The sequence below is a fragment of the Brumimicrobium sp. genome (genome assembly GCA_023957385.1).
Classification (GTDB): domain Bacteria; phylum Bacteroidota; class Bacteroidia; order Flavobacteriales_D; family Crocinitomicaceae; genus Brumimicrobium.
In genome coordinates, this window is the sequence record JAMLGZ010000001.1 from 2,191,513 (window position 1) to 2,249,183 (window position 57,671).

Annotated in this window: 56 protein-coding genes and 1 tRNA gene (2 of these 57 only partly in view); 19 read left to right on the forward strand and 38 right to left on the reverse strand. The window is 33.7% G+C overall.

Features of this window, described 5'->3' with window-relative positions; all coding sequences use genetic code 11:
• A protein-coding gene (locus tag M9897_09590; protein MCO5269134.1) for a mechanosensitive ion channel family protein crosses the window boundary here: on the reverse strand, positions 1–716 show its 5' portion. It extends 571 nt beyond the left edge of the window; 716 of the gene's 1,287 nt are visible here — the first part of the coding sequence; the start codon lies at positions 714–716; its stop codon lies beyond the left edge, outside the window.
• A gap of 33 nt (positions 717–749) precedes the next feature.
• Here M9897_09590 and M9897_09595 point away from each other — a divergent pair, with 33 nt between their 5' ends.
• Positions 750–1,307 (forward strand): CPBP family intramembrane metalloprotease, encoded by a 558-nt coding sequence (locus M9897_09595; protein ID MCO5269135.1) that lies wholly within the window; start codon positions 750–752, stop codon positions 1,305–1,307.
• A 42-nt stretch (positions 1,308–1,349) separates the two neighbouring features.
• On the opposite strand, the gene msrA is transcribed toward M9897_09595, so the two are convergent.
• Both msrA and M9897_09605 read right to left on the reverse strand, forming a co-directional pair.
• Entirely contained in the window at positions 1,350–1,877 is a 528-nt protein-coding gene (gene msrA, locus M9897_09600; GenBank protein MCO5269136.1) for a peptide-methionine (S)-S-oxide reductase MsrA, read from the reverse strand.
• Positions 1,878–1,884: 7 nt separating this feature from the next.
• Positions 1,885–3,165, reverse strand: coding sequence for a tetratricopeptide repeat protein (locus tag M9897_09605; GenBank protein MCO5269137.1), 1,281 nt, complete (start codon positions 3,163–3,165; stop codon positions 1,885–1,887).
• Between the two features lie 467 nt (positions 3,166–3,632).
• Here M9897_09605 and pruA point away from each other — a divergent pair, with 467 nt between their 5' ends.
• From pruA to odhB, 6 genes are all read left to right on the forward strand, one after another.
• The gene (pruA, locus tag M9897_09610) at positions 3,633–5,261 is read left to right on the forward strand and encodes an L-glutamate gamma-semialdehyde dehydrogenase (protein ID MCO5269138.1); all 1,629 of its coding nucleotides are present in this window, start codon (positions 3,633–3,635) and stop codon (positions 5,259–5,261) included.
• Between the two features lie 93 nt (positions 5,262–5,354).
• The gene (gene kbl, locus M9897_09615) at positions 5,355–6,545 is read left to right on the forward strand and encodes a glycine C-acetyltransferase (protein MCO5269139.1); all 1,191 of its coding nucleotides are present in this window, start codon (positions 5,355–5,357) and stop codon (positions 6,543–6,545) included.
• A gap of 45 nt (positions 6,546–6,590) precedes the next feature.
• Complete coding sequence (locus tag M9897_09620) at positions 6,591–7,928, forward strand: HAMP domain-containing histidine kinase (protein ID MCO5269140.1); 1,338 nt, start codon at positions 6,591–6,593, stop codon at positions 7,926–7,928.
• On the forward strand, positions 7,925–8,608 hold the full coding sequence (locus tag M9897_09625; protein MCO5269141.1) for a response regulator transcription factor: 684 nt from the start codon (positions 7,925–7,927) through the stop codon (positions 8,606–8,608). The genes M9897_09620 and M9897_09625 overlap by 4 nt, the downstream gene beginning before the upstream one ends.
• Before the next feature lie 136 nt (positions 8,609–8,744).
• Positions 8,745–11,474 carry a 2-oxoglutarate dehydrogenase E1 component gene (locus M9897_09630; protein ID MCO5269142.1) on the forward strand — a complete coding sequence of 910 codons (2,730 nt, stop codon included), beginning with the start codon at positions 8,745–8,747 and terminating at the stop codon, positions 11,472–11,474.
• Between the two features lie 16 nt (positions 11,475–11,490).
• On the forward strand, positions 11,491–12,762 hold the full coding sequence (gene odhB / locus M9897_09635; GenBank protein MCO5269143.1) for a 2-oxoglutarate dehydrogenase complex dihydrolipoyllysine-residue succinyltransferase: 1,272 nt from the start codon (positions 11,491–11,493) through the stop codon (positions 12,760–12,762).
• 49 nt (positions 12,763–12,811) lie between these two features.
• On the opposite strand, the gene M9897_09640 is transcribed toward odhB, so the two are convergent.
• From M9897_09640 to M9897_09670, 7 genes are read right to left on the reverse strand one after another with little or no spacing between them, the layout of a single operon-like run.
• A complete protein-coding gene (locus M9897_09640; GenBank protein MCO5269144.1) occupies positions 12,812–14,347 on the reverse strand; it encodes a DUF4836 family protein in 1,536 nt (511 codons plus the stop codon).
• Positions 14,348–14,373: 26 nt separating this feature from the next.
• On the reverse strand, positions 14,374–15,108 hold the full coding sequence (locus M9897_09645) for a histidinol phosphatase (protein ID MCO5269145.1): 735 nt from the start codon (positions 15,106–15,108) through the stop codon (positions 14,374–14,376).
• On the reverse strand, positions 15,108–16,160 hold the full coding sequence (gene rfbB, locus M9897_09650) for a dTDP-glucose 4,6-dehydratase (GenBank protein ID MCO5269146.1): 1,053 nt from the start codon (positions 16,158–16,160) through the stop codon (positions 15,108–15,110). Before rfbB ends, M9897_09645 begins: the two co-directional genes overlap by 1 nt.
• Positions 16,161–16,170: 10 nt before the next feature.
• Positions 16,171–17,196 (reverse strand): Gfo/Idh/MocA family oxidoreductase, encoded by a 1,026-nt coding sequence (locus M9897_09655; protein ID MCO5269147.1) that lies wholly within the window; start codon positions 17,194–17,196, stop codon positions 16,171–16,173.
• Entirely contained in the window at positions 17,186–17,770 is a 585-nt protein-coding gene (locus M9897_09660; GenBank protein ID MCO5269148.1) for an N-acetyltransferase, read from the reverse strand. The genes M9897_09655 and M9897_09660 overlap by 11 nt, the downstream gene beginning before the upstream one ends.
• Entirely contained in the window at positions 17,770–18,756 is a 987-nt protein-coding gene (locus tag M9897_09665) for an SDR family oxidoreductase (protein ID MCO5269149.1), read from the reverse strand. Before M9897_09665 ends, M9897_09660 begins: the two co-directional genes overlap by 1 nt.
• A gap of 33 nt (positions 18,757–18,789) precedes the next feature.
• Positions 18,790–19,923 (reverse strand): DegT/DnrJ/EryC1/StrS family aminotransferase, encoded by a 1,134-nt coding sequence (locus tag M9897_09670; GenBank protein ID MCO5269150.1) that lies wholly within the window; start codon positions 19,921–19,923, stop codon positions 18,790–18,792.
• A 125-nt stretch (positions 19,924–20,048) separates the two neighbouring features.
• Between M9897_09670 and M9897_09675 the strand changes: the two genes are divergently transcribed.
• On the forward strand, positions 20,049–21,026 hold the full coding sequence (locus tag M9897_09675) for an NAD-dependent epimerase/dehydratase family protein (GenBank protein MCO5269151.1): 978 nt from the start codon (positions 20,049–20,051) through the stop codon (positions 21,024–21,026).
• A gap of 2 nt (positions 21,027–21,028) precedes the next feature.
• Here the strand turns inward: M9897_09675 and M9897_09680 are convergent, their stop codons facing one another.
• The 5 genes from M9897_09680 to carB all read right to left on the reverse strand — a co-directional run bounded on the left by M9897_09680 (position 21,029) and on the right by carB (position 26,468).
• Positions 21,029–22,189 (reverse strand): M28 family peptidase, encoded by a 1,161-nt coding sequence (locus tag M9897_09680; GenBank protein ID MCO5269152.1) that lies wholly within the window; start codon positions 22,187–22,189, stop codon positions 21,029–21,031.
• A 22-nt stretch (positions 22,190–22,211) separates the two neighbouring features.
• The gene (locus tag M9897_09685; GenBank protein MCO5269153.1) at positions 22,212–22,988 is read right to left on the reverse strand and encodes an SDR family NAD(P)-dependent oxidoreductase; all 777 of its coding nucleotides are present in this window, start codon (positions 22,986–22,988) and stop codon (positions 22,212–22,214) included.
• Positions 22,989–23,132: 144 nt separating this feature from the next.
• Positions 23,133–23,206 (reverse strand) — tRNA-Asp (locus M9897_09690).
• Between the two features lie 198 nt (positions 23,207–23,404).
• Complete coding sequence (locus tag M9897_09695; protein MCO5269154.1) at positions 23,405–23,650, reverse strand: hypothetical protein; 246 nt, start codon at positions 23,648–23,650, stop codon at positions 23,405–23,407.
• Position 23,651: 1 nt separating this feature from the next.
• Positions 23,652–26,468, reverse strand: a complete 2,817-nt coding sequence (gene carB / locus M9897_09700; GenBank protein ID MCO5269155.1) for a carbamoyl-phosphate synthase large subunit — start codon at positions 26,466–26,468, stop codon at positions 23,652–23,654.
• A 181-nt stretch (positions 26,469–26,649) separates the two neighbouring features.
• On the opposite strand from carB, the gene M9897_09705 reads away from it, so the two are divergent.
• The gene (locus tag M9897_09705) at positions 26,650–27,480 is read left to right on the forward strand and encodes an alpha/beta hydrolase (protein ID MCO5269156.1); all 831 of its coding nucleotides are present in this window, start codon (positions 26,650–26,652) and stop codon (positions 27,478–27,480) included.
• Positions 27,481–27,496: 16 nt separating this feature from the next.
• On the opposite strand, the gene M9897_09710 is transcribed toward M9897_09705, so the two are convergent.
• Entirely contained in the window at positions 27,497–27,991 is a 495-nt protein-coding gene (locus M9897_09710; protein MCO5269157.1) for a DinB family protein, read from the reverse strand.
• Between the two features lie 46 nt (positions 27,992–28,037).
• The gene (gene tilS / locus M9897_09715; protein MCO5269158.1) at positions 28,038–29,225 is read right to left on the reverse strand and encodes a tRNA lysidine(34) synthetase TilS; all 1,188 of its coding nucleotides are present in this window, start codon (positions 29,223–29,225) and stop codon (positions 28,038–28,040) included.
• Positions 29,226–29,333: 108 nt separating this feature from the next.
• Here tilS and M9897_09720 point away from each other — a divergent pair, with 108 nt between their 5' ends.
• Positions 29,334–30,506 carry a proline dehydrogenase family protein gene (locus tag M9897_09720; GenBank protein ID MCO5269159.1) on the forward strand — a complete coding sequence of 391 codons (1,173 nt, stop codon included), beginning with the start codon at positions 29,334–29,336 and terminating at the stop codon, positions 30,504–30,506.
• 86 nt (positions 30,507–30,592) lie between these two features.
• A complete protein-coding gene (locus M9897_09725; GenBank protein MCO5269160.1) occupies positions 30,593–31,339 on the forward strand; it encodes an alpha/beta hydrolase in 747 nt (248 codons plus the stop codon).
• A 58-nt stretch (positions 31,340–31,397) separates the two neighbouring features.
• Here the strand turns inward: M9897_09725 and M9897_09730 are convergent, their stop codons facing one another.
• The 7 genes from M9897_09730 to M9897_09760 all read right to left on the reverse strand — a co-directional run bounded on the left by M9897_09730 (position 31,398) and on the right by M9897_09760 (position 39,918).
• Positions 31,398–33,503, reverse strand: coding sequence for a zinc-dependent metalloprotease (locus tag M9897_09730; GenBank protein ID MCO5269161.1), 2,106 nt, complete (start codon positions 33,501–33,503; stop codon positions 31,398–31,400).
• Between the two features lie 136 nt (positions 33,504–33,639).
• Complete coding sequence (locus M9897_09735) at positions 33,640–34,965, reverse strand: DUF58 domain-containing protein (protein MCO5269162.1); 1,326 nt, start codon at positions 34,963–34,965, stop codon at positions 33,640–33,642.
• A 26-nt stretch (positions 34,966–34,991) separates the two neighbouring features.
• Positions 34,992–36,011 carry a MoxR family ATPase gene (locus M9897_09740; GenBank protein ID MCO5269163.1) on the reverse strand — a complete coding sequence of 340 codons (1,020 nt, stop codon included), beginning with the start codon at positions 36,009–36,011 and terminating at the stop codon, positions 34,992–34,994.
• Between the two features lie 16 nt (positions 36,012–36,027).
• The gene (locus M9897_09745; protein ID MCO5269164.1) at positions 36,028–37,164 is read right to left on the reverse strand and encodes a hypothetical protein; all 1,137 of its coding nucleotides are present in this window, start codon (positions 37,162–37,164) and stop codon (positions 36,028–36,030) included.
• 26 nt (positions 37,165–37,190) lie between these two features.
• A complete protein-coding gene (locus M9897_09750; GenBank protein ID MCO5269165.1) occupies positions 37,191–37,997 on the reverse strand; it encodes a DUF4129 domain-containing protein in 807 nt (268 codons plus the stop codon).
• Positions 37,994–38,917, reverse strand: coding sequence for a hypothetical protein (locus M9897_09755; protein ID MCO5269166.1), 924 nt, complete (start codon positions 38,915–38,917; stop codon positions 37,994–37,996). The genes M9897_09750 and M9897_09755 overlap by 4 nt, the downstream gene beginning before the upstream one ends.
• A gap of 26 nt (positions 38,918–38,943) precedes the next feature.
• The gene (locus tag M9897_09760) at positions 38,944–39,918 is read right to left on the reverse strand and encodes a stage II sporulation protein M (GenBank protein MCO5269167.1); all 975 of its coding nucleotides are present in this window, start codon (positions 39,916–39,918) and stop codon (positions 38,944–38,946) included.
• A gap of 23 nt (positions 39,919–39,941) precedes the next feature.
• Between M9897_09760 and M9897_09765 the strand changes: the two genes are divergently transcribed.
• Positions 39,942–40,694: an RDD family protein gene (locus M9897_09765; protein ID MCO5269168.1), complete on the forward strand. Its 753-nt coding sequence runs from the start codon at positions 39,942–39,944 to the stop codon at positions 40,692–40,694.
• A gap of 60 nt (positions 40,695–40,754) precedes the next feature.
• Here M9897_09765 and M9897_09770 read toward each other — a convergent pair whose 3' ends face one another.
• The 9 genes from M9897_09770 to M9897_09810 form a co-directional block, all read right to left on the reverse strand.
• Complete coding sequence (locus tag M9897_09770) at positions 40,755–42,941, reverse strand: glutamine synthetase III (protein MCO5269169.1); 2,187 nt, start codon at positions 42,939–42,941, stop codon at positions 40,755–40,757.
• Positions 42,942–43,347: 406 nt separating this feature from the next.
• A complete protein-coding gene (locus M9897_09775; protein ID MCO5269170.1) occupies positions 43,348–44,067 on the reverse strand; it encodes a reverse transcriptase domain-containing protein in 720 nt (239 codons plus the stop codon).
• Positions 44,052–44,369: a reverse transcriptase domain-containing protein gene (locus tag M9897_09780; protein MCO5269171.1), complete on the reverse strand. Its 318-nt coding sequence runs from the start codon at positions 44,367–44,369 to the stop codon at positions 44,052–44,054. Before M9897_09780 ends, M9897_09775 begins: the two co-directional genes overlap by 16 nt.
• A 1,087-nt stretch (positions 44,370–45,456) precedes the next feature.
• Entirely contained in the window at positions 45,457–46,185 is a 729-nt protein-coding gene (locus M9897_09785) for an IS3 family transposase (protein MCO5269172.1), read from the reverse strand.
• The gene (locus M9897_09790) at positions 46,127–46,366 is read right to left on the reverse strand and encodes a hypothetical protein (protein MCO5269173.1); all 240 of its coding nucleotides are present in this window, start codon (positions 46,364–46,366) and stop codon (positions 46,127–46,129) included. The genes M9897_09785 and M9897_09790 overlap by 59 nt, the downstream gene beginning before the upstream one ends.
• On the reverse strand, positions 46,353–46,784 hold the full coding sequence (locus tag M9897_09795; GenBank protein ID MCO5269174.1) for a hypothetical protein: 432 nt from the start codon (positions 46,782–46,784) through the stop codon (positions 46,353–46,355). The genes M9897_09790 and M9897_09795 overlap by 14 nt, the downstream gene beginning before the upstream one ends.
• A 105-nt stretch (positions 46,785–46,889) precedes the next feature.
• Positions 46,890–47,606, reverse strand: coding sequence for a DUF2225 domain-containing protein (locus M9897_09800; GenBank protein ID MCO5269175.1), 717 nt, complete (start codon positions 47,604–47,606; stop codon positions 46,890–46,892).
• Positions 47,607–47,674: 68 nt separating this feature from the next.
• Positions 47,675–48,520, reverse strand: a complete 846-nt coding sequence (locus M9897_09805) for an aminotransferase class IV (GenBank protein MCO5269176.1) — start codon at positions 48,518–48,520, stop codon at positions 47,675–47,677.
• A 1-nt stretch (position 48,521) separates the two neighbouring features.
• Entirely contained in the window at positions 48,522–49,151 is a 630-nt protein-coding gene (locus M9897_09810) for a rhomboid family intramembrane serine protease (GenBank protein MCO5269177.1), read from the reverse strand.
• A 176-nt stretch (positions 49,152–49,327) separates the two neighbouring features.
• Here M9897_09810 and rpe point away from each other — a divergent pair, with 176 nt between their 5' ends.
• Entirely contained in the window at positions 49,328–49,978 is a 651-nt protein-coding gene (gene rpe, locus M9897_09815; GenBank protein ID MCO5269178.1) for a ribulose-phosphate 3-epimerase, read from the forward strand.
• A 55-nt stretch (positions 49,979–50,033) separates the two neighbouring features.
• On the opposite strand, the gene M9897_09820 is transcribed toward rpe, so the two are convergent.
• Positions 50,034–50,510 (reverse strand): DNA starvation/stationary phase protection protein, encoded by a 477-nt coding sequence (locus tag M9897_09820; protein ID MCO5269179.1) that lies wholly within the window; start codon positions 50,508–50,510, stop codon positions 50,034–50,036.
• 133 nt (positions 50,511–50,643) lie between these two features.
• Between M9897_09820 and M9897_09825 the strand changes: the two genes are divergently transcribed.
• The 5 genes from M9897_09825 to M9897_09845 all read left to right on the forward strand — a co-directional run bounded on the left by M9897_09825 (position 50,644) and on the right by M9897_09845 (position 53,057).
• Positions 50,644–51,429, forward strand: coding sequence for a tetratricopeptide repeat protein (locus M9897_09825; protein MCO5269180.1), 786 nt, complete (start codon positions 50,644–50,646; stop codon positions 51,427–51,429).
• A 74-nt stretch (positions 51,430–51,503) separates the two neighbouring features.
• Positions 51,504–51,860, forward strand: coding sequence for a 6-carboxytetrahydropterin synthase QueD (queD, locus tag M9897_09830; protein MCO5269181.1), 357 nt, complete (start codon positions 51,504–51,506; stop codon positions 51,858–51,860).
• A gap of 121 nt (positions 51,861–51,981) precedes the next feature.
• Positions 51,982–52,293, forward strand: coding sequence for a 50S ribosomal protein L21 (gene rplU / locus M9897_09835; protein MCO5269182.1), 312 nt, complete (start codon positions 51,982–51,984; stop codon positions 52,291–52,293).
• 40 nt (positions 52,294–52,333) lie between these two features.
• Positions 52,334–52,597 (forward strand): 50S ribosomal protein L27, encoded by a 264-nt coding sequence (gene rpmA, locus M9897_09840; protein MCO5269183.1) that lies wholly within the window; start codon positions 52,334–52,336, stop codon positions 52,595–52,597.
• 76 nt (positions 52,598–52,673) lie between these two features.
• Positions 52,674–53,057: a hypothetical protein gene (locus tag M9897_09845; protein MCO5269184.1), complete on the forward strand. Its 384-nt coding sequence runs from the start codon at positions 52,674–52,676 to the stop codon at positions 53,055–53,057.
• Here the strand turns inward: M9897_09845 and rlmH are convergent, their stop codons facing one another.
• Genes rlmH through M9897_09860 form a run of 3 tightly spaced genes read right to left on the reverse strand, consistent with a single transcriptional unit; the run spans position 53,058 to position 54,972 of the window.
• Positions 53,058–53,531 (reverse strand): 23S rRNA (pseudouridine(1915)-N(3))-methyltransferase RlmH, encoded by a 474-nt coding sequence (gene rlmH, locus M9897_09850; protein ID MCO5269185.1) that lies wholly within the window; start codon positions 53,529–53,531, stop codon positions 53,058–53,060. It lies immediately after the preceding gene.
• Positions 53,528–53,920: a DUF4783 domain-containing protein gene (locus M9897_09855; GenBank protein ID MCO5269186.1), complete on the reverse strand. Its 393-nt coding sequence runs from the start codon at positions 53,918–53,920 to the stop codon at positions 53,528–53,530. Before M9897_09855 ends, rlmH begins: the two co-directional genes overlap by 4 nt.
• Before the next feature lie 59 nt (positions 53,921–53,979).
• The gene (locus tag M9897_09860) at positions 53,980–54,972 is read right to left on the reverse strand and encodes an RNA-binding S4 domain-containing protein (GenBank protein MCO5269187.1); all 993 of its coding nucleotides are present in this window, start codon (positions 54,970–54,972) and stop codon (positions 53,980–53,982) included.
• Between the two features lie 430 nt (positions 54,973–55,402).
• Here M9897_09860 and M9897_09865 point away from each other — a divergent pair, with 430 nt between their 5' ends.
• Complete coding sequence (locus tag M9897_09865; GenBank protein MCO5269188.1) at positions 55,403–56,953, forward strand: hypothetical protein; 1,551 nt, start codon at positions 55,403–55,405, stop codon at positions 56,951–56,953.
• Between the two features lie 10 nt (positions 56,954–56,963).
• Here the strand turns inward: M9897_09865 and M9897_09870 are convergent, their stop codons facing one another.
• Positions 56,964–57,671, reverse strand: partial view of an FAD-binding dehydrogenase gene (locus M9897_09870; GenBank protein ID MCO5269189.1) — the 3' end only. 924 nt of this gene lie beyond the right edge of the window; only the last 708 of its 1,632 coding nucleotides appear in the window; its start codon lies off the right edge, out of view — the gene reads right to left on this strand; the stop codon is at positions 56,964–56,966.

The following is a 57,671-nucleotide window of genomic DNA, read 5'->3' on the forward strand; positions in this document are numbered from 1 at the left end:
GTTATTTCTTTCACTTCTCCATCTGCACCAAACTTCTCAATCTCTATCCAATCACCTACTCGCACCATATCATTGATGGAGATTTGAATACTCCCAACAAATCCAAGCAATGTATCTTTAAAGACCAACAATAACACTGCGGTCATTGCTCCCAGGGAGGTAAAGATGAATGTTGGAGATTGGTCTGTTAGTGTGGACAAGAGAATAACAATAAAAATAAATGTAATAATCAATTTCCCAGTCTGAATGTAAGCTCCAATAGGTTTGTCTTTAAAATATGGTTTCTCTTTTAATAAGAGTCCGACAGCATTCAAAAAACGACGAATACTAATTAAAATAACGATAGCTAAGATGATTTCTGTTACTTTATAGGAGCCCTTTAAAACGGTGGGTAAGGAAAAAAAGACTATGGAGAAAAAATAATTTAAAAATAGTAATGGAAATAAATTAGCCAGTATCTTAAAAAATCCTGTTTCAATTAAATAATCATCAAATTTTGTTTTCGATTTTTTTGAAATTGGCTTAATAACCAATAAGAGGATCTTTCTGGCAATAAACCATAAAAGAAAAAATACTACTGCTAAAGCTACTAGCAAACCTAACACCCATAATACTTCATGTTTTTGGAAATCATGATTTCTGATTAATGAACGTATAGAGCTAGATGAACTGATTCCATAAAGACTTTTTATCCAATCTAAAATTATTTCTCTCATAGTTTTTTCTACTTTTATGCAAAAGTATAAAGAATGCATTACAAATCATTATTTTATCTTCTTGGTTGGGTAACTTTAATTGTTTTTCCATTTATTGGATGGTATGGCATATACTATTTCAACAAAACTCCATTCTTAGAAATGCTTGACCTAGAATCTTTTTACAGCCCACTCACTCTAATAGGATTGTTGTTTGGATTCATTTATGCTTTTTTCATTTTATTGGTAACTCAGTTTCCCATCTTCGATGAGATCACTCAAGTTCAGTCCCGTATGATTAAAGAAATAAATCTTAATATCTTTGATATATTATTTATGTCACTATGTGCCGGGATTGGGGAAGAGATTCTCTTTAGGGCAGCTATTCAAAGTTGGTTAGGTCCTCTTATTACTTCCTTTATCTTTATTTTAGTTCATGGGTATTTCAGTGTGCGTGAATGGAAAAGGAATCTATCTGGAATTTTAGTTTTTCCTTTTATTCTTATTATCGCTTATGGATATATCGAGTTCGGATTATGGTTTGGAGTGGCCGCTCATTTTTCGTATGATTTTTTAATATTTTATGCAACAATACGAGACGCTAAATCTTGAATTTAGTATAAAATATTGCAAGGCACGCACGATAATCTATTCCTACTTTTTTCCAAATATCTTCTGAAATTTTTCAACCTTTGGTCGTATAACCATTGCACAATAGGGTTGATCGGGGTTGTTATCAAAATAAGCTTTATGATTTTCTTCGGCAGGATAGTAAGTAGTCAAAGGTCTTATTTCAGTCACAATAGGTTTGTCATAAACCCCTAAATGATTTATACGTTCTTTGTATTTTTCAGTTAACTCCTTTTGCTCTTCGTCATGGTAAAAAACAATAGATTTATATTGCTCTCCTATATCATTCCCTTGTTTGTCTATGGATGTTGGATCATGCATATACCAAAATACCTCTAATAGTTTTTCAAAACTAACAATTGTATCGTCATAAGTAATTCGACTAACCTCAATGTGTCCTGTTCTACCTGAGCAAACTTCCTTGTAAGATGGATTTTTTATATGCCCACCCGCATATCCCGGATGAATAGCAATAACTCCTTCTAAGTTACTAAAAATTGCTTCCGTACACCAAAAACATCCCATCCCAAATGTTGCTTCTTTTAATGCCATACTTATATTACCCTAGATGTTCTTTATTTTTTCTTCTCCTAACGTAAGTCAAGATAAATAGACAGAATAGACCTGCAAGACCTATCCACATCCACTTATTAAAGATAGATTGATAGGCTCCTACCTTTTTTGCAGCCTGAGATTCACGCATATTGGCCATCTCTTCTGTTTCCTGAAGGGACTGTTCATAACTTTCACTCAATAACTCAATGGTTTTATTGGATTGATAAATGTTCATCTCATTTAATACTAATACTATCTTCTCAAATACTTGAATCAAATTCTTGTCCTGCTTGAGTTGTATATATATTTCTTTCATTTGATTCAATGCATCATATTGGATATGGCTATTATTTATACTTTCAGCAACAGTTACAGCCCTTTTATAATTTGCCAAGGCTGAATCTAATTTCTCTAATCCAAAATAATAATCACCTAAATTATAGTACCCTTCAGAAATGAAAAAACGATCCTTATTCTTAATACGATATGCCAAGGCCAATCTAAAATAGGACTCTGCTCGCTCATATTCTTCGGCCACATATTCTGTAATTCCTAGATTTGTATAACCATTTGACACATTTAGGAGGTTTCCGCTAGACAAGCCATTTTCCATACTCAACATGAAATAATCTTTTGCTTTATCAAAATCTTCTAAATCCATATAGAGCTGACCAAGAATTCCGTCAACAAGAGAAAGTTTTTCAGGATCCTTATGCTCCTCATAATACATATTATATTCTATTAATAATTTCTCAGCTTCTTCATATTTCTTTTGTTCAATATAGATACGCGCAATATTTGGGTATGGAAGAAGAATATATTTCTTAATTTTTATTTTCTGGGCAAGGCTCAAACTCCGATTATAAAAAGCCTCTGCTACAGATAATTTACCTTGTAAAAATTGGAGATTTCCCATTTCATTATAAGCTTCAGCCAACAAGGTGTCATTTCCTATCTCTTTATTATAATTTATTACTTTCTCTAATTTCCTCTCCGACTCTTTATATAAATTATTATCTCTTAAGTAACGAGACATCCCTCTGTTTGACATAGAAATTATATCAGGTCTATGCAACTCTAACCCTATTGACTGTAAATCTTTAACATAATATAAGAGGCTGTCTTTATTTTCATTATTAAAATCTGTAAAAAAGTAATAAAATAAAGAGACTTTCTCATTGATGGAAGCTTTCTGATATCGATTCAGATATTCATCCAAAGTTGTTTGAGAGAAAGTTCCTGTTACAATAAAAAAAGAAAGTAATATGAGTAGGGATTTCGTCATGTTTTTTTCTTAAAAGTATTATTATTTTCCCTAAATATATACAGATGTAATTATTTTTTTCAAGGAATTATATGTGAATAAAAATGTTTTTTTTATAATATACTTAATGTCAACCCGTTGTGCATTTGCAAAAAAATAAATAAGATTACTAATTTCAACTGTATATGGATTGCATTTAATTTGTAAAGTTGAAAGCAATAAGAATTATTTAAAAAGATAGCCTCTAAGCCATCAAGGTTTTCGGGGTAACAATTGTAATGGGAGGCTATCGGTCGGCAAAGCCAGCCGCCTTAACCTGAATTTCTCTAAATAGGGTTGACCATTTTATATAACTTCCCTGATTCATATTCATTGCTGATTTTCAACTTTCATACCGATAGCTATCAGTATTCAACTTTCAACTCAATATAATTTGATATATAGAGAATGAATGTTTATTTTTGCATGCAACAAAAAAGAACGTAATTATGACATTCGCACATTTTAAAGTCCCAAAAGCAGCTAACGAGCCTGTTAAAACATATTTACCTAATTCTGCTGAAATCAAATCTCTTTTGAGTAAATACAAAGAGATGCTTTCTCAAAAACCGATTGATGTACCTTTACACATCGGTGGGAAAGAAATCATAACAAAAAATAAAAAAGATATTTGTCCTCCGCACAATCACCAAAAAGTGATTGGTCACGCTAGTATTGGAGAAAAGAAACACGTTGAAGAAGCTATCCAATCCGCATTAAAAGCAAAGGAAAAATGGGCTAACCTTCCTTGGGAAGAAAGAGCAAGTATTTTCCTAAAAGCTGCCGATTTGATGGCAGGCCCATACAGAGATAAGATTAATGCAGCAACAATGTTATGCCAATCTAAAACAGTTTTTCAGGCTGAGATAGACTCTGCATGTGAATTAATCGACTTCTTTCGATTCAATGTGCAATACATGTCTGAAATCTATGCAGAGCAACCTGAATCTTCTCCAGGAATATGGAACCGCATGGAATGGAGACCTTTAGAAGGGTTTGTAGTAGCAATTACTCCGTTTAACTTTACTGCTATTTCTGGTAACCTTCCTTCTACTCCAGCCATGCTCGGAAATGTTGTGATATGGAAACCGGCTGAGACTCAAGTATATTCTGCAAACGTAATCATGGAAATTCTAAAAGAGGCTGGACTTCCAGATGGTGTTATCAATATGATAAACGTACGTGGGAGTATCTTAGGTGATTTAGTATTCTCTCACAAAGAATTTGCAGGACTCCACTTTACAGGATCTACTGAAGTATTCCGTAATTTATGGAAAACAATTGGAGGAAACTTAGATAAATACAGATCTTACCCACGAATAGTGGGTGAAACGGGAGGAAAAGACTTTATTATGGTGCATGCTTCTGCTAATCCATTAGAAGTAGCAACTGCTATTGCAAGAGGTGCGTTTGAATTCCAAGGGCAAAAATGTTCAGCTGCATCTAGAGCCTATATTCCTTCTAACCTATGGAAAGATGTTAAAAAAATGCTTTTAGATCAGGTGAATTCCTTTAAAATAGGAACCCCTGATGATGTTTCCAACTTTATTACAGCTGTTATCAACGAAACAGCATTTGACAAAATCACAACATACATTGATTATGCTAAAAAGCATAAAGATGCTGAAATTATTACAGGTGGAAAATACGATAAATCGGACGGTTATTTCATTGAACCAACTATTATTGTTACAAAAGATCCTCAATTTAAAACAATGGTAGAGGAGATTTTTGGCCCCGTAATGACTATCTATATATATGACGAAAAGAAATATGAAGAAACGCTTGATTTAGTAGATCAAACCTCTGAATATGCATTGACTGGTTCTATCTTAGCTAAAGATAGATATGCCATCAATTTGGCTGTCAGAAAATTAGAGAATGCTGCAGGTAACTTCTACATCAACGATAAACCGACAGGAGCTGTGGTTAGTCAACAGCCATTTGGTGGAGCCAGAGGTTCAGGTACTAACGATAAAGCGGGTGCAAAACTTAATTTATTGCGTTGGGTTTCTGCTCGTTCTATTAAAGAAACATTTAATCCCCCTAAAGATTACAGATATCCATATATGGGGTAATTGGAATGCTATTGAAAGTTTCATTCTGATAGCTATCGGTATGAAAGTGAAAATTAATAAAAGACTAAATTTGTTTGACAAAAAATTAAGACGATGTACGGAAAAATGAAAGATTTTTTAACTCAAGAGTTAAACCAGATAAAAGCAGATGGAATCTACAAAGAAGAACGTGTCATTACAACACCACAAGGAGCTGAAGTAACCGTTAGTACAGGAGATGATGTTGTAATTATGTGTGCTAACAATTATTTGGGATTATCCTCTCATCCTGAAGTAGTTAAAGCTGCTAAAGAAGCTTTAGACACACATGGTTTTGGAATGTCTTCCGTTCGTTTTATATGTGGAACTCAAGATATTCACAAGGAATTAGAAAAGAAGATTGCTAATTTCTACGGGAAAGAAGACACCATTCTCTATGCCGCAGCATTTGATGCAAACGGAGGTGTTTTTGAACCTCTATTTGGAGAGCAAGATGCAATTATTTCTGACGAATTAAACCATGCCTCTATCATTGACGGTATTCGTTTGAGCAAAGCCGTTCGTTATCGCTATAAGCACAGTGACATGGCTGATTTAGAAGAGCAATTGAAAAAAGCAAAAGATCAGCGTTTTAGAATCATTGTTACCGATGGAGTTTTTTCTATGGATGGTGATTTTGCAAAGATGGATCAAATTTGTGATTTAGCTGAAAAATATGATGCACTCGTTATGAGTGATGAATGTCACTCTGCTGGATTTATTGGTAAAACAGGTCGTGGAGTTCCAGAACATTATAACGTTATGGACAGAGTAGATATCATTACTGGGACACTAGGGAAAGCTTTAGGTGGAGCTATGGGAGGTTATATTACTTCCAAAAAAGAAATTATTGCAATGTTACGTCAGCGTTCTCGTCCTTATTTATTTTCAAATTCTCTTGCACCATCTATCGTAGGTGCAGCCATTAAAGTATTCGATTTGTTAAGTAGTAGCACCGAATTAAGAGATAAATTAGAAGAGAATACTAACTATTTCAAGAAAGCAATTATTGATGCTGGATTTGATATTGTAAAAGGAGAATCTGCTATTGTTCCTATTATGTTATATGATGCAGCACTTTCTCAGAAATTTGCCAACAGACTATTAGAGGAAGGTATATATGCTACTGGTTTCTTCTATCCTGTTGTTGCTAAAGGAAAAGCTAGAATCAGAACGCAATTATCAGCAGCTCATACAAAAGCTCATTTAGATAAAGCAATTGCTGCATTTATCAAAGTGGGAAAAGAATTAGATGTTATCAAATAGGCTCTTCACCTATCCTTTCTTTTCATGAAAAGGAGAACCATAAATATGGTGATTTTAATCGGAGTACTCTCGATTATCAGTATTTTATTGGTTCAAGTATTATGGATAAACCGTACGATACGCGCTCAAAAGGATGCTATTATAATACAAGAAAGGCAGGATAGCTTAAATACACGTCAATTTGAAGAATCTGTACGAGTAGCACTACGCAATGTAGTGGAACAAATTAGTACAGCAAACAATATCGAAAACATCGATTTATATGGCTCAGTAAAACAAAAGAGTTCAAATTATTTCTTGGTGGACATCAATGAAAATCTCCATCCTTATTATTTGGAACAATTGTTAAAACGTACCTTCTACCAACACAATATCTATCAAAATTTTCAATATGGTATTTATGATTGTTACAATGACAGTATCATTTATGGAAATCTGATTCAGTTTACGAGAGATTCTCTTTTTGCACCAACTGATAAAGGGATGGGCATTCCTTCTAGTAAAATGGAATGGAAAAAAGATGGACATTATTTTACAGTATATTTCCCTAATATTGAATCAAATCCCCTAGATGATAAATTGATCGCTCTTAGACATCCATGGATATACGTTGGAATTGTAGCTATTCTTTTGCTGATATTTTTTACTATTTCCATTTTTGTAATTATCCGGCAAAAACGAATTTCAGAAATCAAGACTGATTTTGTAAACAACATGACACATGAGTTAAAAACTCCAATATCAACTATAGGTCTATCCAGTGAAATGTTATTACATGCCGATTTTGCTCACGACGCTGAACGTGTAAAAAAATACGCTGAGGTCATTTACAAAGAAAATAAGCGCTTGGAAAAGCAAGTAGAACGTGTACTAAATATGGCTCGGCTTGACCGAAATGATTTGGAATTAAAATTTGAGGATATATCATTACATGGGATTTTACAAGAGATTGCTGAAAATATAAAATTTAATCAAAATCAAAATGATAGTCAAATTGGTCTCTCTTTACAAGCAGAAAATGATATGGTTTATGCCGATCCTATCCATTTGGCTAATATTTTTCTTAATTTAGTAGATAATGCACAAAAATATTGTGAGAAGACTCCTGTAATAAAAATCAGTTCTAAAAATGTTCAAAAAGGTATAGAAATAACCGTTCAAGACAATGGAATAGGCATCTCAGAAGAACAAATTAGTCAAATATTTGATCAATTCTATAGAGTACCTACCGGAAACAAACATGATGTAAAAGGTTTTGGATTAGGGCTTTACTATGTGAAATTAATCGTAGAAAAACATAACGGCAAAATTAACGTTAATAGCAAAATTGGAGAGGGAAGCATATTTACCATTTGGCTCCCAATAATATATAATAAGATATGAGACCCAAAATATTACTTGTAGAAGACGATACTAGCTTAGGATTTATCATTTCGGATCAACTAATCACTTATGGATACCAAGTTGTACTCGCTTCGGATGGCAAAGAAGGCTTGCAACGCTTTAATGAAAATGCTTTTCATCTTTGTATTTTTGACGTAATGATGCCTAAGAAAGATGGTTTTAGTTTAGCGGAGGACATTCGTAAAATCAATAAAGAAATCCCTATTTTATTTCTTTCGGCAAAAAATCAAACAGAAGACAAGGTAAAAGGATTTCATTCGGGAGGAGACGATTATTTGACCAAACCTTTTAGTTCAGAAGAATTAAAAGTTCGCGTACAAGCGTTGCTAAGGCGAGTGAATATTGAAACTGAGAAGAAAGACTCTGAAATTCTCAAGATTAATAAATTTTTGTTTGATGTTCCCAACTATCAATTGAAAGGACCCGACTTTGAAAAGAAACTCACAAAAAAAGAAGCCTTAGTGCTTCAGCTACTCTGCAAATTTCAAAATCAGGTAGTAGATCGAGAATTAGTATTAAATTCAGTGTGGGGAAAAGATGATTATTTTGCGGGAAGAAGTCTAGATGTTTTCATCACTAAATTACGCAAATATCTAGCAAATGACCCTTCAGTCAACATTGAAAACATCCATGGAATAGGGTTCAAATTAACCTATTAATATTCCTTACATATTTTCTTAATCATTTCATTCACATTTCTTCAGTATGTTTTAATGAATATTTTCAGATAAAACTTTCCATTTCATTCAATATAATTATAACTTTGTGTTTCCATTTAAAATGTGAAAAATTAGCATGGATAAAGTATCATATGTCGGTAACGCAGATGTAAATGCGATAGATGAATTGTATAACTCCTATAAAAGAGACTCAAATAGCGTAGATGAGGGGTGGAGAAAATTCTTTGAAGGATTTGAATTTGCTCAAACAAACTACGATGTGGAAGGTGGAGTTCCAGAAAATTTCCAAAAAGAATTAAAGGTAGTTAACCTAATTGAGGGATACAGAAACAGAGGACACTATTTTACAAAGACAAACCCTGTAAGAGATAGAAGAAAGTATGCTCCTACCCTAGCTCTCGAAAATTTTGACTTATCAGAAAATGATTTAGACACCGTTTTCCAAGCAGGTACTCGAATTGGAATTGGTGCAGCTACTCTTAGAGATATTATAAAACATTTAGACGAAGCATATTGCGAAAGTATTGGAATTGAATATACCTATATTCGTAATCCAGAGCGCAAAGAATGGTTCATGAATAAATTAGAAGTAGAAAATAGACCTAAATTTTCTACTGAAGACAAAAAACAACTCCTTAAAAAAGTAAGTGAAGCTAATCTTTTTGAACAATTCTTACAAAAGAAATATGTCGGGCAAAAGCGATTCTCATTAGAGGGAAGTGAATCCTTTATTTCTAGTTTAGATCAAATGATACATGTTGGTGCCAAACTAGGAGTGAAAGAGTTTGTTTTCGGAATGGCTCATAGAGGGCGTTTAAATATTTTAGTTAATATCCTTAATAAAGATTTAACTGGCCTATTCAATGAATTTGAAGGAAAAGAATTTGCAGATATAGAAAGCTTTGACGGAGATGTAAAATACCATTTAGGCTGGCATTCTGTAGCGAAAATAGATGAAAAAGATATTGCACTAACGCTTTCACCAAATCCATCCCACTTAGAAGCAGTTGCTCCGGTAGCGGAAGGTATTACTAGGGCAAAATCTGATAATTATTATACTTCCAAAAATGAAGTAGTTCCTGTTATTATTCATGGAGATGCCTCCATTGCTGGACAAGGTGTAGTATATGAAACCGTACAAATGGCTGAATTAAACGGATTTGGAACGGGAGGGACTATCCATCTAGTTATTAATAACCAAGTTGGATTTACAACAAATTATTTAGATGGAAGATCAAGTACTTATTGTACAGACATTGCCAAAATTATAAACGCTCCCGTATTTCATGTAAATGGAGATGATATTGAGGCAGTAGCACAAACCTTTATTATTGCAATTGAATACAGACAAAAATTTAATAAAGATATTTTCATAGATCTTCTTTCATACAGAAAATATGGACATAATGAAGGAGACGAACCAAAATTTACACAACCTAATCTGTACAAATCAATAGCTAAACACCCTGACCCTAGAGAAATCTACAAAAGACAGTTAATTGAAGAAGGAACTATTGATGAAGCATATTATAAGAAACTTGAGGGAGAGATTGAAGGAAAATTAGATGCAGCCTATGAAGCAGCTAAAAATGAGGGGCAAGCTGTTATTAAGAGTTATGTGCAAGATTTATGGGAAGGATACAGTCAAGCAAATGATGAGAAAGATTTGCTAGCTCCAGTAGATACTAAATTCCCGAAAAAGAAGCTGATAGAACTTGCCAAAAAAGTTTCTACATTACCTACCGATAAAAGCATTTTTAGAAAAATTTCCAAACTCTTTGATGATCGTCTCGCTATGATTGAAAGAGATGAAATGGACTGGGGAATGGGCGAAATGTTGGCTTGTGCAACGCTATTAACAGAAGGTTACCCTATCCGTTTGACAGGGCAGGATGTGGAAAGGGGAACTTTCTCCCATCGCCACGCAGTAGTTACAACAGAAGATACCGAAGAGAAAATTATACCATTGAATTTACTCGAAAAAGGACAGGCGAGATATAGTATCTACAACTCTTTATTATCTGAATATGCTGTATTAGGATATGAATATGGATATTCTGTAACAACGCCAAAAGGGTTAACTATTTGGGAAGCTCAGTTTGGCGATTTTATGAATGGCGCTCAAATTATTTTCGATCAGTTTATAACTGCAGGAGAAGATAAATGGAATGTTCAGTCAGGATTAGTAGTTTTATTACCTCATGGATATGAAGGACAAGGATCTGAACACTCTTCAGGTCGTATGGAGCGTTTCCTACAGAGTTGTGGCGATTTAAACATTCAAGTGATTAATGCAACAACACCTGCAAACTATTTCCATGCGTTGAGAAGACAAATGAAACGTAATTTTAGAAAGCCTTTGATTATATTCTCACCTAAGATGTTATTACGCCATCCAAAAGCAGTTTCTTCTATGGAGGATTTTGCAAATGGACAATTTGAATACGTAGTAGATGATCCTAGAAATGTACACAAAACAGCATCTGTAGTTGTTTTATGTTCAGGAAAGGTATATTATGATTTCTTAGATGCTGCAGCAAGTAGAGGAATTACTGACGAAGTAGCTTTTGTTCGTGTAGAGCAATTGTACCCACTACCTAAGCAAGAAATCGACGCTATCTTAGCTAAGTATAAAAAAGCAGAACATATCATTTGGGGACAAGAAGAACCTGAAAATATGGGCGCTTGGACGCATATGGCTATGAATTTACGTCATATCAATCTACAATGTGTTGCCATTCCTGCATCTGCTTCACCAGCAACAGGATCTAAAGCAATCCACTTAAAGAGATTGAAGAATTTACATGAAAAATTATTTAGTTACGTAGGTGTAACTGCCAAATAAATAAATTGAAGAAAAGATGTCAGTTTTAGAAATGAAAGTACCTAGCCCAGGGGAATCTATCTCAGAAGTAGAGATAGCACAGTGGCTAGTTTCCGATGGAGATTATGTAGAAAAAGACCAAGCAATTGCTGAAGTTGATTCCGATAAAGCAACACTCGAATTACCTGCAGAAGAATCAGGAATTATCACCTTGAAAGCTGCTGAAGGGGATACCGTGAAAATTGGCGCTGTCGTTTGTTTAATTGACACTTCTGCAAAAGCTCCAGAGAAAAAAGAAACTCCTAAAGAAGTGAAAAAGGAAGAACCTGTAGCTGATAAAAAAGAAGAAAAAGTTGCAGATAAAGCTCCAGACGCACGTATTGAACCAGTAAATGTAACACCAGCAAAAGATTCTTATGCTTCTGGATCAGCCTCTCCTGCAGCAGCCAAAATGATGCGTGAAAATAACATCTCTAAAGTTACAGGAAGCGGAAAAGATGGACGTGTCACAAAACAAGATGTAATTAATGCTATGTCTAATGGTTTTGATACATCTGCTGCAAATGGTTGGGGAGGCACCCGAAATAAAGATGAGCAAAAAATGTCTATGCTTCGTCGTAAAGTAGCTGAACGTTTAGTTTCTGTAAAAAATGAAACTGCTATGTTAACTACTTTTAATGAAGTAGATATGAAGCCTATTATGGATTTACGTGAAAAGTATAAAAAGACTTTCGCTGAACATCACGAAGTAAATCTTGGATTTATGTCTTTCTTCACAAAGGCAGTAACAGAAGCTTTACATCTATTCCCAGCCGTAAATGCCCAGATCGATGGACAGAATATGATTATGCACGACTATGCTGATGTTGGTATAGCAGTATCTTCTCCCAAAGGATTAATGGTACCTGTTGTGCGAAACGCAGAAGTTATGTCTTTAGCAGAGATTGAAAAAGAAATTAAGCGTTTGGCCATTAAAGCACGAGATGGAAAGATTACTCCAGACGAGATGACTGGTGGAACATTTACAATCACCAATGGCGGAGTATTTGGTTCTATGATGTCAACACCAATTATTAATCCTCCCCAATCTGCAATTTTAGGAATGCACAATATTGTTGAGCGTCCAGTTGCTATTAATGGACAAGTTGTTATACGCCCTATGATGTATTTAGCTCTTTCTTATGACCATAGAATCATTGATGGTAAAGAATCAGTTAGTTTCCTTGTGAAAGTAAAAGAAATGCTTGAAAACCCTGAAAGAATGCTGTTTGGAGGAAGAGATCCTTACGAAATTTTATTAGGCTTATAATATTCTAATATCATTCTAAGAGACTGCCAAAAGGCAGTCTTTTTTTTGATTAAAATTCATAGGAAGACATATTTACTATACCTCTTTCCAATTTATCTTTAAGTTGTTTGAGTGAATTCTCCTTTTTATTTTTAAACTGAATCTTTATTTCCATCTTTCTACTATTCATATTCAGGGTAACAATATCAACAATAGGTGTAAGCACATTAAATGCGGGATATCCTAGATAATTAAATTCTTTTCCATCTTCAGTAGGTTTAAAATAAAAGGAAATTGGTTGTGCCCCAAATTCTGAAAGTTGATTCACATCCATCTTACCAACTTCAAAAGTCTTTTGCCCCCCTATTTTATCTTGAATTAATAAGAAATTCTCTTCTACTTTTAAGATACTCTCCTCTCCCATTCCATAAAAATTGTCTCCATAATTCTGCAATTTATTACCTTTTGCCAATGAGCCAATTAAGTCATGAATATTTTGTTTTTCTGTTCCCAAACCAACGTAATATCTTGTTAAGGATTCTTCTCCATTTTCTTTAGATAATTCAGGAGATAAATTCATTGACATTCCAAAAACACCGTCCCAAATCGTTGTAAGTTTACCCTTAGCTATGGATTCTATTAAAGCTCCTTTATCTCCATACGATCTATAGAACATTTGTAAGCCTGACTTCAGTTGTTCTTTTTCCATTAAATGTGATTCTATGAAATTTTCAATCGCCACAACATCAACAGAACATGTGAATGCACTACTTGGGGTGTTAGGTCCCAAATAATTGATGATACTAGCATTTTTCTTAGAAAAGATTTGATCCAAATGTTTTTGCACATCCCCATTCATAAAAACTAATTCAGATTGAATGCTTATTTCCCCATCATTAAATTGAACAGTAGTCACACCTTGTGTAATTTTGATTTTTTCAAGAAAATCACTGTACTTTGTTGTGGCAAATGGCAAATCGGAATGAGTTAGATATTGAAATACATTGATAATAGGGCTTGCAACTATAAGATCTGCTTTCTTACTAAGTACTTCCTCAAATTCTTTCTTAGAAGCTCCTTTTTCAATAGTTGCAAAAGTTTGTATAATTTCTCCTTCTAAGTTTGACCCCGACTCGTCGTATGCTATTACTCCTATATCATCTGTAAATCCGATACTTAATCCATTATTTCCATATAAAAATAGATTTGATTTTTCATTACGCATTAACCCTAAATCTTCTAATACATGCGCCAAAGCATCTTTATCTTTCACGGCAAAAAAGAACGTACTGTTATTTGGGATATCTACTTCATTTTGCACATCTGATATGGCAAAATAAATGGGTTTACTAACATCTATTGCAGACTCAATGGCTGTTAACTTATTTTGAATAAAAGCACCAACTCCTGGAATATCCTGTAATTCAGATTGATTCTTGATATGCAAATAGTCTATATATCCATAATACAATAAATCATCTGTAGAACTCAGATATGAAAGCACACTCTCTTTTAGTTCAGCTTTACCTATTTTCGGACCACAAGCTACAACGATAAAACAAACTACAAAAAGGAGAGAAAATAATTTTATACGAGATCTTTTCATTATATTATAAAGTAATTTAATATTTATTACAACAATTGATTATTCTTTAAATTCAATTCAGATAATTTTGAAAAATTCTTTTTTTTCAGATTTCTTTTTATAATCTCAAGATGTTCTATACGATGACAGTCAGTTCCAACAAAATCAACCAGATTTTTTTCTATCATCAACTCAGCCTGATGTCTAACTGATTCTCCATAATGCCCTGTTAATGATAATAGATTCAACTGAATAGCCACCCCTCTCCGTCTAAAATCTTCTGCCATCGCCAAAGTTTTCGAATGATAATATAAATATCTTTCAAAATGAGCCATAATAGGTTTATATCCTTTTCCTAATAACAGAAATATCAACTGATCTACATTATAAGGTTCTACTAAGAAGGGTAATTCAAACAATACATACTTATCACCAAAAGTTAGTATCTCATCATTATCAATTAAGTCTAAAAAATGAGCGTCAAAAAAGTATTCGGCTGCTGCTTCTACCTGAATAGGTAATTGTTCTTGTTCCACACGTTCTCTCACTTTTTGGAGACCTTCCAAAATAATTTCAGATGTGTTCTTATAATAATCCCAATAAATATGAGGAGTTGTAATTACTTTCTGATAGCCTAACTCTGAAAATTTTCGGAGTAACTCCATTGTATTATCCATATCCTTAGCTCCATCGTCTATCCCAGGAATGAGATGACTATGCATATCCACTGCTACTGAGGCTAGGTTAAATGAATCAATATGTTTTCTAAAGAGGCTAAACATTATACGTTGTACTGTTTGCTATAATATTCTTGATAGGATCCCGATACGATATTTTCTATCCATTCCGTATGATTAAGATACCACTCTACCGTTTTTTCTAAGCCAATCTCAAAAGTTATAGATGGTTTCCAACCTAATTCACGTTCTAATTTAGAAGCATCAATCGCATATCTTCTATCATGTCCAGCCCTATCTTTAATAAAGATAATTTGTTGAGCAGTTGTCCCTGGAGTTCTTCCTAATTTCTTATCAATAATTTGAGTTAATTGATGTACTAAATCAATATTTTTCCACTCATTTAAACCTCCAATATTATATGTTTCTCCAACTTTACCTTTATGGAAAATAACATCAATAGCACTAGCATGATCTTCAACCCACAACCAATCCCTGATATTCAATCCATCTCCATAGATAGGTAAATCCTTCCCTTTTACGGCATTATTTATCATCAATGGAATTAATTTCTCAGGGAATTGATGGCTTCCATAATTATTTGAGCAATTAGAAATTCGGATATTCAATCCATACGTATGATGATAGGCTCTCACAAAATGATCTGAGCTTGCTTTTGATGACGAATAGGGACTACGTGGATCATACGCCGTTGTTTCTGTAAAAAGGCCTCTTTCACCTAGACTTCCATATACCTCATCGGTAGAAATATGATAAAATATATGATTATCTAAATCTTTCCAAAATTCACGACAGACGTTCATCAAGTTTACAGTTCCCACAACATTTGTAACTACAAAATCCATTGGACCAGAGATAGAACGATCAACATGCGACTCTGCCGCTAAATGAATCACATCTGTAATATGGTATTTATTAAAAGTAGTTTTTAGGTCCTCAGCATTACAAATATCCCCCTTTACAAATGAATAATTACCACTTGATTCAATATCACGTAAATTTTCAAGATTTCCTGCGTAGGTGAGTTTATCAAAATTAACAATATGATAATCCGGATAATTCTTAACAAACCTGCGTACCACATGTGACCCTATGAATCCTGCCCCACCTGTAAGTAAGATATTTCGTTTTGCCATAAAATTCAGTTTAATATCCTTGTTTATCGCGTACTGCGTATATTCTTTCAATAATTTCAACCACTTTCATCCCTTCCAAAGCATTTGTAGTTGCTGTATTCTGACCGCGTAAAGTCTCAATTACATTTTGAATTACATATTGATGATTAGCCGCCGAACCTTTAAATCCTCCATAATCATTTCCTGGATTAGTAGGTGCTAATTCAGGCATTTTATAATTCTCAATATTACAAAATTCAACTTCATTCATATACTGACCACCAATTTTTACAGAACCCTTTTCTCCAATAATGGTAATTGAAGATTCGAAGTTTTGGGTAGCAACTGCCGTAGAATAGTTGATACTTCCCATACCGCCTTGAACAAAATCAAAACTAACAAAACCTGAGTCTTCAAATTCGATGGAGTCTTGATGAATGAAATTAGCAAATTTTCCTTGGATATTTTTAATATCTCCGAATAGCCAATACATAATATCAATGAAATGTGAAAATTGAGTAAACAAAGTTCCACCATCCATAGCCTGAGTTCCTTTCCACCCTCCTTTAGTATAATATCTATTATCTCTATTCCAATAACAGTTTAGTTGAACTAGAAATATCTCTCCCAATAACTTTTGGGTAATTACCGATTTAATCCATACGGAAGGAGGAGAATAGCGATTTTGCATCACACAAAACACATGTTTAGACATCTGAAGTGATTTAAAAATCACTTTCTCACAACTGTCTTTAGATAAGCCCATTGGCTTTTCACACAATACATGTTTATTTTGTTCTAAAAACTGAATACTTTGAACAGCATGCAATCCATTGGGTGTACAAATATTCGCAATATCAAAATCAATATTAGAATCAATAAAATTTTCTACGGAATTAAAATAAGGAACCTTAAATTCATCAATTTCTAGATTTTCTTTTGGAAGAATATCAACCATAGCTACTAATTCAGCATCTGGATGTTGTTGTATCATCATTGCATGACGTTTACCAATACGCCCTGATCCAATCACTACAAATCTGATTTTATCTCCCATTATTTTCTATTTTAATTACAATCCTATCCTTTAATTTGTATTTCTCTTGACTTTCTGGACATATAGCTTCTCCGTTTTCGTCAAAATAAAGTTTATGACCATATTCACTAACCCATCCTATTTGTTTAGCAGGATTTCCTACCAACAAGGCATAAGCTGGAACATCTTTTGTAACTACAGCACCCGCTCCTATTAACGCATATTCACCTATTGTATTGCCACAAACTATCGTTGCATTCGCACCAATAGAAGCTCCTTTCTTAACTAATGTCTTTTTATATTCATCTCTTCGAATAATAGCACTTCTAGGATTAATCACATTGGTAAAAACCATAGATGGTCCCAAAAACACATCATCCTCACAAATCACTCCCGTGTATATGGAAACATTATTTTGAACTTTAACATTACTTCCTAACACTACATCTGGGGAAACCACCACATTCTGTCCAATATTACATTTATCGCCAATAATACAATTAGGCATAATATGTGAGAAATGCCAGATTTTTGTTCCCTCTCCAATCTGACATCCTTCGTCGATGATTGCTGTTTCATGAGAAAAGTAACTCATTATTTTACGTATTTATCGAAATTATTATGTTCTTTCTTGAAGAGTTCTTCAGAAGAAAGCGTTTTAAAATATTCGTAAGTTATCTTTAACCCTTCTGCACGAGAAACTTTTGGTTCCCATCCCAAAATTTCTTTTGCTTTAGTTATATCAGGCTGTCTTTGTTTCGGGTCATCTACAGGTAAATCTTTATAAATAATCTTCTGATTCGTTCCAGTCAACTGAATAATTTCCTCAGCAAACTCGCGAATCGTAATTTCATCAGGGTTACCTATATTAACAGGTTCTGTATAGTCAGAAAATAACAGTCTAAAAATTCCTTCTATTAAATCATCTACATAACAAAAGGAGCGAGTTTGACTTCCATCTCCAAAAATTGTCAAATCTTCACCTCTCAATGCTTGTCCTATAAAGGCAGGGAGTACTCTACCATCATTTAAACGCATGCGAGGTCCATAGGTATTAAAAATACGAACAATACGCGTTTCCAATCCATGATAGGTATGATATGCCATGGTCATAGCTTCCTGAAAACGCTTTGCTTCATCATACACACCTCTTGGTCCGACTGGATTTACATTTCCCCAATAATTTTCTTTTTGTGGATGTACAGTTGGGTCTCCATAGATTTCGGAAGTAGAGGCAATAAGTACACGTGAGTTTTTAGCCCTGGCTAATCCCAAGCAATTATGAATTCCTAAAGAGCCTACTTTCAAGGTTTGTATTGGAATCTTTAAATAATCAATTGGGCTTGCAGGAGAAGCAAAATGGAGAATATAATCCAATTTCCCAGGAACATGAATGAAATTTGAAACGTCCTGATGATAAAAGGTGAAATCTTCCAATGGAAAGAGATGTTCTATATTTTCCAAACGTCCTGTGATTAAATTATCCATCCCTATTACCTGAAACCCTTCTTTGATAAAGCGATCACAGAGATGAGAACCTAGAAAACCAGCAGCACCTGTTATTAGAACTCTCTTTTTCATATAGATTAGATTAGTGATTTTAGTAGAAAAAGACTATTTCTCTACAAATTCTTTAATTGATTTACAGATAAATTTCAATTGCTCTTCATCTAATTCTGTGTGCATAGGTAAAGAAACTACTCGAGAAGTTAACCAATCTGTATTTACCATGCTTCCATATGAAGAACCAATGAAGGCAAACATTTTTTGTTGATGTGCAGGAACAGGATAGTAAATCATTGCTGGAATTCCCTTTTTACCAAGGAAATCAACCAACTCATCACGATTGATTTCATCAGCTAGTTGTAAGGTATATTGATGAAATACATGTTTGGAAAATTCAGATCTATAAGGAACAGTTATTCCTTTAATTTGACTTAAATGTGTATCGTAATAATCTGCAGCTTTCCTACGTGCATCAATATAGTTATCTAATTCTTTTAATTTAATCCGTAAGATAGCAGCTTGAATCGTATCCAAACGAGAGTTACATCCTACTAAATCATGGTAGTAGCGTTTGCTTTGACCATGATTAGCAATCATTTGAATCTTATCTGCCAATTTATCATCGTTGGTAAATATAGCTCCTCCATCTCCATATCCTCCTAGATTTTTAGAAGGGAAGAAACTTGTACAACCGATGTTACCAATTGTTCCTGCCTTTACAGTTTTTCCATTAGAGAATGTATAATCAGAACCAATCGCTTGGGCATTATCTTCGATCACTTTTAAATCATATTTTTTAGCCACTTTTAAGATAGCTTCCATATCACAGGCTTGTCCATACAGATGAACTGGAACAATCACCTTGGTTTTAGCAGTAATTGCGGCTTCAATTGCTTTTATAGAAATATTGAAAGAATCCCGTTCACAATCTACAAATACTGGTTTCAACCCTAATAAACCAATTACTTCAGCTGTAGCGATAAAAGTAAAGGAAGGGAGTATGACTTCATCTTCTGATTTTAATCCTAAAGACATCAATGCAATTTGCAAAGCATCCGTACCATTAGCACATGGGATTACATGTTTTACATCCAAATAAGTAGCTAGTTCATTTTTAAAGGCCGTTACATCTGGCCCATTTATAAACTGAGCATTATCCAAAATATTATTAACTGCACTTTGTACTTGTGGTTTAATCTTTTCGTATTGACCAACTAGGTCAACCATCTTGATATCTTTCATAAAAATTTCTTGTAAAGTGTACAAAATTAAAAAAAGAAAGCAAGAAAATCAGGAAAATAATAATTAAAAAATAGTGTAGCGTTTAAAATTGATAAATACGTATCTTTGTTTAATAGATAGTAAGTATGAAAATAGCAATTACAGGAGCATCAGGGCATATTGGTTCAGTACTTTGTAGAGAATTAATACAAGAGGGGTATGAAGTTGTTGCTTTAGTAAGAAATTCTAATCTTAGTTTGGAAGGTTTACCCATTCAATTTTGTAACGGAAACGTACTAGACAAAAACTCTCTCAAATGTTTAATGGAGGGATGTGATGCTATATTTCATGTGGCTGGTGTAATTGGGTTGGGATATCGTTTCCATCAAAGAGTTTATGACATCAATGTAACTGGAACACAGAATGTTTTACAAGTTGCCAAAGAATTGGGTATTCAGAAAGTTGTGCATTTTAGCTCCATTCATGTATTCAAACAGTTTCCATACAATATTCCTTTAGATGAAACCCGAAAATATATTGAAGAAAAAGCCATCTTTTATGATAAAACCAAACGGGACGGACATGAATTAGCTATTCAGGCATCAAAAGATGGACAAGATGTGGTGATAGTATGCCCTACAGGCGTAATCGGTCCCTTTGATTTCCAACCTTCAAAACTAGGAAAAGCAACAATTGATATCTATAGAGGTAAGTTCCCTGCCATGATTAAAGGTGGTTTTGATTTCGTCGATGTTCGTGATGTTGCAAGAGGCGCCATACAAGCCATGAAATATGGAAAATCAGGCGAAGCTTATATTTTAGGTGGACGTTTTTATCCATTAAAAGAGTTTGCAGAACTAGTATATAAAGTCAAAGGAAAAACGAAACGATTTATTGAACTGCCAGTAGCATTTGCTATTATAGGTTTACCTTTTATACAATTATATGCGTTATTAACACGTACAAAACCAATTTACGATAAAGTTTATTTGGATATATTAGTTGATGGAAACCAACATATATCCACGGAGAAAGCAGAAAAAGAACTAGGCTATACAAAAACAAGTATGGAGCAAACCTTAACAGATACTTTCGAGTGGTTTAAAAGTAGAGGGATGATCTGATGCTATAAATTCACTTCCCCTCTATCCCAGCGAATAATAAAATCTTTAATACCCTCAAAGGCATTTTCTATAGATTTAGGTTCTATATTCTCTACACTATCATTTCTTGTGTGATAATAAGGATCTTTTGGTGTAATTCCGAGCATAGACACTGTTGGAATGCCTTTTCTAGCAAAGGGTGTAGAATCCATCCCTCCAATTGGTACAGTTGTATATTTACAAGGGATTTGGAGGTTTTCAAAACTCCGCTTGGTTTCCCTAACTAGCACAGGGTGATGCGCTGTACCCGCTGCTTCTTTTTTTACAACAGCCAACTCATCAACTAGGCGAATACTATCAAAATTAACCATAATTGCATTTTCTGCTACCAATTTATCGTAGTATTCATTTACATAAGCCTTTGCACCACACAATCCCCTTTCTTCACTTCCGAAGCTGATAAAGCGGATGCGTGTATTTTCTAATGTAGATTTTCCTTTGTTGCTATTATCGGCAAAATATTGAAAAAGATGATAGGCAATAGTTATTCCTGATAGATTATCGTGTGCACCAGGTACACCGTTTTTGCCTTGCATTGACCAATATACAATCGTCAAGGGGCTCAAACACAAAAACACAAACCAAATATTCAGCATCATTTCGAAGGGGAGCCAAAGAGCACATAAATTAAAAACAAATTGCAATAGCATCAATACACCTGCATAAATTGTCAACTGTTTTCCAAAATATCCCAACCTGTACCACCAAGTATATTCTCTTGTGCTATCCATGTGCCCACTGACAATAAGGGTGCTTTTCGCATCTCCCTTAGGTTCTATGGATGCCTCAACATTCCAAGAAGTTTGTTTTTTACCGGGAAATGAAGAAAGAATTACCCGATACATTAGAAAATCTACTAAAAGAAAGACAACATTTACTAGCGAAACAATTAGCGCACCCCATATTGTCCACCAAAACAAAATAAGAGAAACGAAGAATAGAGCAACAAAATATTTCAGTTTTCCAAAACGAGCATCCAAATAACTTTCAAAAGGCATAAAATGAGTATCATCTGTAAATTCCTTACACTTGCTCTGTATGAATATTTGTGCATTCTTTTCAGCTTCCGATCCTGCTATACGAGGACCAAAACGGGTAATTATTTCTTGTATTAAGTTTATCATTATAATTGTAAAAATTAAATAATTACATATTTATTTCCTTTTTAACACCCTTTGTTATCAAGTGCGTCCACATGCGAGTTGGTAGCATATACATTAGTGTCCAACTAATTCTATTAACTACAATCACTCTCTTTCCATGCAATGTTTGATGAATGCACTTCTTGGCAACCTTCTCAATATTTAATTGAGTTAATTTCCCTAGTACGCCTTGTTCTTTCATTCTCTTTGTAACATCTGGGTTTGTAGCCATAGCTCCAGGATGCACTACACTCACAGAAACAGATGTAGTCTTAAGCTCTTGTCTTAATCCAAGTGAAAAATGATGAATAAATGCCTTAGAAGCGGGATACACTGTTTTATAACCGATGGGAGTCAAAGCAGCCAAACTTGAGATATTCAAAATATAACTTTTTGATTGTTTCATTAAATTAGGGAGCAATTGATGGATCAAAGTTGTAGTCCCCAACACATTTAATTCAATAATTTTATGGATATATCCCAAATCTATTTTGGTAATATCTTTTGTCCCTCCAATTCCGGCGTTATTAATGAGAAAGAAAACTTGATATTTTTCATTAATATCCTGAGCTGTTGCGCACACAATTTCTTTATTTGATAAATCAATTTCATAATTTATGATATCTACTCCATAGGCAGCAAGCAATTCTGAAGAAAATTCACTTAATCCTTCATTAGGTAAACTAATCAAGATAAGATTATGCTTTAATTTAGCCATTTCTGTAGCGAAAACTCTTCCTAAACCTCGACTTGCTCCAGTAATGATGGCGAATTGTTTCATTGTAGTAAATATTTTAACTCGTCGTTAAAAGTAATTAAATATATAGCAACTTCAATAATCTCAAAGATTATTCAAGATAAAAGTTATTATATAGATTGCTAGGGTTTAAAAAAAGCAAAAGCCCAATCTTTCGATTGAGCTTTGCGGTCTGGACGGGACTCGAACCCGCGACCCCATGCGTGACAGGCATGTATTCTAACCAACTGAACTACCAAACCAAAATTTATAATCTTTATAAAGATGCTGACAACAGTCAGCTACAATTTTCATTGTTAAATTTTGTATTATTCAAAATGCTAATGGACATACCGCTGTATCTTCCTTTTTCATTAGCGAGTGCAAATATAATCTACTTTTTTAAATTGACAATACTTTCTGAAAAAAAAGATTGTTTTTATCGAAATCTTTATCTAAACTCATTTAATCTCTTCAAAATCTGCATCTTCAGCTTCAATGTTTCTTTTTGGAATTACCCTTGTTTGACCAAGTTGAGCTTCACTGCGCTTCTTTTCTTTCAAGAAAGCTTCTTTTTCACGTTGGAATTTATTATCTGCCTCCTGTTGTCTTCTTGCCATCATTAATCGACCAATAAAGCGCATTATAACAATCACTCCAATGATTATTAAAATAGTTCTGAAAAGCCCTGTAATACTAAGAATCATACTATTTAGACAAATACAGATTTCGTTCAGCAAATATCTTCAAAAAGAATGGATCTTTCAAGTCTTTAATAAACTGAATCGCTTCTCCAGTAGATTTCATTTCAGGACCTAATTCCTTAGTAACTTCAGGGAATTTACCATAAGAGAACACAGGAATCTTAACTGCATACCCTTCTCGCTTTGGATTGAATTGAAAATCTGTAACCTTATTCACTCCCAACATCACTTTAGTCGCATATTTCACATAAGGCTCTTTATATGCTTTTGAAATAAAAGGCACAGTTCGAGATGCTCTTGGATTTGCTTCAATTACATATACCTTTTCATCTTTAATAACAAATTGAATATTAATTAAACCTACTGTTTTTAATTCTACAGCAATCTTCTTGGTGATATCTTCAATTTGTTGCATCACAAAATCTCCTAAATTATATGGAGGCAGCACTGCGTAAGAGTCACCCGAATGAATACCTGCTGGTTCAATATGTTGCATCACACCAATGATGTACACATTTTCACCATCGCAAATAGCATCAGCCTCTGCTTCAATAGCTCCACCTAAAAATCTATCTAATAAAATTTGGTTTTCAGGCATTTCATTAAGAATATCAACAACGTGGTGCTCCAAATCTTCTTTATTGATAACAATTTTCATTTTCTGGCCACCTAATACATAGGATGGTCTTACCAAAATTGGAAAACCTAAAGTATCAGCTAATTCCAAGGCTTGTTCTGCGTTCTCAACTACTCCAAATTCAGGGAAAGGAATATTGTGGTCTCTTAATAAATTGGAGAAACGTCCTCTATCTTCCGCTAAGTCAACTGCATCATAACTTGTTCCAATAATTTTGATTCCATAACGCTCTAACTTTTCAGCTAATTTTAGGGCAGTTTGACCGCCCAACTGAACAATTACACCTTCTGGCTTTTCATGATCAATGATATCGTAAATATGTTCCCAGAAAACAGGTTCAAAATATAATTTATCTGCTGTATCGAAATCTGTAGAAACAGTTTCAGGGTTACAGTTAATTATTATGGTTTCATATCCTGCTTCTTTTGCAGCAATTACTCCATGAACACAAGAATAGTCGAATTCAATACCTTGTCCAATTCTATTTGGACCAGAACCAAGCACTATCACTTTTTTCTTATCAGAAACCTCACTTTCATTTTCAGTTTCAAAAGTAGAGTAGAAATAAGGAGTATGAGCAGGGAATTCAGCCGCACATGTGTCAACTTGTTTAAAGGTACGTTTCACACCCATTTCTATACGTTTCGCACGTACTTCAGATTCCAAACATTTTAAGAGATGACCTAACTGACGATCCGCATAACCCTTTTGCTTAGCCTCGTACATCAATTGCTTTGGAATAGTATTCAAACTAAAAGCTTCAATCCTTTTTTCAAATTTAATCAACTCTTCAATCTGACGCAAAAACCAAATATCAATCTTAGTTTTTTCTTGGATAGTTTTAAATGGAATTCCCAATTTAATCGCATCATAAATATGGAATAATCTATCCCAACTTGGATGTTCTAAACTATCAAGAATTTTTGATTGATCTGTCCATTCTTTCCCGTCAGCCCCTAGTCCATTTCTTCCAATCTCGAGCGACTGACACGCCTTTTGAAGTGCTTCTTGAAAAGAGCGTCCAATTGACATCACTTCTCCCACCGCTTTCATTTGCAAACCAAGTTTACGATCAGCTCCTGGAAATTTATTAAAATTCCAACGTGGTATTTTAACAATCACATAATCTACTGTTGGTTCAAAAAAGGCAGTGGTAGTCTTTGTGATTTGATTGTCTAACTCATCTAAGGTATAACCAATTGCTAGCTTAGAGGCAATTTTTGCAATGGGATAACCCGTAGCTTTAGAAGCTAAAGCAGATGAACGTGAAACCCGTGGATTAATTTCTACTGCTATAATTTCTTCATTTTCATCCGGAGAAACTGCAAATTGCACATTACATCCTCCTGCAAAATGTCCAACAGCACGTACCATTTTGATAGACATGTCTCTCATTTTCTGGTAACATTTATCAGATATTGTCATTGCAGGAGCTATCGTAATAGAGTCTCCTGTATGAACACCCATAGGGTCAAAATTTTCAATACAGCATACAATAATGAAGTTATCATTACTATCACGAATTATTTCAATCTCGATTTCTTTCCAGCCCATTAATGCCTTATCAATCATTACTTCATGAATGGGCGATTCATGTAAACCATGTTCGAGTAACTTGTCAAATTCGTCTTCTTTATATACGATTCCAGCGCCTGCACCACCTAAGGTAAAAGAAGAACGGATACAAAGAGGCAAGCCAAATTCTTGCGCAATTTCTTTCCCTTCGAGAAAAGAACGTGCTGTTTTTTGGGGTGCCATAGGGATCCCAATTTCATTCATTAATTCTCTAAAATCTTCACGATTTTCCGTCACCTCAATAGCGTGGATATCCACTCCTATCATCTCCACACCAAATTCTTCCCAAATACCTAAATTATCACATTCCATAGATAAATTCAATCCTGTTTGCCCCCCCATAGTAGGCAACACGGCATCAATCTTATGTAATGTTAAAATTTCTCGGATACTTTCAGGGGTAAGAGGTTTGAGATAAATATTATCAGCTACCACTTCATCTGTCATAATAGTCGCAGGATTTGAGTTAATCAAGGTAACTTCAATCCCTTCTTCTCTCAGAGAACGAGCTGCTTGAGATCCGGAATAATCAAATTCACATGCTTGACCGATGACGATGGGGCCACTCCCAATGATAAGAACCGATTTAATCTTTTCGTTTTTAGGCATTTACTTATTTTTTATGCTTTTTATAAAAAAGCGTGATACAATCGGAGCACAAATTTAATTCATTTTTAGTACTTTTATAGGCGTGCATAATAAATTTATGAACGACAGTAATAAATAATGTTAAATTCAAATTTTATATACACATAAAAGGAGAGAATTTATATCTCCAAAAAATGAAAAAATGGAAGAAAAATTAAAGGAGGTACAGCTCGAAGACTTTAAATTATTTTATGAAGTATATGGCAACGGAAACAATGCTATACTTTGCTTCCATGGTAATGGAAGGTCAGCCGAAGACTTTCGCTTTTTAGCAACCGAAGAGCGAAAAATCATCTCGATTCACCTCTTTCTACACCACTATTCTACCTTCTCACCTGAGCGTATAGAAACGGGTGAAATCACCCCACTACATGTTGAAAAGTTGTTAGAAAAAATTTTAGAAAATGAAAATGTGGACACCTTTCATTGGGTTGCTTATTCGCAAGGTGGAAGATTTACATTATGTGCCTTTCCTTATTTTGCGCATCGGGTAAAGAGTATGTATCTTATAGCTCCAGACGGCATGAATAACTATAGTTTTTACAGCTGGACACAACGTCAATGGTGGGCACGTATGTTATTCAAACGTTGGGTACAAAAGCCAAATGAACTCATGAGTATTTCCAAATTTTTAATGAAATTTCGACTTATTCATCCGAAAGTGATTGATTTCTTAGAATTTTATGCTGATAATCCAGAAAGATTAAAAATAGGATATCAATCATGGAGTAGTTTTAGGAATTTAAAACCTTCCAATACCGAAATCCGGCACGCACTTCAATATAACCATATTAAATTTGAAATTATTATTGGGCAATATGATCAAATTATTTCTAAAAAAAGTGCCCGTAAGTTCCTCAAAAAAGTAAAGAATCAAGATGCCTTAAAACTTCTTCCATTTGGCCATAACATCTTTAAACCCGAAATTCAAGAGGAACTCTTTAGATTATTAGAGTTTGACATGAAAAAATAAAGGAGACTCAGATTGATTACTTCTCGTCGGCGCTTCTACCATACATTCCAGGTACAGGCACATTTAACAATCGTAAATACACACCTAATTGACCTCTATGATGATACAAATGATTTAACCCAACATGTCTTATCACAAAATCTTTCGTATTTTCAATGATAATGATATCTCCTCTTTTCATTACCCACTTTTTCTCTAAATCCGTTTCTGACAAATTAGAAAGAGCAACTACTGATTTTTCGGTGCCTTCCTTTGAAAAAGCTACCAAATCCTCCACTGTATTGATGTTTGGGATTTTACGTGTATCATTTGCAAAATCAAGAAATTCTGAAGTTGCAATAATTTGTGGATAATGAGAAATCTGTGCAATATGCTGTGCTAATTGTAATAAATTCATAGATTTTTCATGAGGTCTCCAATTGAATTGATCACTTGGTACTGCTTTAAGTAACTTCTGCGTACTTAATCCTTCACGCTGAATTTCAGCTATTAATTTTTCTTTATAATTCATACCCCTTCATTTAATTATATAACAACCTAGAAGTAAGAATGTTCCATTATTTATCGACTAAATTTATTTGCCAAATTGTTTGAGAGTTTTTGTCAATCTTAAATAACTCTCCAGCTCCAAAACCAAAAATGCCAATAATACGAGAAGTATTATCTTCTAACACCCAATAATTCTCTTTTTGATGAGAAGGGATTTTCTTGTCTCTCAGGAATTTTGCAACTGTTTTTACTCCTTTCATTCCATACGGCTGAAATAAATCACCTTCTTTCCACTTTCGAGCATCCAGCGGCATCGCTACTTTGTCTGCATCTATATAAATACAGTTGAGCAAGGTGAAATCAGGGATTTTCACTTCTTCTATTTTGATTTGTTTTTGTGAATCTTCTATTTTATTGCTTACAAAAATTAATACATTCCCTTCATTCCAAATGGAAGTCTCTTGATTACCGATATATTTCCCTTTTTCAGAATGGAGTAGTTTATCCACTTCTTCAGTAGGAAATTCAGAAACTTTGTAGTGAGTAAGAAGATGTTGTTTAAACCAAATAGGAAGATTTTGCCATTCATTCAGTTTCCAAGAATTTGGTTTGGGCAAAGTATTTAAATAAGAAAGCAAATGCTGAAAATCATGCATCAAAGGAATAACATCAACAATAGGGAAACCTTGCTTTTCGATTAGATGAAGTAGCTTATTTCTATAGAGATTACGTACATATTCATTGGATTCATTGCTTTTATCTTCTCTCCAAGCCCAATGATAACGAGATGCTAGAGATTTCAATTCTTCTTTAGAATACTTTAATAATGGACGAATAAATCCATCCCGATAAACAGGCATACCGGCCAACCCTCGCACTTTCCCTCCTCTACGTAATTGAGTGAAGAAGGTCTCAATTTGGTCATTTTTATGATGTGCAAGAATAATGTAGGTCTTTTCTATTTCAATAATTTCCTCAAACCAATTATACCGCAATTCTCTGGCGGCTAATTCAAGATTCATTTGATGGCTTTTCATATATTGAAAGGTGTCGAATTCTTTTATTCTAATGGGGACATTCAATTCTATGGCAAGTTGTTCTACAAACTTCTGATCCAGATTTGAGTCTTCTCCTCTTAAATGAAAATTACAATGTAGAATTCCAAAAGATTGCTGTGATTCTTTAAGTAAATGAGCCAAAACAACAGAATCTAAACCGCCGCTACAAGCCAACCAATATGTGGGAGATGTATCCATTTGATATAACGAAGGTAGTGATTTTATGAAAAATGACTTAATTCATTTTATTCGATGTAAGAATTTTCTAAATTCGCCCCGACAAATTGAACTATTAAAAACAGATATATGGTTTCATTCGATAATACAGAAGTAGCTTTTAAATATAAGACAAACAAAGAATTAAATAGAGCACACAAACTTTTCAAAATTGTAGGCAAACCATGGATGGTTTCTTTTGGTAAAAAGATAGTTCCTATCTCTTTCAAATTAGGCCTGCCTATTTCAGGGATGATAAAAGCAACCATTTTCAAGCAATTTTGCGGAGGAGAAACTATTGACGAATGTGACCAAACCATAGAAAAACTATATAACTATGGGGTGGGTACTATTTTAGATTATTCCGTAGAAGGACAAGAAAAAGAAGAAGATTTTGACCGTACCAAGGATGAAATTAAGCGCACTATTCTCAAAGCAAAAGATCACAGAGATTCTATTCCATTTGGCGTATTTAAACCAACAGGTTTGGCAAGAAAAGGATTGTTAGAAAGAGCAAATCATGAAGATACTGTTCTAACCCCTGAAGAAAAGGCGGAGCTAGATCGTATCATCCATCGAATTGATGAAATATGTGCTTTAGCTGTAGAATGTCAGGTCCCCATTTTTGTAGATGCTGAAGAAACATGGATTCAGGACGTGATGGATAGAATCGTAGAGTCTATGATGGAAAAATACAACAAAGAAACTTGTTGGATATATAATACTATCCAATTGTATCGTCACGACCGAATTGAATTTACTCGTAAAAGTATTGAAAGAGCAAGAGCCAAAGGATATAAGTTTGGTTTAAAACTGGTTCGGGGAGCCTATATGGAAAAAGAAAGAGAACGTGCCCTCGAAATGGGATATCCCTCTCCTATTCAGCCTGATAAAGCATCTAGCGACCATGATTTTGATTTGGCTACTCAAATCATGGTAGAAAATATAGATGTATGTGCGGTTTGTTGTGGAACTCACAATGAAAAAAGCGCGATGTTATTAGTAGATCTTATTGAAAAACACAAACTAGACAAGAATGATAAGCGTATTTTCTTTGCGCAACTTTTGGGTATGTCTGACCATATTTCTTTTAATCTTGCAGATGCAGGTTATAACGTAACTAAATACGTTCCTTATGGCCCTGTAAAGAAAGTCACACCATATTTATTGAGAAGAGCAGAAGAAAATACTTCTGTAGCTGGACAAACAGGTAGAGAGCTTAGTTTGATCGAGAAAGAGTGGAAGAGAAGGAAGGGAAAGTAAACCTTCGACAAGCACAAGGCCGAATACCGATAGCTATTGGTAGGAAAGTGTAATATTGGAAAAACTCAAAAGGAATTATCATATACATGATTAATCATTCGCTATATATAGAATTTCATAATTTATATAAAAATCGTCCTACGCTGGTATTTCTTCATGATAGCTTAGGATGCGCCCAACTCTGGCGAGATTTTCCGAAAAAATTAGCACAAGCGACACAATGTAATTTCTTACTCTATGACCGACTTGGTTATGGAAAATCAGAATCTATAGCTACTCACGAACGACCTGTGAATTATATGGAATTAGAAGCGGATATCTTATATAATTTATTAAATCAATTTGGATTAGAAAATGTGATTTTATTTGGACATAGTGATGGTGGTTCAATTTCTTTAATTGCAGCAAGCAAATATCCTGATAAAATTAAAGCAGTTATCGTAGAAGCTGCTCATATTTTTGTAGAAGATATTACTTTACAAGGGATTTACGACGCAATAAAATCCTATAATACTACCAACTTGAAAGAACGTTTAACAAAATACCACGGAGATAAAGTAGAAACTTTGTTTAGAGCATGGACAGAAACATGGACACGAAGTGATTACCGAGATTGGAATATCGAATATTTATTGTCTAAAATTAGTTGTCCACTCTTATTCATTCAAGGGGAAAAAGATGAGTATGGTTCATTAAAGCAGGTAGAAAGAACCATTGCACAAGTTAGTGGACAAGCAGAACAATTCATTATTCCTGATGTAGGGCACACACCACACAAAGAAGCTCCAGAAATGGTGCTACAAAAAGTAATTGATTTTATCGATATACAATAGAGTCAAGTGAATTCCATTCAATAATAACCAATAAATTATTGAAATATTAATTAGTAGATTATTCTACAGCAACCTTCTTCGTTAAGGCATATCCCTCTCCTACCATTTGTACATAGTAAATCCCTTTTGACAAATAAGACAAATCTATTTCAATCTCTTTAAGGTGGTTCACTTCTATAGTCTTTATCAATCTTCCAGAATTCTCATAAATAGAAACTATATTCATCGCATTTGAACCTGTTAAAGTAATCTTACCTGATGTGGGGTTGGGATAAATCGTAAAATCTTGATCGAGTTCTTCATAGATATTAGTAGTTCCAGTAGTTTCTTGAATATTAATATTATCTATATATACAATAGTCCCCCAACCAGATATACCTTTAAAAGCAATTTGTACAACACCTCCCACATAAGGAGTTAGATCAATAACTTCATTTCTCCAATTGATTGGATCAAGATAAGGTTCAATAGATGCAGGTTCAGTGCCCAAAATGGCTCCCTTTTTATCATAGATGACATAGGGCATACCGCAACTTGGACTAATCAACACTTGTAATTCATCATCAAATATAGTGCTGCCATACGGTCTATATGCCACATCAAAAGAGAGTGATGCGGAAGACATATTCTCTAATGAGAAATAAGGGAGGTGAAGAATATCTATATCTCCTGAAGTATTTACAGCGCCATTAGCAGGGTCAAAATCAAGCATTGTCGAATTACCAACGGTTGGCGCTACTCCTTTCGTTGCTTTTTTCCATGTAGAAGGGTTTCCTCCATTTTCTATAGACCAGTCTGCAGGTGGAAAAGTCACTCCTGTAAAACCTTCTACAATAGGTAAGGAAACAAAAGTACTAGGAGATGCAGAAACCGTAATTAACCCTGTTTTATAAACAGTATTTGTCCCTGATAATGTAGTAATAATCACTTCCACGTCATATTCTCCAGATGATGCGTAACTTACACTTGGATTTGCACTTGTAGAAGTTGCTGGAGATCCTCCTGGAAAAGACCACGCATAAGAAAGAATTGTTTCATTACTTCCTGTCACTGCAAAAGTAGTTGAACCTCCTTCACAGATGATATACTGATTCGCTTGAATTTTAAGTAAACAGCCTAAGTTACTAAGGAATACCCCGGTTTGTTCTAGATTAGAAGTTGTCCACAAATTAGATCTTCCTTCAAGATTTCCCTCTAATGTTGCTCTCATTCTATCAACTTGTCCTTGGGTAAACATAACTCTACAGTATGAATAATTCATGTAATTCTGTACATTATCTAAAGTTCCATCGCATGAATGTAAATTCAAATCACAACCAGAGGATCCTTCTGTTTCAGGAGTATCTGCCACCTCATCATCTCCACATACGCCAAATTCATCTCCCCAGATATGATTTAAATTAAGCCAATGCCCTACTTCATGAGTTAGTGTTCTACTGGTTATAGGCATTGAAGTACCGATAGAACCTACATAGCTGTTCAAAATATAAATACTATTGAAATATAAGTTAGACGGATCATCGTTTACATCTTCTGTATAAGGTAAATACGTATAACCTGCCGCTCCCGAAATTATCTTTTTGGCAACTATAATATTCAAATATTTATCGTAAGGCCAATAACCTTGATACACATCATTCCCATTCAGAACTGCTTGTAACTGATCCCATCCTCCATAATCATCGTCATTGTATGTTTCTAGTGATTCCGTTCTAGTAATACCATTGAAACAGGTACCATCTGGAGCAACTGTTGCCAACTCAAAGTGAATTTCTGCATCTCCTGCAATATTCTGAAACTCAGGAATAATACTTACAACATCAGGATTTAATTTTCTAAAATCTCGATTTAGAATATCCATTGCATCTAAAATCTGCACCTCAGATATATTTTCTGGACCATTATCATGAAGAATATGAAATACTACAGGGATGGTATATATTGTTCCACGAGTATCAGCCTTATCTAGTAACTGATTTGACTGATTCTTCCTCTCTATATATTTCTGATAGCGTTCAGGTGATTTTTCTTTTAATACTTTAATCACCGTTTCTTGTCCACAAAAAGGGCTTGACGCCATACGTGAACGTAAATCCTGCTCTTTCACTTGACTCAAAAGAGAAAAAGAAAATAAACTTACTAATAATACTGTTATACTTTTCATACTGTTTTAGTTACGTAATATTTTTTTAATTATGGAATACCCTCACCATCTTTCTAAATATGGTGAATTCTTGCGGAAATATGAGTTAACTCGATACTCACTTCATTTTGTTTGTTTACTTACATGGTTAAATCAATCAAATTAAACCTCTCGCTTTAATCTCCAGATATTTATTTATCACTGAGATATTTAGATTTTCTGGTAAAGTATAAATAGAATGGATACCATATTTTGATAATTCTTGTCTAATTAATTTCTTTTCGTATTCAAATTTTTCAGCTATAATCTCATCGTAAATATCCTCAATGTTAGAAGCATTCTTATAATCTAATAATTTTTTGATTTCAGCATTCTCAAAGAAAATTACTACAACTAAATGCTGCTTGGCAAGTCCGCGCAAATACTTTAACTGCCTTTTTAAGGCGTCTTGCGTTTCAAAATTAGTAAACAAAAGTAATAGACTTCGCTGCTTTATATGATTTCGTAAATCTACATAGAGTCGATTGAAATCGGATTCGAAGAAGTTTGTTTGTACATTATACAGCGCATCAGCAATACGTTTCATTTGGCTAGATTTTGCCTCTGCAGCCACGATGTTTTCTACTTTTTTAGAAAAAGTCATAACCCCTGCCCTATCTTGTTTCTTTAGAACGATATAAGACAAAGCCATGGAAGCATTAATGGCATAATCTAATAGAGATAAGCCATTGAAAGGCATTTTCATGACTCTACCTTTGTCTATTATCATATAGATACGCTGTGCCCGCTCTTCTTGATATTGATTAACCATCAGTTGATTGCTTTTCCCTGTGGCTTTCCAATTGATAGTTCGAATATCATCTCCCCTCACATACTCTTTGATCTGTTCAAATTCCATTGTGTGACCAATCTTTCTAATTTTCTTGATACCACCGAATAACACTTCATTTTGAAGTGCTAACAGTTCGTACTTTTGGAGATGAATAAAAGAAGGGTAACTTGGAAGCATCACATCTTCTTGAAATTTATAACGTTTAGCTATCAAATTCAATGGAGAACTTACGAATACGTTCAATGCGCCAAATATATATTCTCCACGTTCTTTGGGAGTTAAGGCAAATTGAAAATGAACTTCATCCATAGGAGCGATATGCTTATGAATTTCAAAATGACGCAATTGAAATTGTTTAGGAACCTCATCAATCACTTTTACAGAAATCCGGAAGGGGTATCTGTTTTTTAGATGAAATTTAATTTGATTATCGTCACCGTTTGACAATTTTTCAGGAACGATACGTCTCGCTTTTAATCCTAAAGTTCGTCTATAAAGCAAAAAGATATCAACTCCTATTATTCCTAAAAAAAGAACTAAAAAACCATTACTAATATTCAAAAGAGCAGGATAGAAAAAGCTAAAAACATAGAGTATAATCAATACTCCCAAGAGAATAAAAAATGTGTTATTTAGATAAAGCTTTTTCATGAAATCATGAGATCTTTTGGTTACAATTAACGTGGTATTTCAATTCCGTCAATAATTTGTTTCACAACTTCTTCAATTTCCATCCCTTCCATTTCGCGTTCAGGCGCAATGATAACACGGTGACGTAGCACAGCATTTGCGGCGTCCTTAATATCTTCAGGAGTCACAAAATCCCTTCCACGTATGGCGGCAAATCCTTTAGAGGAAGTCAATAAAGCAAGAGATGCACGAGGGGAAGCTCCGAGATACAAGAATGGATTTTCTCTAGTAGAAACTACGATTTTTGCTATATATTCTAAGATTTTATCTTCCACAATCACATCCTTAATAAGTAGTTGGAATTTTTTCAGATTAGAGGCAGTTACAACAGCTTGAATCTGAGATGTTTTATCTTCTACCTTTGATATATGCTGATTTTTAATAATCTGAACCTCTTGTTCCAAATTAGGATAATCTACTTTAATTTTAAATAAAAAGCGATCTAGTTGTGCTTCGGGTAAACGATACGTTCCTTCTTGCTCTATCGGATTTTGAGTAGCAACTACAATAAATGGCTCATCCATTTGATATCGTTTACCATCCATGGTAATTTGTCGTTCTTCCATTACCTCAAACAAAGCTGCTTGTGTTTTAGCTGGAGAGCGGTTAATCTCATCAATCAATATAAAATTAGAAAAGATTGGACCCTTTTTGAATTCAAATTCCGAATTCTTCATGTTAAATACAGAAGTTCCCAAAATATCTGCAGGCATAAGATCAGGCGTAAATTGTATCCTGCTAAAGCCTACATCTACTGTTTTGGAAATTAACTTTGCTGTAATCGTTTTGGCAACTCCTGGCACACCTTCAATCAGCACATGCCCGTTTGAAAGTAAAGCCACTAAAAGATGTTCAATCATAGACTCTTGTCCAACAATCACCTTTTTAACTTCATCCTTAATTTTTTGAAGATGAATACTTAACTCGGTAAAATCCAATCTATTGGTAAACTCTCCTTGAGAATTTTCCAGGTTAATGTGCCCTTGTGGTTCTTGATTTTCTTCCATCATTTTATAATTTAATTCATTTATAAATTTTATCTAGTAGTTTATTCATTGCTATCAGATCTTTTTCATATACTACAGTATGATTGTCTTGTGCGATACGAATACATTGAATTGCTTCTTCAACATCTTCAATTGTAGCATTAGTTTTTAATTGCAATTTTTCTTCAAATTCTCGGTTCAGTTTGGAAGTATCTAAAAGTAAATCCGTTCGCACTTTATGTAAGAAATAGGCTGCTTTCTTATTCATCATATCTTTCACATTTCCTTCATTAAGATAAAGATTACCAATATTTTTCACAAACTCTACTGAAGTATTTGGTAAAGGCTTCACTATTGGAATGATACGTTGCATACGTTTTCCCCTAAAAATAATAAAAGCGAGCATACCTATTAGCATACAATACCAAGCATACCTCAAAGCAGGATGTTGTAAAATGAAACGCATAGGCGATTCATCTACCATCACTTGATTATCTATAAACCATATCGTATGCTTATCATGAGGTAGATAAGAAAAAACTTGTTCTACATATTTTTCATTTCCTACTTGAAGTAGATAATAGTTTGTTAGAATCATAGGATCAGCATGTATATAAAAAGCTCCTTTTCCATAACTAACCTTTACAAAGTTTGAAAAATACGAGTCTGCTCCCTTCACTTCAACTTTCCCTAAATATTCATGATTCCTATCTTTTAACATATAGAAACCTCGATAATTAGGCAATTTATCTATATTCATTTTAGCATTTCTAGTAGTATCGGTAAACGATAAAAGCGTAGAGGAATCATTGTAAAAATTTTGAATATGTATGCGTAAAGTGTCAAAATAATCAGATAACACCCAATCTCCAATTAATAAGGCATTGCTTCCCTTATAAACTTGTTTGAGGACCTTATTGCGACTCTCTATGTCGTATTCTTTATTTATAATAAGGATATTATGTGCTGATTTCAGGGAGTCTTTTGAATAAAAATCATACGGTGACTCTTTGCTTCTTTTTAGTTTATGATTGAATAGATTATCAGCTTCTTGATTAAAAACATATAGCCCAAAAGGAGCTTTACTCTTTAGATTGTAATTCTTTCTCCAATCCAAAATAGGCTTCTTATTCAACTGCATAAGTGTGAGTAAGGCTACAATAACGACTGCCACAATCAAATATATTTTCAGCGCCTTATTCATAAATTGTGAAGTACTCTTTGATATTTGGATTTATAATTTACGTAATCCGCTTGATTTATCTCTCGTTTACCGTACCAGATATAGTCGAAGATGCGTGCTAATTCTTGAAAATCACGATGATACTTACTACCCAACAATAACTGCATGTAATCCCTATTGGTTTTTTCTGGATCCCACTCTATCAAATCCTTGTCAGTCATAGACTTCAATACATACAAAAACCAATAGCGAACAGCGGTGCGATAATCTTCTAATTGTTCGTATTTACCAATTAAGGTAGGGAAATTAATTACATGAATATTTTCTGTAATATCTTCTGTTTCCGGATCAATTCCTATTCCCTTCTTTGTAAATATCCAGTTTCCATTCTTTTGCAGCAAAAATCGAATTAAAAAATATAGAACTACACCAACCAGCAAAATAGAAAATATTCTAAAAATCCACAAAGTGAAGTTATTGATTCCATCAATATGGGAGGATTTAAATAAATTATCCAAAAATTCTCCTAATTTATCCATCCAAATCTGCCAAATAGATTTTTGCGGTTTTATCGTATTGTAATTAAATGCTTCGCTCGTATATTTATCTTGAAATTTATTTTTAAACTTTTGTGGATAAACAGTATTTACAGTCTGATAATCACTATTTAAAAGAGAATCAACATCTTCGGCATAAAGATATTGTTCTTGTATAGGTGTTTCAGTTTTTACATTAGCCTGATAATCTCTTTGAGCCAATAGATTACCTTCTCCAAAGCAAAAGACGATACCAAGAATTGCTATGTATATAATTTTCTTAATCACAAGCCCATTTGATCAATTTCAGATATAGATGCTTCACCTTGTAAATCTTCACGACTATCAAAATACATCCATCCAGCGCTAATATAGAATGCATTAAAGACTATAAATGAAAAAATAATCGAAATAAAATACATTACTAAGATTAAGATAACCATAACTGTAGAATCATCTTGAGCGCCACCTGCAACAGTGAAGATAGAAAAACCAAAAATCAAAATAGGAATTAATGTAAAGAGCATACTTATCACATAGATTATTAGATAAATTACGAGAGTAGCTCCCATATATTTCCAAAATCGTCTAGAAAATTGCATCTTAAATGCTGTTATTAATGCTTTAAAATAACTATTGCCCCCAATTAATGTATCGAATAAAGAAAAATTCACAATATTCAACATTACTGGAATTAGCATGATAAATAGAAAAAGACCTATCATTATTATTATCAAAAATGCAGATAAGAGAGTAGCTGCAAAATAGATAGGTGTTACAATAAAGATTGTTCCCAAATAAAAAAGAAGTAGGCGCTTGAAGTTTCCTTTAAAATGATCTATAATTTCAGATGTAGTTACTTTTTTATTACCTGTTTCCGAAACAATCTTAATATAAAATACTGGGAAACTAAATGTAAAGAGCATCAGCAGCAAGAGTAACAAGAATAGGACAATCGATGTAAAAATCAACATCATCTGATTATCGTTATAATATTGTTGGAAATAGTAAGTTTCTCCTGAAATATTCCCTCCAAAAAGTTGAGAAATAATTTCACCATACCCTAAAACAACTGTTATTAGCAGTAGCAAAATAATTCCACCATTGATTGTCAAATAATTGAGAATGAAATTACGTCCATATTCTTTGAAGAACGTAAATGTATCTCCAATGATTTGACCAAAATCACGTTTTTTATAAAATTCCATTTTTTTACTTCTAATTCGTAAATACTTTATACTAGTTCTAACTTCTTGGATTTCACATGTATTCTATAGGGGTAGATTACGTAATAGTAGAATATGAGTCCAAGTGTTCCAAAAATAATGATTAAATTCAAAATCAGCGGCATTTTTAAAGCATAACGCGTAATAAATCCTTCTAATAGTCCTGCCATCACAATAAAAGGAATGGTGCTTATAAAGATTTTCATTGCTTCCATAAAACCAATTTTAAAAGAATCAATTCGCGAATAAGTTTTAGGAAACAAGATAGAAGCACCCAACACAAAACCAGCCATAGCATCAATCACAATAGCAGAAATCTCAAAAGCTCCATGAATCCAAATTCCTCGTGCACTTTCACCAAGCGCTCCATATTCCACAAAGAAATATTGAAAAGTCCCCAACATAATTCCATTATATATCATAAACAAGAGTGTTCCAATTCCAGCAAAGACGCCATAAATAAACATCCGTGCCGCCACCCCAAGATTATTCATTATAATTAAAATAGCACTTCCCCAATTAGAACCACTTTCGTACACTCCAATTGCATTACCTTCTTTGATATTCTCTATTGTCATATTGATATAACTTTCACCCAAAATCAATTTGGCAAATTCTTTATCATGTATAGTTGACAAAATACCAATCCCAACAAAGAGGAAAAAAACAACAAAGGTAAATAGTAGTATCCTTCTATTGGCATACATAATAAAAGGAACCTCTTCTGTAAAAAATGACTTCAAACGATTTTTTTCAACGCGTTTGGTTTTATAAATCTTTTGATAAATCTGAATCGTTAGATAATTCAAATAAATCGTTGTCTTACTCTTGGGATAATAGCTTTGAGAGAACGACAAATCGTTCATTAACTGGACATATAAAGACGAAAGTTCATCTGGATTTTTTTTAGCCTTTCCTTGTACAACTTCTTCAATTTCAATCCATTTTTCTTTATTTTGCTTTATAAATGCAATTTCTCTCATATCTTTGCTAAAGATATATAAAAATGGAAACTATTTCTATAAATACTTCTCAAAATGTGAATATTAACTTTGCTTTAGCTAATATAGGAGAGCGCATGGTTGCATTTTTATTTGATATGATGGTAAAATTTGCCTACCTAATTGTTTTATGGTTTGTTTTTATCAAAATAGGGAATCTTGATAAATATCTTGACAATATGGATGGTTGGTCTTCGGCTGCCATCATAAATCTATTTTTTCTCCCTATTTATTTCTATACTTTATTTTTTGAAAGCCTAATGGAAGGGCAAACACCGGGGAAAAAAGTTATGAAAATTAAAGTGATCAAATCAGATGCTTATCAAGGACATTTTATGGACTATTTTGCTCGGTGGATTTTTCGTTTAGTAGATGTGTTTATCAGTCTTGGATTAGTGGGAATACTTACCATTATCATTAATACCAAAAATAAAAGATTAGGCGATATTGTAGCTGGAACAGCGGTTATTACCTTAAAAAGCAAATACAATATTAGTCACACTATTCTGGTTGATTTACAACAAGACTACGTTCCGCTCTACCCACAAGTAGTTGCCTTATCTGACAATGACCTACGTATTATCAAAGAAAATTTTCAAAAAGCAATAGCAACCAAGAATAAAGTACTTGCAGAAAAATTAGCTGATAAAATTTGTGAAATAACGGGTATCACATTTAATCAAGAGGAAGTGAAATTGAGTACTTTCATTGAAACGATTATCAAAGATTATAATTACTATACTGGGAAAGAGTTTTAATAAAAACTACCGCAGCACAGCAACTATTCACAAACCAAATAGTTTCATTTTGTTTCCTCACTAGTCAATATACAAAATCTCTCTCAATTTAGGAAAAGGCCATATTTCATCATCTACTAACGTTTCTAATTTATTGGTATGATATGAAATTTTATCAAAATAAACGAGAACCGTATCTCTATATGCTATTGCTCGCTCTTCTATATTTTCAATTTTATTCGCCTTTTTTCTATTTACCAACATGGTTCTAGAATATTCCTGCATTTGATTCATGTGTAAAATCAAATCTGAAAGAATGGATCTTTGTGCCGATGTAGTAGATTTTGCTTGGGTTTTACCTAAAACTTCTTCTATACCTTTGATATTATTGACTAGCTCATTTTGATACTTAATAGCTACAGGGATAATATGGTTTTGCGTTAAATCTTCTATGGTTCGAGCCTCTATCTGAATAACCTTTATATATTTTTCCAATTCGATCTCTTTACGAGCTGCTAATTCTCTAGGAGAAAGCACTCCCATTTCTTCAAATAAGTCTAATACTTCTTTTCTATCCCATACTTGGAGAGCTTCCGGAGTATCTTTCAAATTACTCAAACCTCTCTTAGCTGCTTCTTTATGCCATTCTTCCCCATATCCATTTCCTTCAAAACGGATCTTTTTTGATTCTTTAATGATTTTTTGTAATTCTTTTAATATAGCTTCATCCTTACCATTTCCTTTAGCTATACGCTGATCTACAGCCTCTTTAAACAACTTTAATTGCCTTGCAACTATCGTATTTAACATAATCATAGGTTGACCGCAATTAGCGGATGAGCCAACCGCCCGGTATTCAAACTTATTTCCAGTAAATGCAAATGGGGAAGTTCTATTTCTATCTGTATTATCCACTAAAAGTTGAGGTATTTTTCCTATATTTAGTTTTAACTCTGTCTTATCTTGTGGTGTCATTTTACCAGCTTTGATACTTTTCTCTAAATCATCTAAAAATTTAGATAAATAGGATCCTATAAACACAGACATAATTGCAGGAGGTGCTTCTTGCGCTCCTAAACGATGGTCATTAGATGCATTAGCAATAGAGGCACGTAATATATCCGCATTATCATGAATAGCTTTAATCGTGTTCACAAAGAAGGTAAGAAAACGAAGGTTAGTTTTTGGATTAATGCCTGGTGATAAAAGATTTACTCCGGTATTGGTGGATAATGACCAATTATTATGTTTTCCCGAACCATTCAATCCGCGAAAAGGTTTTTCATGCAAAAGCACTCTAAAATCATGCTTTTTAGCAATTTTATCTAGCAAATCCATTAACAATAAGTTATGGTCATTCGCTAAATTACATTCTTCAAAAATAGGAGCACATTCAAATTGACAAGGAGCAACTTCATTATGGCGAGTTCTAACAGGGATACCTAGCTTAATAGCTGTCATCTCAAAATCTCGCATAAAACTAGTGACTCTTCGAGGTATAGACCCAAAATAATGATCATCCATTTGTTGTCCTTTAGCCGGTTTTTGACCAAAAAGAAGACGTCCTGTCATAACCATATCAGGGCGTGCACTATACATTGATTTATCAACTAAGAAATATTCTTGTTCCCAGCCTAGAGTAACGTTCACTTTTGTAATATCTTTATCAAAATATTGGCAAACATCGACTGCCGCTTTATCAATTGCATTTAACGCTCGAAGCAATGGCATTTTATAGTCTAATGCTTCTCCCGTATATGCAATAAAAATAGTTGGGATACACAACATATTTGAAATCACAAAAGCAGGCGATGAAGGATCCCAAGCTGTATAACCTCTTGCTTCAAATGTATTTCTAATTCCTCCACTAGGAAAAGAAGAAGCATCAGGTTCTTGTTGTACCAACAAATTTCCATTAAACATATTGATACCCTTTCCTGGACCTATCGGTTCAAAGAAAGAATCGTGTTTTTCAGCAGTTGTCCCTGTCAATGGCTGAAACCAATGCGTATAATGTGTCGCTCCTTTCTCTATAGCCCAATCCTTCATAGCTGAAGCCACTATATCTGCCGTAATTCGATCTATTTTACTGCCTGTTGCGATAGCGTCTCTTATAACTTCATAAGCGTGTTTTGGTAAATATTCACGCATTTTATCTTCATGAAAGACATTTTCTCCAAATTTTTCTGCAATTTTTGAATCTGCTTGAACTTCTTTTGGGATACGATGTAGTACATCTTCGTAGGCATTTTTACGGACTAAGGACATAGTTTTTTATTTTTTTTTACAAAAATAAATAAGAAAATTAAAAAAACTTATTTTTTTTATGTTTTTTTTAATGATAGGTGGTAAAATTTAGGGGGGTAAATATAAAAAAAGCATTTTATAATAACATTACCCCCTTATTTTTATAGGATGATCTGATAAATTAGATAAATCATTATCACTTTTCCATTATATAAATAGTGATTTATTTGGCAAACAAAGTTTGCTAGTTAAATAACAGTAACTATTAACAAGAAAGTTGAACATCGATACTATTGGAATGAAAGTAAGGTATTATAATCGAGTCACGTAAGGGAATTTCACCCCTACGTTCTCACGGAACCGTACGTGAAAGTCTCCCTTCATACGGCTCTTCATGTTACTAAATCACATCAAAAGTAATAACTTTTTACGGATATACCAATAACCAATGCGCAAATAAATTGGGGTTTTCTTTGTACTTGGTTTTCAAGTAGCGCACAGAGGCTTTCTTGAATAAGTCTTTCTCCCATTTTGTCCATTTCAGTAGTCGTGCGTTCAGTTGATTCCACACCATTCGCATATCATCTTTCCAAAACTTGTGGTAATAGTTGATAATCCCACGAATGACGGGGTTGATTTCCTTGGCGATTTCTTCCAAGGATTTTCTGCGCTTGTGTAAATTCATTTCCCTGAACTTTCGCATGATGCTTGTCTTCGACTTCTGACTTACGCAGATACATGGAATAGATTTCACTTTTCCTGTGCCTTTTGTTTTGTAGGCTCGTGGACGGATTGTAAAGCCAAGAAAGTCGAACCCTTTGGAGTATTTCGTTTGTGAAAACCCTCTCAAATTGACTATTTTACTTTTGACTTCATGCAACTGTAATTTACACGATTCCATGCGCTCTTTAATTTGGCGCAACATGAATTGCGCTTGATTCTCGGTTTTGCAATGCACTACAATATCATCTGCATACCTTTCAAATGGCTTTTCAGGGTGGAACTTATCCATCCATTTATCGAAGACTACATGTAGAAATAAGTTTGCTAAAAGCGGACTAATAACGCCACCTTGTGGAGTTCCTGAAAGGGTTGGTTTAAAATCTCCCTCTTTCTGTACAATTCCTGCTTTCAACCACCTTTCCACATATAACAAAACCAATTGTCTGAACAGTAGTGTTTTAATGCTTTCATCATCAGTTCGTGGTCGATGTTGTCAAAGAAACCTTTGATGTCTAAGTCAATAGCAAAATCATGATTGTATAAATTTGTATATGCTTGTTCAACGGCTTGATGACAGTTCCGATTGGGTCGGTAACCAAATGAACTGGAATGAAATTTTGGTTCTACTATTCGTTCCAAGTGTTTTCGTACTACTTGTTGTGCTATACGGTCTAAAATCGTCGGGATACCGAGTAATCGTTCTCCTCCCTTTCTTTGGTATAGCAACTTGTTTGACACTTTCGGAAAATAACTCCCTGAGCCTTAGGCGGTTCCAGAGCATATAAAGTTCCGTACTTGCGTTTTTCTGCAAATATTCCCAACTCATTTTGTCTATTCCACCACTTCCAGCATTGGATTTTACCTCCTTGTATGCTTCATAAACCATTAATCTGGTTATTGGCTGTGATTTTGTTTCATAATAATTAATCATCCCTTTTACGGTTGTAAATTCGTTTGAAACCTAACATGCTTAGCCCTTCGCTCCATGTTCATTACAAACACTTCAACACTACTACGGCTAAGTCTGCCCCCTACATCTCAAGCACATCCCCTCTTGTCTGCTTCCTATTTCTATTTTACAGAACGATGTAGAGTTCACTTGTTCCTTAAAACAGCCTATGTATGCGTCTTGCCCACTTAACCCCGGATGCCGTGTACCCAGTAAATCAGGTGTCCGGTACACTCTTATCATAGGTACAAACGTAACTACCTATTTTTGACATCGTCTATTGCCCTTACGAGGCTTCATCGTTGGGTTCACTTTCGTTCAACTCACATACACACACCTACAGAAGTCGTTGCTTCCGTTTTTCTTTGTCGCTCACCACAAAACCGTTTCCTAATCTTGCAGCACAAAGTGGTTTAATGGCTATTCCTGAAAATCGCCATTGAGAGACCTACTCTCATCTGTTTTAAAGCACCAATCAGCAGACAGCTGATTGTTCAAGTCACACACGTTTCTACGGCTTGGCGAAGACGGCATTTTAGCCTAATCCCGATAGTTATCGGGATTCAAACGAAGCAGTAACATCAAATTTAACGAAAACCTTTAATTCAAAACAGTGTCTCGTCCTAAAAAAAGTTTACACTTTTTCTCTTTAATCCTGTTATAAATTTACATTTTATTTTAATCCTAAAATTCATTTACATTTTATTTATTTTTGCATTATCGATGGAAACGGAAATAAGCTCTGCTGAGGAGCAACTTATCAGGGATAAATCGACGACCGACGAAGTATTAAACTTTGTTATGGGGCTAACTTTTGTTAGCCCTTTTCTAAATACTTTAGAGGTCTTAATGCCTAAAAAAAACCTATACACACTCTTCACTTTTTTGTTCTTGATTTACTTTTCTATAATATGTTTTCCATTTCCTTTCGCCCTTTTCCACCTCTCCTAAATGAACCTTATTAGGAGTTTGATTCCCAATACTCATGTGAGGTCTATGTTCATTATACAAGACAACCACCTTGTCAAATAACTCCTTAGCCTGCTTAAAAGTTCTTACTTTATAATACTCTAAATATTCTTCTTTTAGTATTCCATTAACCCTTTCTGCAACGGCATTTTCTAACGGATCTCCAGATTCAGTCATACTTATTTGAACATCATAACTATTTAAGAGATTTACATATTTATAGCTGCAATACTGACTCCCTCTGTCAGAATGATGAATAAGATTTTGCGACAATATATCCTGCTTTAATGCCATTTTAAGAGCCTTTAAACTCTCAATGGCTTCAAGAGATTGAGCTAGGTTATAACCAATTATTTTATGACTAAAAGCATCTGTAATTAAAGAAATATACAAAACACCAAATCCTGTTTTCCAATAAGTTATATCACTTACCCATAACTGGTTAGGAGCAGTTGGAATAAATGCTCTTATTAAGTTGGGGTATTTTCTCATCCAGTGATTAGACTGGGTTGTTCTGATGACTCTTTTTCTCCTTCTAATCAATAAAGTATGTAGGGAAAGCAAGTCAAACAAAGCATCTCTCCCCATTTTTATTTGGTGCTCTAGCAGAAAACTTTCCAACATAATGTACAGGCTTCCTAGTTCCTATTCTTGGATGATTATTTCTAATAGAAATGACTTCTTTTAATACTAAAGCTTGTTCAATTTCTTGAAATTCTGCTCTATAAAAACTCTGATAATATGCCTGACGAGTAACACCAAACAACCAGCATAATTTGCTTAATCCTATTTTAGGTTGACGCATTTTTATCGTAAAGATTGTTTGGTATTGGACTTTTTTTAATACTTATTTTTAGCTCCTTTTCTGCAATTTCAATCATTGTTTCATACGCAGTGGCTCTTAGTTCAGAGCTGACTAGTGCCTTTTCTAGCTGTTTAATTTTTTCCTTTAATTGAGTTACTTCTACCGATTCTTTGGCTTTGTTGCTCATAGCTAGTGTTTTAGTCGAAACAAATTTAACTCTTTTCTCTGGAACTTGGTAACCTAGTTGACGCATCCAATTTAAAAGATAACCTTTTTCATGTTCTTGACCGGTATATTTATACCAGATTTCTCTTTTAGTACAATCTGATTGAAGATATTCTTCAATGATTTGCCTCCGTTCTTCTAAATTAAATTCTCCCGAAGATTTTAGTCCTAAATTGACTTTACTTTTTTGCATTGTTTACACTTTTTATGGTTAATAAATGTGTAAACCTATTTCAGGACAAGACACAGTTGTTACTGCTTTTAATATACCGTGTGTTAGCGGTTAGGCATTTGTTCATTAAATGCTATTGTCGTCATCTCTTTTTAATGCAAGTTCTTTTTGTTTTGTCGCTACTTCAAGAAGCCAATCTTTTTTCTTCTCGTCATTAATTGCCAAGTCATAATATTTGATTGCGTTATCAAAATCGCCTATTCTTCGGTAAAGTTCGCCAATTAAATAATTTATTGTAGCATAAGTTGATTCTTCATCATATTCCTTGTTTTCAACGGCTTTAACAAAGTATGTCGCAGCATTTAGTTGAAGTTCTTTTCGTTTAACTATTTGAGAACTGTCGCCTTTTAAAAAATACGATGCTTTTAAATACAAATTTGCAATGATGTCATTGTTTCGTTTAAAATACTGATTGATTTTGACAGCAATTTCATTTTCTAAAACGTCTGTCATTCTTAATTCTTTGTAAGGTTCAAGAATTTTAAGAATGTCTTGCTTAGTTGTTTTTGTATATGTCGTGTCAAAGTCGTTTTTGTAGCCAGAGTAATGACATTTTGGACAAGAGTTTATCATACTTTCGTATAAGTCGCCAATTGCACCTTGTTTTTGAAAGTCTTTTAATGTATTGAATGTCGTATAACTTCCCGTTACATAAATTGTAAACTTCTTTCCGTCAATAGGACACTTTACTTTCACAGGATAGCTTGTGTGTCCATATAACAAAGTGGAACATACAAGTCCTAATGTCAAAAGTGATAATCTAAATAATGTCGTTTTCTTCATTGCTATTGTCTTTTTATGTGTCAATTTTATAGTTGTTATTGGGTCGTCCGATGCTGACCGCTAACTAACTACCCAAACTGTTCATTTAATAATTGAAGCAGTCTAACAGAAGTAGTATTCATGTACCTTCGTGTTCTATACCCTCCCACCCAGGTGATTCCTTGAATAGCATTGGTAAGGAATACTTCATCGGCAATTAAAAGATTTTGAGGAGTAAGAGGAGACTCATATACTCGGATATTATTTTGCAGAGCTATATTTATAAGCAACATACGCATAGTTCCTCCAACACAATTCTCTTCCAATCCAGGTGTATATAAAATTCCATTTCCGACTACAAAAATATTTGATCCAGTAGCTTCAAGAATACCACCCCGATTATTCGTAAGCAAAACATCTCCCAGATTACGCTCAGAAGCCTCTATGGAAGCCATAACATTTAATAAAGCATTTTTCACTTTATAGTTTGAAAAAGGAGTTTTTTCTTTATGTATTGCCGTATATAAATCTACTTCTATTCCTTTTTCATTCAACATAAACTCATTTGTAGGAAGTGGATATACTTCAATAAAATAGTCAACCTCATTTGAGCTAGGCTTGTATGTTCCACCACTTATTCTATCAACTGATAAACGTACTTTTCCTCCTCCTTTGATTTCTGATTTCTGAAGTAATTCCTCCATTTTTTCAATAAAGAATTCAACCGTAAAATAGGTAGGAATATTCATCTTCAGAACACGCATACCATCAAGCATACGAGCAATATGAGCTTCCATATTAATAGGTTTTCCATGGATTGCACGAATACTTTCAAACAAACCATCGCCGTAGAGATGACCTCTATTTCCTGCACATAAAGTATGTCCATCATTTTCCAACACTTCACCGTTGTTATTTACAAATAGTTTCTCCATCTCAACCTAAAATATAATTAATAAACTCCGTTCCTTTATGAGGCTCTATGATAATGGCATAAAATACCCCAAACAAGGCTCCTCCAATATGCGCGTCATGCGCAATCTTTCCCCCTCCCTTTTTATTCATATAAAATTCAAACAGCAAGTATAATATACCAAATAACCATGCAGGAATTTCGATAGGTATAAACATCACATATATTCCTCCGTAAGGAATCCAAATGATTGAAGCAAACAGTATAGCAGATACTGCTCCAGAAGCACCTAAACTCATATAAGAAGGGTTCTCACTATTTCGAATGCACGGCCATATAGTAGCCACAACACCTCCCGCTAAATAAAGTATTAAAAAATGAAAGCTACCCAGCTCAGAACCAAAAGAGACATTAAAAAGGTGTTCCATAATACTTCCAAAAGAAAACAGAACAACCATATTAAAAATCAAATGCATATAATCAGCATGAATGAAAATATGGGATAAGATGCGGTAAGTTTCCTTGTTATGCCTCATTCTATAAGGATACAACAATAGCTTATACTTCAAATCTCCATCTTTAAAAGCCACTATGGAAATCAGTGAAGTTAATATAATAATTGCTATAGTTATTGGATACTGTAAGAGTGTCATAAAGCATAGTTTCTTTTTCTATATATATAAGTATATATAATAAAGTATGAAATAACGAAAAATAAAAGATAAAAACAACCTAATTACAACCTTTATGTCGATGGAATCTTGTTATTTATCGAAAACACAATCAGCCAAAACCAAAAAATATGCTATTTTTGTAAAAAATAAATCACATGAGTACAATAGTTTCTCCTTCTGTTTTATCCGCTGACTTTGCCAATCTCGAAAGGGATATTACAATGCTAAACAGTAGCGTAGCTGAATGGATACATATAGATGTAATGGATGGGCAATTTGTACCTAATATTTCTTTTGGATTACCTGTCTTGAGTGCTATTCATAAACATGCAGAAAAAATTCTAGATGTTCATTTAATGATAGCCACTCCAGATGATTATATCTCCGATTTTAAAGAAGCCGGGGCTGACATTTTAACTGTGCATTATGAAGCTTGCACGCATCTACACAGAACTCTTCAAGTCATAAAAAGTCATGGAATGAAAGCTGGAGTTGCACTCAATCCTCACACACCTATCCACCTTTTAGCCGATATTATTCAAGAAATTGATGTTGTACTTATCATGTCCGTAAATCCTGGATTTGGTGGTCAAAAATTCATTTCTCACACTGTTGAAAAAGTAAAAACTTTAAAGAAATTAATCACAGAAAAAGGTTGCAATACATTAATTGAAGTTGATGGGGGCGTTAATCTTAATACTGGAAAAGAGCTAGTGGAGGCTGGTGCAGATGCTTTAGTTGCCGGTAGTTTTGTTTTCAATTCATCTAATCCTATAGAAACTATTTCCGAACTAAGCAAATTATAAAAAAAGGGACACTTTCGCATCCCTCTATCCGTCATCAGTTTATATCGGATTTCTTTTATTCTGTAATAAATGCATTTAACATCCAGTGCATTTTCTCACGTCTTTTCATAAAGCCTGTCAACATTTCATTTGTTGAAACATCACCCATATCTTGAGTCAATTCTATCGTATCAATCATTAATGAAATAAGTACTCCAAAATCATCTAATATTTCCTTCACAATTTCTTTAGCATTATGCTTTACTTTAGTCTCTTTAATTTCAGATTTTGATAAATACTCTTTCAAAGTACTCATTGGATATGCTCCAAATACACGAATTCTTTCTGCAACATCATCAATTTCAGTCAACACCTGATTATATTCAACTTCTGTTAATTCGTGGATCTCAAAGAACTCTCCTCCTGTAACATTCCAGTGATAATTCCTTAATTTCTGATAGTGTACATGAAGGTTTGCTAATAGCAAATTCAAACTCTCCACCATAGCTTCCATTTCTGTTTTTTCAAAACCAAGCACTTTATTTGACTTCATAACATTTTTTTTTAATTTCATGATGTAAATATATTTGTAACAATTCAATTATTTTCATCTATAATATTTATATAATAATAGATGAAAACTATAAGCCTGACTTTATGCTAACTTTTCATTACTTTTGTCTCTAATGAAAAATGAACAATATAAAAATGAATATGATAAAGGACTTCTTTGGAGTTTTCTCTTATTTATTTTCATTATGGTCCTACTAATTTTATTTACATATAAAGGAAATCAAACCGCCATAGAGAATAAGGAAATCACTCAAAGAAAGGGGTCAGAATCTATTCTTGTCAACCTAGATAACTTAGTTGAACTCTCAAAAGATGATCAGATTACAGCAGACACCTTACGTTCTATATTCTCAGAAAAGCAGAAATGGAACTTAGAAAATTCTTTCAACAAGGAGTCCTATACGGAGGCTAATGTGATTTTTTACAATCACCTTCCATATATAGATTATCAAAATTATCGAAATGACTCTATCTCGATTAGGTTTAGTATCTCGAGCAACAAAAAAGAAAGCTCAGGTATTCAATTATTCAGCTATTCAGATATTCTCAAACAAGCAAATGAATATTACAACAAAGGAAATTATAAAAAAGCATTAATTTATTATCTCTCGATATTAAATGAATATCCCAACGACATAAACGGAAGTTTTTACGGTGGAATTTGTTATTATAATTTGGGAGATTTTGAGAATTCTATTATACTTTTTAGAAATGCTTATTCCACAGGATATCAAAATTTTAAGCAAGAGGCTAATTTATGGATAGCGCAATCATATATTCATTTAAACAAAGAACTAAAAGCTCAATATTGGCTTAAAAACGTTATAGAGGAAAATAGCTATTACGCAAATCAGGCAAAACAATTTTTAGAAAATATTGGTGTGAAAAAAAATGACTAAAAGTAAACTTTTGTATATATTTTTTTTGTCTAGTCAGTTTAAGTTTGCAATTTTGCACCTTCAAATCATAAGAAATGCAGATTTTTAAACAATTCACATTTGACTCAGCTCATTTTTTACCTCATGTCCCTGCTAACCATAAATGCAAACGAATGCACGGTCACACCTATCTTTTAAAGATAATTGTCGAGGGAGAATTAGATAGTCACTTAGCTTGGGTTATGGATTTCAAAGATTTAAAAGATATAGTTGGACCTGTTATAGACAGCTTAGATCATCATATTCTGAATGAAATCCCAGGTTTAGAAAATCCAACTTGTGAAATGCTATCTGTATGGATATGGAATAAAATAAAACCTCAATTACCTTTATTAAAGCGAATTGAATTAAATGAGACACCTACATCTGGCGCCATTTATGAAGGAAAATAAAAAGACAAAAAAATAAAAGAATATTTTTTTCGATAAAATTCTAAAACAGTATGGTTTTATCAAAAATATATATATCTTTGTCGTCCGAATTTTAGGAAATTATTAATTTTAATTATTAGCTATGTACGCAATTGTAGAGATAGCAGGGCAACAATTCAAAGTAGAAAAAGATCAACGAGTTTTCGTTCATCGTTTAGACGCACAAGAAGGAGATAAAATTGATTTCGACCGTGTTCTTTTAACAGATGACAAAGGAAAAGTAAAAGTTGGCGCCCCAGCTATAGACGGTGCAAAGGTTTCTGCAAAAGTAGAACGTCACCTTAAAGGAAATAAAGTAATTGTCTTCAAAAAGAAAAGAAGAAAAGGTTACCAAAAACAAAATGGTCACCGTCAGTTCTTAACTGAAATAACAATTACAGGAATTAAAGCTTAATCCAATTAAAAGGAATCTTTTAATTAAAAATTAGAAAGAAATGGCACATAAAAAAGGAGTCGGTAGTTCGAAAAACGGTCGTGAATCACACAGCAAACGACTTGGAGTTAAAATATATGGTGGACAAGCTGCTATTGCTGGAAACATTATCGTTCGTCAAAGAGGAACTCAACATCATCCAGGAGAAAATGTAGGTATTGGTAAAGACCATACATTATATGCTTTAACTGATGGTATCGTTGAATTCAGAAAGAAAAAAGAAAATAGATCTTTTGTTTCAGTTACTCCATTTGAGGAAAACTAAACACTAGACATTCAATCTTTATATAAATGCTGTTAAAATTAACAGCATTTTTTTTATCTTTATAAAAACTATAGTTGTGAAGAATCTAGTTATTTGCCTTTTTATTTTAATAGCCTCAATACTTTCTTCTTGTAATGTTAAGGATATTGAAAAATACAATCCTGATTTTAAAGGAGAATGGAGAACAAATGTATTCTTTTACCCATCCGTAGGTGATTCTATTCGTAATTTCATCACAATCAATGGTAATGACAGTGGTTTTGGGGTAGCTTGTGATAAGAACAAACCCTATTCAAAATGCTTGTATCTTCAAGCAGGAAAGATGAAATACAACAAAGCAAGCAAAGCTCTGCAAATTGGAAATTCAGTAGATCAAATCCATTACGTTGATAAAGAACCCTTTATAAATAATGGGAATTGGGAAATGATAATAGACAGCGTTCATTATTACAAATACTAATCACTGATGGTGGTAAGGTTCATTCTTTAGAATAGACAAACCACGATACAATTGCTCTAAAAAGAACATGCGCACCATTTGATGTGAAAAGGTTAGTTTACTCAAAGAAATTTTAGCATTTGCTCGCTCATAAAGTTGTTTCGAAAAGCCATAAGGGCCACCTACCACAAAAATTAACACTTGATTCCCAGAATTAAATTGTTTCTGTAAGTACACTGAGAAGTCTATAGAATTATATTCTTTTCCATTTTCATCCAATAAAACAAGATAATCACTCGATTTTACCTTTTCCAAAATAGCTATTCCTTCTAATTCTTTGATTTCGTTCTCAGTTCTGCTCTTGGCATTTTTTACATCCGGAAGCTCGAGCACTTCAAAAGGAATATATTTTTTCACCTTTTCGGTATAATACTTTTCTCCTTCAACTAAGAATGATTTTCCTGTCTTTCCAATATAAATCAATTTAACTTTCATTCGGAAGTAGCAACTGTAAAGACAAGGGATTCAATAAAATAATTTTTATTTACCTCTTTTAATTTAAAACTCACTCGAAATAGTTTGGTAGTTGACTGATATTCACCAACTGCAAAGGCAGAAGGCCCTTCCTCGTTTCCTTTAAATTTAAAGATGAACGATTTGGGTGGATTATTCTTAAAGAAATTAGTTAGTACCTGCGTTCCTTGCGATTTACTATACGCTCCTTCTTCACCTTCAATAGAAATTAATACTTTAGAAGTTCCCAATTCCATAATCTTGGCTGCATTCCCAGTATTAAATGCTTTTTCAATATCATTATAAGGAACAACAAAAACAGAAAACAATAGAAAACATGCGCTTATTATAGTGGTGATAACGTAATTCATAATCCGGATTTAATCTTAAAATATGTTAAATACTTACAATAATTATGCCTTTAATCCTTCTATTTTGCCATCTGTAGCGATATAACCTCTTTTTTAGTTAAATGCCTAAAATTTCCACGAGCTAAATCCCATTTATCCAAACCAGCAAACTCAACGCGATCAAATTTTACAATTTCATACCCTAATTTCTTCAACATTGTTTTTACCAAACTTGTTTTATTGGAATACACCTTCACTCCAATTTCATTCTTCGGTGCTTTTGCAACATGACTAATGTCTGCAACACTAAACATCTTATCCTCAACAAACATCCCATTCTTCATCTTCAGTAGATGTTCCATCTCCATATCTTTGTTTAATACAATATGGAAAAGCTGTGATACCTTAAATCCAGGATGAGTAAGTTTCCTTTCTAAATCTGTATCATTTGTATAAAGAATCAAACCACATTCATTGATATTTAATTTTCCTACAGGATATAAATACTCGGGACATGCCTTCTTTATAATTTGATATACAGACTTGCTTTTCTTTGTAACATTATCAGCTGGTTTAGCGTCAAAATCTTCAGGTTTATTTACTAAAACGTATTGTTTTTTATTATGTTTGATTGTTTCTCCATCATAAGTAACCTTATCCGTAGGCTTGATTTTGTATCCCAATTCAGTTACTACTTTTCCATTCACACTTACCACACCGGTTTGAATCAATACATCTGCTTCTCTACGAGAACATACGCCAGCATTAGAAATGTATTTATTCAAACGAATGTCATCTCCAAATTTTGGAAGAGGAGCGCCACCTACAGCAAATTTCTTTCTAGGTTGTGAAACTGTTTTAGGCGCCTCCTTAGATAATACCTGATATTTCTCCTTTGCATCAGGTTTTCTCTTAAGAGAGATTGTAGCGTCCCTTTTCGTGTCAGATTTAGGCTTAAATTTTTTATCTACAAGTTTTGGTGCTGACTTTTTAGCATTTAGACTTGGCTTCGTGGTGCTTTTAGATGGCTTAAAACTCTTCTTTTTAGGCGCTCCACCTTTTTTTTGATTCATATCATCTCTATTTGATAACAAAGATATGAATTTTTATTTCACAAATATTTATTGTAAAGCTACAAGATAAATATCTTGTTCAATAAAGAATTATTAGTATTTTAACTCTTATGGTTTTAGAACAAAATACGGATTATAACCTTAGACCCCGACAATCCTTCGTCCGTCGGGGTGACAATACATAGAGAGGGTTATGCGGTCGGCAAAGCCGACCGATAGCCTCCCCCACAATTGTCACCCCAAGAACCTTGGTTGCTCGAGGTCTATTTTTCTTATAATTTCTATTTCTTACTTCTCTACAAATTAAATACAATCCATCTACAGGAGTAATTAGTGCTTTTATTTATTTTTGTAAATGCACAACGGGTTAGTATTTTTAAAAAGTCTAAAAATCAATATCTATTCAAAGGATATTAAAAATAAAACACTTATGAAAACATTACTTTATTTAACAATTTTATTCTCAACCACATACATATATAGTCAGAAACCTGACATCGAATGGGGAGATGAATTTAAAACTGGAGTTTTTCAATTTCCAAAAATTATTTCATCCAACGATACAGAAATATACTTATTTAGACATTCTACTATGTCGGTTAATGGATTGATAGAAAAATACGATGCTAATTTAAATTTGATTTACGCAGCAAAGCCTGAATTACCGATGGATAAGCAGGTTAAGACTAGGATTAAAGATCCCTTCTTTTTAAATAATCAATTATATATAACAAAATCAACTTTTAACACAGCTACCAAAGACAATAGTTTATATGCATACTCTATCACTGAAGATGGTGTGATAAACGAGGGAAATGGGGTTTTACTTGACAACCATATTGACGCAGGGAAGGCAAGCGCAGAATATGAAATTGTTATTTCAAAAGATAGCTCACAATTACTATTATACTATCCACTACCAGGTAAATCTAATGAAAATTTAGATTTTCAATTTAGAGTTTTTGATCAATCACTTAACATAGTATGGGAAAAAGAAATAGAACTCCCCTATAAAAATAGATACACTAGCATTGAAGGGTATATTATCGACAATCTATCAAATGTATATATGCTAGTGAAAGTGGAACCAGATAGAAGTAAGGGTGAAAAAAATACTAGAACAAATCAAGCTACTAAATTTCTAATTCTAGGATACAACTATGCAAAAGGTGAAACAAATGAATATGAAGTAACTTTACCAGATAGTAAATGGATAGTGGATATGCACGGAGAATACAGTCCGCACACAAATCAATTAACTATAGGAGGACTGTATTCTAACGACCTCAAAACATATCAATCTGACGGTATCTATTATATGAAATTAGATATTACTACAAATGAAATCAAAAGTGTTTCCTATAAACCTTTCAGCAATGAAATAAAGACAGAAATACTTGGTAGAATAGCTGCTAATAAAGATAAAGGAATATCCAACTTTGAGATTAGACAATTTATCAGCAAAGAAAATGGAGGATCTTATATTGTTGCTGAACAATTCTATATAAGAGTCGTCACAAGCACTGATCCTAAAACAGGAGTTACTTCAACTCGTTATTATTATGTATATAATAACATTGTGGTAGCAAGTATGAATAATCAAGGAATTATTGAATGGATTAGTTTAATTAAGAAAGAAAGTACCCAGAGTAACAGTGGCAGTTTCCTTTCGTATGCTATTAATCACAATAAGAAGAACGATGATCTCTACTTTATTTACAACGACAATTTAAAAAATTTCACTGCAACCGGAGAGCCTGCAGAAAAACTTAGAGTTTTTGTACCAAACAAAAAGATGGGAGTATCTTTTGTAAAAATGGACAATACGGGAATGGTCACTAAAAGTCTCTTTCTCAACCCAAAAGAAATAGGTAAAATTGCCATACAGCCAAATGTTAGCACTTTTTCAGATGGCAACAGTATTATCGTATATGCCCTCTTAAGTAAAGGTGGGTATCGTTTAGGTAGAATACATTTCTAAGTACCTTTACTTAGTATATATCCTGAATTAGGCGACTTCCATTCAGATAGGAGGCCGTTATTCTCCCTGTTAATATACAAGCAGCTAGGAAAGTGCCCTCTAAAGCACCTTTACCATGTATTCCTCCTCCGCCATAACCGGCTGCCTCTCCCACAGCAAATAGACCATTAATGGATTTTCCATTAGAATCTAATACCGCTCCTACCAAATCGGTCTGTATGCCCCCTAAAGTTTTTCGTGACATTATAAATTCTCGGATAGCAACATAAGGCATGGACTTCGTATCGTTGATTTTGGCAAATTTGCAATTGCGCAATTTGTCTCCTGAATAATTTCGCAAATGTTGTAAACGTCGCAACTGCTCATCGTTGAAATACTTTTGCCCTCTATCAATTTGAATGTCGTATTCATGCACGGCTTGTTGAATATTACTCAATTTCACATCATCTGTTCCTTGTAAAGTATTCATCTTTTGAACAAGTTCTTCCAGTGTGTTTGCCGTAACAAAATCAATACAATTATCTAGCATATCTTTCACCAAAGATTTATTTCCAAAAAGAATAGTTTTAAGTACTTGCATATAGCTCTTATTACGAAAAGCTGAATTCCACTCAGCTCCAGAAATAGCAAATTCTTTTTGTAATATCTTCATATTCATCAATTGCCAAGAATATTTCTTTTCTTGCTTACATATTTCGGATACTAAGAAGCGTGTGTC

Excerpts from the sequence above, each read along its gene's own strand:
- M9897_09595 (MCO5269135.1), top strand. The coding sequence starts at position 750 with ATGCATTACAAATCATTATTTTATCTTCTTGGTTGGGTAACTTTAATT.
- msrA (MCO5269136.1), bottom strand. The coding sequence starts at position 1,877 with ATGGCATTAAAAGAAGCAACATTTGGGATGGGATGTTTTTGGTGTACG.
- M9897_09605 (MCO5269137.1), bottom strand. The coding sequence starts at position 3,165 with ATGACGAAATCCCTACTCATATTACTTTCTTTTTTTATTGTAACAGGA.
- pruA (MCO5269138.1), top strand. The coding sequence starts at position 3,633 with ATGACATTCGCACATTTTAAAGTCCCAAAAGCAGCTAACGAGCCTGTT.
- kbl (MCO5269139.1), top strand. The coding sequence starts at position 5,355 with ATGTACGGAAAAATGAAAGATTTTTTAACTCAAGAGTTAAACCAGATA.
- M9897_09620 (MCO5269140.1), top strand. The coding sequence starts at position 6,591 with ATGGTGATTTTAATCGGAGTACTCTCGATTATCAGTATTTTATTGGTT.
- M9897_09625 (MCO5269141.1), top strand. The coding sequence starts at position 7,925 with ATGAGACCCAAAATATTACTTGTAGAAGACGATACTAGCTTAGGATTT.
- M9897_09630 (MCO5269142.1), top strand. The coding sequence starts at position 8,745 with ATGGATAAAGTATCATATGTCGGTAACGCAGATGTAAATGCGATAGAT.
- odhB (MCO5269143.1), top strand. The coding sequence starts at position 11,491 with ATGTCAGTTTTAGAAATGAAAGTACCTAGCCCAGGGGAATCTATCTCA.
- M9897_09640 (MCO5269144.1), bottom strand. The coding sequence starts at position 14,347 with ATGAAAAGATCTCGTATAAAATTATTTTCTCTCCTTTTTGTAGTTTGT.
- M9897_09645 (MCO5269145.1), bottom strand. The coding sequence starts at position 15,108 with ATGTTTAGCCTCTTTAGAAAACATATTGATTCATTTAACCTAGCCTCA.
- rfbB (MCO5269146.1), bottom strand. The coding sequence starts at position 16,160 with ATGGCAAAACGAAATATCTTACTTACAGGTGGGGCAGGATTCATAGGG.
- M9897_09655 (MCO5269147.1), bottom strand. The coding sequence starts at position 17,196 with ATGGGAGATAAAATCAGATTTGTAGTGATTGGATCAGGGCGTATTGGT.
- M9897_09660 (MCO5269148.1), bottom strand. The coding sequence starts at position 17,770 with ATGAGTTACTTTTCTCATGAAACAGCAATCATCGACGAAGGATGTCAG.
- M9897_09665 (MCO5269149.1), bottom strand. The coding sequence starts at position 18,756 with ATGAAAAAGAGAGTTCTAATAACAGGTGCTGCTGGTTTTCTAGGTTCT.
- M9897_09670 (MCO5269150.1), bottom strand. The coding sequence starts at position 19,923 with ATGAAAGATATCAAGATGGTTGACCTAGTTGGTCAATACGAAAAGATT.
- M9897_09675 (MCO5269151.1), top strand. The coding sequence starts at position 20,049 with ATGAAAATAGCAATTACAGGAGCATCAGGGCATATTGGTTCAGTACTT.
- M9897_09680 (MCO5269152.1), bottom strand. The coding sequence starts at position 22,189 with ATGATAAACTTAATACAAGAAATAATTACCCGTTTTGGTCCTCGTATA.
- M9897_09685 (MCO5269153.1), bottom strand. The coding sequence starts at position 22,988 with ATGAAACAATTCGCCATCATTACTGGAGCAAGTCGAGGTTTAGGAAGA.
- M9897_09695 (MCO5269154.1), bottom strand. The coding sequence starts at position 23,650 with ATGATTCTTAGTATTACAGGGCTTTTCAGAACTATTTTAATAATCATT.
- carB (MCO5269155.1), bottom strand. The coding sequence starts at position 26,468 with ATGCCTAAAAACGAAAAGATTAAATCGGTTCTTATCATTGGGAGTGGC.
- M9897_09705 (MCO5269156.1), top strand. The coding sequence starts at position 26,650 with ATGGAAGAAAAATTAAAGGAGGTACAGCTCGAAGACTTTAAATTATTT.
- M9897_09710 (MCO5269157.1), bottom strand. The coding sequence starts at position 27,991 with ATGAATTATAAAGAAAAATTAATAGCTGAAATTCAGCGTGAAGGATTA.
- tilS (MCO5269158.1), bottom strand. The coding sequence starts at position 29,225 with ATGGATACATCTCCCACATATTGGTTGGCTTGTAGCGGCGGTTTAGAT.
- M9897_09720 (MCO5269159.1), top strand. The coding sequence starts at position 29,334 with ATGGTTTCATTCGATAATACAGAAGTAGCTTTTAAATATAAGACAAAC.
- M9897_09725 (MCO5269160.1), top strand. The coding sequence starts at position 30,593 with ATGATTAATCATTCGCTATATATAGAATTTCATAATTTATATAAAAAT.
- M9897_09730 (MCO5269161.1), bottom strand. The coding sequence starts at position 33,503 with ATGAAAAGTATAACAGTATTATTAGTAAGTTTATTTTCTTTTTCTCTT.
- M9897_09735 (MCO5269162.1), bottom strand. The coding sequence starts at position 34,965 with ATGAAAAAGCTTTATCTAAATAACACATTTTTTATTCTCTTGGGAGTA.
- M9897_09740 (MCO5269163.1), bottom strand. The coding sequence starts at position 36,011 with ATGGAAGAAAATCAAGAACCACAAGGGCACATTAACCTGGAAAATTCT.
- M9897_09755 (MCO5269166.1), bottom strand. The coding sequence starts at position 38,917 with ATGGAATTTTATAAAAAACGTGATTTTGGTCAAATCATTGGAGATACA.
- M9897_09760 (MCO5269167.1), bottom strand. The coding sequence starts at position 39,918 with ATGAGAGAAATTGCATTTATAAAGCAAAATAAAGAAAAATGGATTGAA.
- M9897_09765 (MCO5269168.1), top strand. The coding sequence starts at position 39,942 with ATGGAAACTATTTCTATAAATACTTCTCAAAATGTGAATATTAACTTT.
- M9897_09770 (MCO5269169.1), bottom strand. The coding sequence starts at position 42,941 with ATGTCCTTAGTCCGTAAAAATGCCTACGAAGATGTACTACATCGTATC.
- M9897_09785 (MCO5269172.1), bottom strand. The coding sequence starts at position 46,185 with ATGTTGGAAAGTTTTCTGCTAGAGCACCAAATAAAAATGGGGAGAGAT.
- M9897_09790 (MCO5269173.1), bottom strand. The coding sequence starts at position 46,366 with ATGCGTCAACCTAAAATAGGATTAAGCAAATTATGCTGGTTGTTTGGT.
- M9897_09795 (MCO5269174.1), bottom strand. The coding sequence starts at position 46,784 with ATGCAAAAAAGTAAAGTCAATTTAGGACTAAAATCTTCGGGAGAATTT.
- M9897_09800 (MCO5269175.1), bottom strand. The coding sequence starts at position 47,606 with ATGAAGAAAACGACATTATTTAGATTATCACTTTTGACATTAGGACTT.
- M9897_09805 (MCO5269176.1), bottom strand. The coding sequence starts at position 48,520 with ATGGAGAAACTATTTGTAAATAACAACGGTGAAGTGTTGGAAAATGAT.
- M9897_09810 (MCO5269177.1), bottom strand. The coding sequence starts at position 49,151 with ATGACACTCTTACAGTATCCAATAACTATAGCAATTATTATATTAACT.
- rpe (MCO5269178.1), top strand. The coding sequence starts at position 49,328 with ATGAGTACAATAGTTTCTCCTTCTGTTTTATCCGCTGACTTTGCCAAT.
- M9897_09820 (MCO5269179.1), bottom strand. The coding sequence starts at position 50,510 with ATGAAGTCAAATAAAGTGCTTGGTTTTGAAAAAACAGAAATGGAAGCT.
- M9897_09825 (MCO5269180.1), top strand. The coding sequence starts at position 50,644 with ATGAAAAATGAACAATATAAAAATGAATATGATAAAGGACTTCTTTGG.
- queD (MCO5269181.1), top strand. The coding sequence starts at position 51,504 with ATGCAGATTTTTAAACAATTCACATTTGACTCAGCTCATTTTTTACCT.
- rplU (MCO5269182.1), top strand. The coding sequence starts at position 51,982 with ATGTACGCAATTGTAGAGATAGCAGGGCAACAATTCAAAGTAGAAAAA.
- rpmA (MCO5269183.1), top strand. The coding sequence starts at position 52,334 with ATGGCACATAAAAAAGGAGTCGGTAGTTCGAAAAACGGTCGTGAATCA.
- rlmH (MCO5269185.1), bottom strand. The coding sequence starts at position 53,531 with ATGAAAGTTAAATTGATTTATATTGGAAAGACAGGAAAATCATTCTTA.
- M9897_09855 (MCO5269186.1), bottom strand. The coding sequence starts at position 53,920 with ATGAATTACGTTATCACCACTATAATAAGCGCATGTTTTCTATTGTTT.
- M9897_09860 (MCO5269187.1), bottom strand. The coding sequence starts at position 54,972 with ATGAATCAAAAAAAAGGTGGAGCGCCTAAAAAGAAGAGTTTTAAGCCA.
- M9897_09865 (MCO5269188.1), top strand. The coding sequence starts at position 55,403 with ATGAAAACATTACTTTATTTAACAATTTTATTCTCAACCACATACATA.